The sequence below is a fragment of the Haloarcula pellucida genome, from assembly GCF_014647235.1.
Classification (GTDB): Archaea; Halobacteriota; Halobacteria; order Halobacteriales; family Haloarculaceae; genus Haloarcula; species Haloarcula pellucida.
The window spans coordinates 1-49,052 of the sequence record NZ_BMOU01000008.1; the positions used below are offsets into that span (position 1 = coordinate 1).

Annotated in this window: 84 protein-coding genes (1 of these 84 running past the window's edge); 15 read left to right on the forward strand and 69 right to left on the reverse strand. The window is 64.0% G+C overall.

Annotated features, from left to right (window positions below; genetic code table 11):
• The 60 genes from IEY28_RS20020 to IEY28_RS20305 form a co-directional block, all read right to left on the reverse strand.
• Positions 1-1,923, reverse strand: a 1,923-nt coding sequence (locus IEY28_RS20020; protein ID WP_189001996.1) for a phage tail protein, incomplete at its 3' end; no start/stop codon positions are given.
• Positions 1,923-3,041: a hypothetical protein gene (locus IEY28_RS20025; RefSeq protein ID WP_189001997.1), complete on the reverse strand. Its 1,119-nt coding sequence runs from the start codon at positions 3,039-3,041 to the stop codon at positions 1,923-1,925. The genes IEY28_RS20025 and IEY28_RS20020, both read right to left, overlap by 1 nt.
• Complete coding sequence (locus tag IEY28_RS20030; RefSeq protein ID WP_189001999.1) at positions 3,038-3,622, reverse strand: hypothetical protein; 585 nt, start codon at positions 3,620-3,622, stop codon at positions 3,038-3,040. The genes IEY28_RS20025 and IEY28_RS20030 overlap by 4 nt, the downstream gene beginning before the upstream one ends.
• Positions 3,619-4,713, reverse strand: coding sequence for a hypothetical protein (locus tag IEY28_RS20035; RefSeq protein WP_189002001.1), 1,095 nt, complete (start codon positions 4,711-4,713; stop codon positions 3,619-3,621). Before IEY28_RS20035 ends, IEY28_RS20030 begins: the two co-directional genes overlap by 4 nt.
• A 142-nt stretch (positions 4,714-4,855) precedes the next feature.
• A complete protein-coding gene (locus tag IEY28_RS20040) occupies positions 4,856-5,413 on the reverse strand; it encodes a hypothetical protein (protein ID WP_189002002.1) in 558 nt (185 codons plus the stop codon).
• Positions 5,414-5,425: 12 nt separating this feature from the next.
• Positions 5,426-6,415 (reverse strand): phage tail tube protein, encoded by a 990-nt coding sequence (locus IEY28_RS20045; RefSeq protein ID WP_189002004.1) that lies wholly within the window; start codon positions 6,413-6,415, stop codon positions 5,426-5,428.
• Positions 6,415-6,840 carry a hypothetical protein gene (locus tag IEY28_RS20050; protein ID WP_189002006.1) on the reverse strand — a complete coding sequence of 142 codons (426 nt, stop codon included), beginning with the start codon at positions 6,838-6,840 and terminating at the stop codon, positions 6,415-6,417. The genes IEY28_RS20045 and IEY28_RS20050 overlap by 1 nt, the downstream gene beginning before the upstream one ends.
• Positions 6,840-7,058: a hypothetical protein gene (locus IEY28_RS20055; RefSeq protein WP_189002008.1), complete on the reverse strand. Its 219-nt coding sequence runs from the start codon at positions 7,056-7,058 to the stop codon at positions 6,840-6,842. The genes IEY28_RS20050 and IEY28_RS20055 overlap by 1 nt, the downstream gene beginning before the upstream one ends.
• A complete protein-coding gene (locus IEY28_RS20060; RefSeq protein WP_189002010.1) occupies positions 7,045-7,314 on the reverse strand; it encodes a hypothetical protein in 270 nt (89 codons plus the stop codon). The genes IEY28_RS20055 and IEY28_RS20060 overlap by 14 nt, the downstream gene beginning before the upstream one ends.
• Positions 7,315-7,316: 2 nt before the next feature.
• Entirely contained in the window at positions 7,317-7,826 is a 510-nt protein-coding gene (locus tag IEY28_RS20065; RefSeq protein WP_189002012.1) for a hypothetical protein, read from the reverse strand.
• Entirely contained in the window at positions 7,827-8,267 is a 441-nt protein-coding gene (locus IEY28_RS20070) for a hypothetical protein (RefSeq protein ID WP_189002014.1), read from the reverse strand. It lies immediately after the preceding gene.
• Positions 8,267-9,166: a hypothetical protein gene (locus IEY28_RS20075; RefSeq protein WP_189002016.1), complete on the reverse strand. Its 900-nt coding sequence runs from the start codon at positions 9,164-9,166 to the stop codon at positions 8,267-8,269. Before IEY28_RS20075 ends, IEY28_RS20070 begins: the two co-directional genes overlap by 1 nt.
• Positions 9,167-9,201: 35 nt before the next feature.
• Positions 9,202-9,372 carry a hypothetical protein gene (locus tag IEY28_RS20080; protein WP_189002018.1) on the reverse strand — a complete coding sequence of 57 codons (171 nt, stop codon included), beginning with the start codon at positions 9,370-9,372 and terminating at the stop codon, positions 9,202-9,204.
• 6 nt (positions 9,373-9,378) lie between these two features.
• On the reverse strand, positions 9,379-9,678 hold the full coding sequence (locus IEY28_RS20085) for a hypothetical protein (RefSeq protein ID WP_189002020.1): 300 nt from the start codon (positions 9,676-9,678) through the stop codon (positions 9,379-9,381).
• A complete protein-coding gene (locus tag IEY28_RS20090; RefSeq protein WP_189002022.1) occupies positions 9,678-9,875 on the reverse strand; it encodes a hypothetical protein in 198 nt (65 codons plus the stop codon). Before IEY28_RS20090 ends, IEY28_RS20085 begins: the two co-directional genes overlap by 1 nt.
• Positions 9,875-10,519 (reverse strand): hypothetical protein, encoded by a 645-nt coding sequence (locus IEY28_RS20095; protein WP_189002023.1) that lies wholly within the window; start codon positions 10,517-10,519, stop codon positions 9,875-9,877. The genes IEY28_RS20090 and IEY28_RS20095 overlap by 1 nt, the downstream gene beginning before the upstream one ends.
• 5 nt (positions 10,520-10,524) lie before the next feature.
• Positions 10,525-11,793 (reverse strand): hypothetical protein, encoded by a 1,269-nt coding sequence (locus IEY28_RS20100; protein ID WP_189002025.1) that lies wholly within the window; start codon positions 11,791-11,793, stop codon positions 10,525-10,527.
• A gap of 1 nt (position 11,794) precedes the next feature.
• On the reverse strand, positions 11,795-13,315 hold the full coding sequence (locus tag IEY28_RS20105; protein WP_189002027.1) for a hypothetical protein: 1,521 nt from the start codon (positions 13,313-13,315) through the stop codon (positions 11,795-11,797).
• A 100-nt stretch (positions 13,316-13,415) separates the two neighbouring features.
• Positions 13,416-14,432, reverse strand: coding sequence for a hypothetical protein (locus tag IEY28_RS20110; protein WP_189002029.1), 1,017 nt, complete (start codon positions 14,430-14,432; stop codon positions 13,416-13,418).
• 4 nt (positions 14,433-14,436) lie between these two features.
• Entirely contained in the window at positions 14,437-16,725 is a 2,289-nt protein-coding gene (locus IEY28_RS20115; RefSeq protein WP_189002031.1) for a hypothetical protein, read from the reverse strand.
• Positions 16,726-16,756: 31 nt separating this feature from the next.
• Positions 16,757-18,358, reverse strand: a complete 1,602-nt coding sequence (locus IEY28_RS20120; RefSeq protein WP_189002033.1) for a phage terminase large subunit family protein — start codon at positions 18,356-18,358, stop codon at positions 16,757-16,759.
• 7 nt (positions 18,359-18,365) lie between these two features.
• Complete coding sequence (locus IEY28_RS20125; RefSeq protein ID WP_189002035.1) at positions 18,366-18,953, reverse strand: hypothetical protein; 588 nt, start codon at positions 18,951-18,953, stop codon at positions 18,366-18,368.
• A gap of 39 nt (positions 18,954-18,992) precedes the next feature.
• Positions 18,993-19,265, reverse strand: coding sequence for a hypothetical protein (locus tag IEY28_RS20130; RefSeq protein WP_189002037.1), 273 nt, complete (start codon positions 19,263-19,265; stop codon positions 18,993-18,995).
• Positions 19,255-19,494, reverse strand: coding sequence for a hypothetical protein (locus IEY28_RS20135; protein WP_189002039.1), 240 nt, complete (start codon positions 19,492-19,494; stop codon positions 19,255-19,257). The genes IEY28_RS20130 and IEY28_RS20135 overlap by 11 nt, the downstream gene beginning before the upstream one ends.
• A gap of 2 nt (positions 19,495-19,496) precedes the next feature.
• On the reverse strand, positions 19,497-19,697 hold the full coding sequence (locus IEY28_RS20140) for a hypothetical protein (protein ID WP_189002041.1): 201 nt from the start codon (positions 19,695-19,697) through the stop codon (positions 19,497-19,499).
• Positions 19,698-19,716: 19 nt separating this feature from the next.
• A complete protein-coding gene (locus IEY28_RS20145) occupies positions 19,717-19,974 on the reverse strand; it encodes a DUF7557 family protein (protein ID WP_189002043.1) in 258 nt (85 codons plus the stop codon).
• Positions 19,971-20,219 carry a hypothetical protein gene (locus tag IEY28_RS20150; RefSeq protein WP_189002045.1) on the reverse strand — a complete coding sequence of 83 codons (249 nt, stop codon included), beginning with the start codon at positions 20,217-20,219 and terminating at the stop codon, positions 19,971-19,973. The genes IEY28_RS20145 and IEY28_RS20150 overlap by 4 nt, the downstream gene beginning before the upstream one ends.
• Before the next feature lie 121 nt (positions 20,220-20,340).
• Positions 20,341-20,475: a hypothetical protein gene (locus IEY28_RS20820; RefSeq protein ID WP_268239462.1), complete on the reverse strand. Its 135-nt coding sequence runs from the start codon at positions 20,473-20,475 to the stop codon at positions 20,341-20,343.
• A 6-nt stretch (positions 20,476-20,481) separates the two neighbouring features.
• Positions 20,482-21,894 carry a hypothetical protein gene (locus IEY28_RS20155; RefSeq protein WP_189002047.1) on the reverse strand — a complete coding sequence of 471 codons (1,413 nt, stop codon included), beginning with the start codon at positions 21,892-21,894 and terminating at the stop codon, positions 20,482-20,484.
• Positions 21,887-22,063 (reverse strand): hypothetical protein, encoded by a 177-nt coding sequence (locus tag IEY28_RS20160; protein WP_189002049.1) that lies wholly within the window; start codon positions 22,061-22,063, stop codon positions 21,887-21,889. Before IEY28_RS20160 ends, IEY28_RS20155 begins: the two co-directional genes overlap by 8 nt.
• Positions 22,063-22,332 (reverse strand): hypothetical protein, encoded by a 270-nt coding sequence (locus tag IEY28_RS20165; RefSeq protein WP_189002051.1) that lies wholly within the window; start codon positions 22,330-22,332, stop codon positions 22,063-22,065. The genes IEY28_RS20160 and IEY28_RS20165 overlap by 1 nt, the downstream gene beginning before the upstream one ends.
• A 2-nt stretch (positions 22,333-22,334) precedes the next feature.
• Positions 22,335-22,649 carry a hypothetical protein gene (locus tag IEY28_RS20170; protein WP_189002053.1) on the reverse strand — a complete coding sequence of 105 codons (315 nt, stop codon included), beginning with the start codon at positions 22,647-22,649 and terminating at the stop codon, positions 22,335-22,337.
• 211 nt (positions 22,650-22,860) lie between these two features.
• Entirely contained in the window at positions 22,861-23,229 is a 369-nt protein-coding gene (locus IEY28_RS20175) for a hypothetical protein (RefSeq protein ID WP_189002054.1), read from the reverse strand.
• Between the two features lie 6 nt (positions 23,230-23,235).
• The gene (locus IEY28_RS20180; protein WP_189002056.1) at positions 23,236-23,802 is read right to left on the reverse strand and encodes a hypothetical protein; all 567 of its coding nucleotides are present in this window, start codon (positions 23,800-23,802) and stop codon (positions 23,236-23,238) included.
• A gap of 164 nt (positions 23,803-23,966) precedes the next feature.
• Positions 23,967-24,203, reverse strand: coding sequence for a MarR family transcriptional regulator (locus IEY28_RS20185; RefSeq protein WP_189002057.1), 237 nt, complete (start codon positions 24,201-24,203; stop codon positions 23,967-23,969).
• Positions 24,200-24,928 (reverse strand): ParB/RepB/Spo0J family partition protein, encoded by a 729-nt coding sequence (locus tag IEY28_RS20190; RefSeq protein WP_189002058.1) that lies wholly within the window; start codon positions 24,926-24,928, stop codon positions 24,200-24,202. Before IEY28_RS20190 ends, IEY28_RS20185 begins: the two co-directional genes overlap by 4 nt.
• Positions 24,925-25,191, reverse strand: a complete 267-nt coding sequence (locus tag IEY28_RS20195; protein WP_189002059.1) for a hypothetical protein — start codon at positions 25,189-25,191, stop codon at positions 24,925-24,927. Before IEY28_RS20195 ends, IEY28_RS20190 begins: the two co-directional genes overlap by 4 nt.
• Positions 25,184-25,579 carry a hypothetical protein gene (locus tag IEY28_RS20200; RefSeq protein ID WP_189002060.1) on the reverse strand — a complete coding sequence of 132 codons (396 nt, stop codon included), beginning with the start codon at positions 25,577-25,579 and terminating at the stop codon, positions 25,184-25,186. Before IEY28_RS20200 ends, IEY28_RS20195 begins: the two co-directional genes overlap by 8 nt.
• A gap of 47 nt (positions 25,580-25,626) precedes the next feature.
• Positions 25,627-26,697, reverse strand: a complete 1,071-nt coding sequence (locus IEY28_RS20205; protein WP_189002061.1) for a hypothetical protein — start codon at positions 26,695-26,697, stop codon at positions 25,627-25,629.
• A 786-nt stretch (positions 26,698-27,483) separates the two neighbouring features.
• Positions 27,484-28,770, reverse strand: a complete 1,287-nt coding sequence (locus tag IEY28_RS20210) for a hypothetical protein (protein WP_189002062.1) — start codon at positions 28,768-28,770, stop codon at positions 27,484-27,486.
• Entirely contained in the window at positions 28,763-29,113 is a 351-nt protein-coding gene (locus IEY28_RS20215; protein WP_189002063.1) for a hypothetical protein, read from the reverse strand. Before IEY28_RS20215 ends, IEY28_RS20210 begins: the two co-directional genes overlap by 8 nt.
• Positions 29,106-29,423, reverse strand: a complete 318-nt coding sequence (locus tag IEY28_RS20220; protein ID WP_189002064.1) for a hypothetical protein — start codon at positions 29,421-29,423, stop codon at positions 29,106-29,108. The genes IEY28_RS20215 and IEY28_RS20220 overlap by 8 nt, the downstream gene beginning before the upstream one ends.
• Complete coding sequence (locus tag IEY28_RS20225; RefSeq protein ID WP_220639475.1) at positions 29,416-29,994, reverse strand: hypothetical protein; 579 nt, start codon at positions 29,992-29,994, stop codon at positions 29,416-29,418. Before IEY28_RS20225 ends, IEY28_RS20220 begins: the two co-directional genes overlap by 8 nt.
• Entirely contained in the window at positions 29,984-30,355 is a 372-nt protein-coding gene (locus tag IEY28_RS20230) for a hypothetical protein (protein WP_189002065.1), read from the reverse strand. The genes IEY28_RS20225 and IEY28_RS20230 overlap by 11 nt, the downstream gene beginning before the upstream one ends.
• On the reverse strand, positions 30,355-30,537 hold the full coding sequence (locus tag IEY28_RS20235; RefSeq protein WP_189002066.1) for a hypothetical protein: 183 nt from the start codon (positions 30,535-30,537) through the stop codon (positions 30,355-30,357). The genes IEY28_RS20230 and IEY28_RS20235 overlap by 1 nt, the downstream gene beginning before the upstream one ends.
• The gene (locus IEY28_RS20240; protein ID WP_189002068.1) at positions 30,530-31,381 is read right to left on the reverse strand and encodes a DUF5131 family protein; all 852 of its coding nucleotides are present in this window, start codon (positions 31,379-31,381) and stop codon (positions 30,530-30,532) included. The genes IEY28_RS20235 and IEY28_RS20240 overlap by 8 nt, the downstream gene beginning before the upstream one ends.
• Positions 31,371-31,715, reverse strand: a complete 345-nt coding sequence (locus IEY28_RS20245; RefSeq protein WP_189002070.1) for a hypothetical protein — start codon at positions 31,713-31,715, stop codon at positions 31,371-31,373. The genes IEY28_RS20240 and IEY28_RS20245 overlap by 11 nt, the downstream gene beginning before the upstream one ends.
• Entirely contained in the window at positions 31,705-32,058 is a 354-nt protein-coding gene (locus IEY28_RS20250; RefSeq protein ID WP_189002072.1) for a hypothetical protein, read from the reverse strand. The genes IEY28_RS20245 and IEY28_RS20250 overlap by 11 nt, the downstream gene beginning before the upstream one ends.
• Positions 32,048-32,587, reverse strand: coding sequence for a 3'-5' exonuclease (locus tag IEY28_RS20255; RefSeq protein WP_189002074.1), 540 nt, complete (start codon positions 32,585-32,587; stop codon positions 32,048-32,050). Before IEY28_RS20255 ends, IEY28_RS20250 begins: the two co-directional genes overlap by 11 nt.
• Positions 32,580-32,960: a hypothetical protein gene (locus IEY28_RS20260; protein WP_189002075.1), complete on the reverse strand. Its 381-nt coding sequence runs from the start codon at positions 32,958-32,960 to the stop codon at positions 32,580-32,582. Before IEY28_RS20260 ends, IEY28_RS20255 begins: the two co-directional genes overlap by 8 nt.
• Complete coding sequence (locus IEY28_RS20265) at positions 32,953-33,807, reverse strand: hypothetical protein (protein ID WP_189002077.1); 855 nt, start codon at positions 33,805-33,807, stop codon at positions 32,953-32,955. Before IEY28_RS20265 ends, IEY28_RS20260 begins: the two co-directional genes overlap by 8 nt.
• On the reverse strand, positions 33,807-33,941 hold the full coding sequence (locus tag IEY28_RS20825) for a hypothetical protein (RefSeq protein WP_268239463.1): 135 nt from the start codon (positions 33,939-33,941) through the stop codon (positions 33,807-33,809). The genes IEY28_RS20265 and IEY28_RS20825 overlap by 1 nt, the downstream gene beginning before the upstream one ends.
• Positions 33,941-35,245, reverse strand: coding sequence for an ICP22 family protein (locus IEY28_RS20270; RefSeq protein ID WP_189002079.1), 1,305 nt, complete (start codon positions 35,243-35,245; stop codon positions 33,941-33,943). The genes IEY28_RS20825 and IEY28_RS20270 overlap by 1 nt, the downstream gene beginning before the upstream one ends.
• Positions 35,242-35,661: a hypothetical protein gene (locus IEY28_RS20275; protein WP_189002081.1), complete on the reverse strand. Its 420-nt coding sequence runs from the start codon at positions 35,659-35,661 to the stop codon at positions 35,242-35,244. The genes IEY28_RS20270 and IEY28_RS20275 overlap by 4 nt, the downstream gene beginning before the upstream one ends.
• Positions 35,658-35,891 carry a hypothetical protein gene (locus IEY28_RS20280; protein WP_189002082.1) on the reverse strand — a complete coding sequence of 78 codons (234 nt, stop codon included), beginning with the start codon at positions 35,889-35,891 and terminating at the stop codon, positions 35,658-35,660. The genes IEY28_RS20275 and IEY28_RS20280 overlap by 4 nt, the downstream gene beginning before the upstream one ends.
• Entirely contained in the window at positions 35,888-36,127 is a 240-nt protein-coding gene (locus tag IEY28_RS20285; protein ID WP_189002084.1) for a hypothetical protein, read from the reverse strand. The genes IEY28_RS20280 and IEY28_RS20285 overlap by 4 nt, the downstream gene beginning before the upstream one ends.
• Entirely contained in the window at positions 36,127-36,309 is a 183-nt protein-coding gene (locus IEY28_RS20290; RefSeq protein WP_189002086.1) for a hypothetical protein, read from the reverse strand. Before IEY28_RS20290 ends, IEY28_RS20285 begins: the two co-directional genes overlap by 1 nt.
• Positions 36,309-36,662 (reverse strand): PadR family transcriptional regulator, encoded by a 354-nt coding sequence (locus tag IEY28_RS20295; protein ID WP_189002087.1) that lies wholly within the window; start codon positions 36,660-36,662, stop codon positions 36,309-36,311. Before IEY28_RS20295 ends, IEY28_RS20290 begins: the two co-directional genes overlap by 1 nt.
• Positions 36,662-37,627 carry a hypothetical protein gene (locus IEY28_RS20300; protein WP_189002089.1) on the reverse strand — a complete coding sequence of 322 codons (966 nt, stop codon included), beginning with the start codon at positions 37,625-37,627 and terminating at the stop codon, positions 36,662-36,664. Before IEY28_RS20300 ends, IEY28_RS20295 begins: the two co-directional genes overlap by 1 nt.
• A 271-nt stretch (positions 37,628-37,898) precedes the next feature.
• Entirely contained in the window at positions 37,899-38,120 is a 222-nt protein-coding gene (locus tag IEY28_RS20305; protein ID WP_189002091.1) for a hypothetical protein, read from the reverse strand.
• Between the two features lie 100 nt (positions 38,121-38,220).
• Between IEY28_RS20305 and IEY28_RS20310 the strand changes: the two genes are divergently transcribed.
• A complete protein-coding gene (locus tag IEY28_RS20310; RefSeq protein WP_189002093.1) occupies positions 38,221-38,442 on the forward strand; it encodes a hypothetical protein in 222 nt (73 codons plus the stop codon).
• 11 nt (positions 38,443-38,453) lie between these two features.
• Here IEY28_RS20310 and IEY28_RS20315 read toward each other — a convergent pair whose 3' ends face one another.
• Positions 38,454-38,705, reverse strand: coding sequence for a hypothetical protein (locus IEY28_RS20315; protein WP_229783190.1), 252 nt, complete (start codon positions 38,703-38,705; stop codon positions 38,454-38,456).
• A 374-nt stretch (positions 38,706-39,079) separates the two neighbouring features.
• Here IEY28_RS20315 and IEY28_RS20320 point away from each other — a divergent pair, with 374 nt between their 5' ends.
• Complete coding sequence (locus tag IEY28_RS20320; RefSeq protein ID WP_189002094.1) at positions 39,080-39,790, forward strand: DUF4352 domain-containing protein; 711 nt, start codon at positions 39,080-39,082, stop codon at positions 39,788-39,790.
• Positions 39,791-39,793: 3 nt separating this feature from the next.
• On the opposite strand, the gene IEY28_RS20325 is transcribed toward IEY28_RS20320, so the two are convergent.
• From IEY28_RS20325 to IEY28_RS20715, 7 genes are read right to left on the reverse strand one after another with little or no spacing between them, the layout of a single operon-like run.
• Positions 39,794-40,021 (reverse strand): hypothetical protein, encoded by a 228-nt coding sequence (locus tag IEY28_RS20325; protein ID WP_189002096.1) that lies wholly within the window; start codon positions 40,019-40,021, stop codon positions 39,794-39,796.
• The gene (locus tag IEY28_RS20330) at positions 40,018-40,182 is read right to left on the reverse strand and encodes a hypothetical protein (protein ID WP_189002098.1); all 165 of its coding nucleotides are present in this window, start codon (positions 40,180-40,182) and stop codon (positions 40,018-40,020) included. Before IEY28_RS20330 ends, IEY28_RS20325 begins: the two co-directional genes overlap by 4 nt.
• Positions 40,179-40,610, reverse strand: coding sequence for a LolA-like protein (locus tag IEY28_RS20335; RefSeq protein ID WP_189002100.1), 432 nt, complete (start codon positions 40,608-40,610; stop codon positions 40,179-40,181). The genes IEY28_RS20330 and IEY28_RS20335 overlap by 4 nt, the downstream gene beginning before the upstream one ends.
• Positions 40,607-40,939, reverse strand: coding sequence for a hypothetical protein (locus IEY28_RS20340; RefSeq protein WP_189002101.1), 333 nt, complete (start codon positions 40,937-40,939; stop codon positions 40,607-40,609). Before IEY28_RS20340 ends, IEY28_RS20335 begins: the two co-directional genes overlap by 4 nt.
• Complete coding sequence (locus IEY28_RS20345) at positions 40,939-41,448, reverse strand: hypothetical protein (RefSeq protein WP_189002103.1); 510 nt, start codon at positions 41,446-41,448, stop codon at positions 40,939-40,941. Before IEY28_RS20345 ends, IEY28_RS20340 begins: the two co-directional genes overlap by 1 nt.
• The gene (locus IEY28_RS20350; RefSeq protein ID WP_189002105.1) at positions 41,441-41,728 is read right to left on the reverse strand and encodes a hypothetical protein; all 288 of its coding nucleotides are present in this window, start codon (positions 41,726-41,728) and stop codon (positions 41,441-41,443) included. Before IEY28_RS20350 ends, IEY28_RS20345 begins: the two co-directional genes overlap by 8 nt.
• Positions 41,721-42,122 (reverse strand): hypothetical protein, encoded by a 402-nt coding sequence (locus tag IEY28_RS20715; RefSeq protein ID WP_220639477.1) that lies wholly within the window; start codon positions 42,120-42,122, stop codon positions 41,721-41,723. Before IEY28_RS20715 ends, IEY28_RS20350 begins: the two co-directional genes overlap by 8 nt.
• Before the next feature lie 81 nt (positions 42,123-42,203).
• Here IEY28_RS20715 and IEY28_RS20360 point away from each other — a divergent pair, with 81 nt between their 5' ends.
• From IEY28_RS20360 to IEY28_RS20410, 12 genes are all read left to right on the forward strand, one after another.
• The gene (locus tag IEY28_RS20360) at positions 42,204-42,506 is read left to right on the forward strand and encodes a hypothetical protein (protein ID WP_229783191.1); all 303 of its coding nucleotides are present in this window, start codon (positions 42,204-42,206) and stop codon (positions 42,504-42,506) included.
• A complete protein-coding gene (locus IEY28_RS20365) occupies positions 42,493-42,705 on the forward strand; it encodes a hypothetical protein (RefSeq protein ID WP_189002107.1) in 213 nt (70 codons plus the stop codon). The genes IEY28_RS20360 and IEY28_RS20365 overlap by 14 nt, the downstream gene beginning before the upstream one ends.
• Positions 42,702-42,875, forward strand: coding sequence for a hypothetical protein (locus IEY28_RS20370; protein ID WP_189002109.1), 174 nt, complete (start codon positions 42,702-42,704; stop codon positions 42,873-42,875). The genes IEY28_RS20365 and IEY28_RS20370 overlap by 4 nt, the downstream gene beginning before the upstream one ends.
• Entirely contained in the window at positions 42,872-43,495 is a 624-nt protein-coding gene (locus IEY28_RS20375; protein ID WP_189002117.1) for a DnaJ domain-containing protein, read from the forward strand. The genes IEY28_RS20370 and IEY28_RS20375 overlap by 4 nt, the downstream gene beginning before the upstream one ends.
• Before the next feature lie 98 nt (positions 43,496-43,593).
• Positions 43,594-43,851 (forward strand): hypothetical protein, encoded by a 258-nt coding sequence (locus tag IEY28_RS20380; protein WP_189002119.1) that lies wholly within the window; start codon positions 43,594-43,596, stop codon positions 43,849-43,851.
• 77 nt (positions 43,852-43,928) lie between these two features.
• Positions 43,929-44,357, forward strand: a complete 429-nt coding sequence (locus IEY28_RS20385; protein ID WP_189002121.1) for a DUF4326 domain-containing protein — start codon at positions 43,929-43,931, stop codon at positions 44,355-44,357.
• Positions 44,347-44,589: a zinc finger domain-containing protein gene (locus IEY28_RS21040; RefSeq protein WP_420842340.1), complete on the forward strand. Its 243-nt coding sequence runs from the start codon at positions 44,347-44,349 to the stop codon at positions 44,587-44,589. The genes IEY28_RS20385 and IEY28_RS21040 overlap by 11 nt, the downstream gene beginning before the upstream one ends.
• Positions 44,582-45,109, forward strand: coding sequence for a hypothetical protein (locus IEY28_RS20390; protein ID WP_189002123.1), 528 nt, complete (start codon positions 44,582-44,584; stop codon positions 45,107-45,109). Before IEY28_RS21040 ends, IEY28_RS20390 begins: the two co-directional genes overlap by 8 nt.
• Positions 45,106-46,038 (forward strand): DNA adenine methylase, encoded by a 933-nt coding sequence (locus IEY28_RS20395; protein WP_189002124.1) that lies wholly within the window; start codon positions 45,106-45,108, stop codon positions 46,036-46,038. Before IEY28_RS20390 ends, IEY28_RS20395 begins: the two co-directional genes overlap by 4 nt.
• Positions 46,039-46,291: 253 nt before the next feature.
• Positions 46,292-46,618 carry a DUF3307 domain-containing protein gene (locus IEY28_RS20400; protein ID WP_189002126.1) on the forward strand — a complete coding sequence of 109 codons (327 nt, stop codon included), beginning with the start codon at positions 46,292-46,294 and terminating at the stop codon, positions 46,616-46,618.
• Between the two features lie 182 nt (positions 46,619-46,800).
• A complete protein-coding gene (locus tag IEY28_RS20405; protein ID WP_189002128.1) occupies positions 46,801-47,628 on the forward strand; it encodes a ParA family protein in 828 nt (275 codons plus the stop codon).
• Position 47,629: 1 nt separating this feature from the next.
• Positions 47,630-48,037, forward strand: a complete 408-nt coding sequence (locus IEY28_RS20410; protein ID WP_189002130.1) for a DUF7970 domain-containing protein — start codon at positions 47,630-47,632, stop codon at positions 48,035-48,037.
• A 4-nt stretch (positions 48,038-48,041) separates the two neighbouring features.
• Here IEY28_RS20410 and IEY28_RS20415 read toward each other — a convergent pair whose 3' ends face one another.
• Positions 48,042-48,206 (reverse strand): hypothetical protein, encoded by a 165-nt coding sequence (locus IEY28_RS20415; protein ID WP_189002132.1) that lies wholly within the window; start codon positions 48,204-48,206, stop codon positions 48,042-48,044.
• 746 nt (positions 48,207-48,952) lie between these two features.
• On the opposite strand from IEY28_RS20415, the gene IEY28_RS20420 reads away from it, so the two are divergent.
• Positions 48,953-49,052: the 5' end (the start) of a hypothetical protein gene (locus IEY28_RS20420; protein ID WP_189002134.1), read on the forward strand. It continues 116 nt past the right edge of the window; the window shows 100 of its 216 coding nt (coding positions 1-100); its start codon is at positions 48,953-48,955; its stop codon lies beyond the right edge, outside the window.

A 49,052-nucleotide genomic window follows, 5' to 3' on the forward strand; every position in this document is an offset into this window, starting at 1 on the left:
ACTGGCTGGCCACGTGTAGGACCCGGCGGACGTTGCCTTGATCCGGACCTCGTTGCGCGTCTCGTTCGTGCTTCCGAGGCCCATGAGTGATGCGTTCGTCGTCCACGAGAGACCAATCTCATCCTCTATGGTCGTGTCTGTCAAGAGCCCCGACGGCGCGGCAGGGCTGGTGTACTCATGCAAGATGTCTGAGACAACGATGCTGTCGAAAGCCGTGAACGAGTAATTGCCCTGGAACTCTTGGGCGACCTCGAGGCGGGCATCCGTCGAGAGATAGCTGTCGGGCACCGATATCGTGACGAACACCCAGCCCTGCTGATTGTACGCCCAGTCGTCGGTCTGCAGCGTCTGCCACGCACTCCCGTCGTACCACCGCACTCGGAGTGCGTCGACGGCGTCAGCCTCCCACGACGCCGCCTGCCACCGCAGGCGCACGTGGACATCAGACTCACCCGAGAGGTCGCCCAGTTGCTTGCGGAGGTACCCGCCGTCGAACATCTCGACGGCGTAGCTGCCCTCCGCCGGCGACGTATCGGCAAACCGGCTATCCAGCGCCTGAACAACGCCAGAGGTTTCGCCGGCCCCGTCGGGGAGGTTCGTAGAGTCCCACGCCGATGCGTCGCCGCTCTCGAATCCGTCCTCGAAGTAGACGTTGCCTTCGTTACCGTAGTCGGCGATGACGTACTCGCTGCCGCGCGACGAGTCGTTGTAGTGCCTGACCCTAAACTGGTAGCGGGCATCGTCCTGCAGGGCGACGCCACCGTCGTAGGTTGTCCCGACGTTGTAGGTGGCAGTGACACTGCTGCCTTTCGCGTCGGTGCCTGATGCGTTCGCATCGGCGGCGGTGAACGCGTCGAAGAACGTCCACGAGCCGTATCCCGAGCCCGTGTCCTCGCGGTAGTAGACGTCGAAGTACTGGCCGTCGTCGCCGACAAGATCAGTCCGCCATGTTACCGTCAACTCCACCGTCGACGCATCGGGGCGGTTGACCGACGGCGTCGCAGGCGGGACTGGCGTCGTGTAGACCGTGTCGCTCGTCACCCAGCTGCTGGTGCCGGTCGTGTTGACCGCCCGGACCCGGAACTGGAAGCTGCTGTCAATGCCGATTACGCTGCCGTAGGCGGCATCAGCGGACGGTCCGTAGGAGTAGGTGCCGGCGCTGCCGGGCGACGAGGGGCCGCCGGCCGGCGACACCCACGACCCGCCGTCGCGCGAGAGTTCGACATCGTAGCTGTTGATCGGCCCGTCACTCGTGTCGGCATCGAAGCTGAGATCGACCTGATCGTCAGCGACATAGGTCGCGTCGACGTTGTTCGGAGACGCGGGCGGGTCCGGTATCCGGTACTCGACGTTGTCGATGTACCCGGCCCAGCGCTGCGACCGCTCCTCGTAGACGTGCCAGCCCGCCTCCTGCAACCCGACGCTGGTCGCCGGTGCCGACGCCGCCGTGAACGTGATCGTCTCGCCGTTGAAGGTGATGTCGTAGGACCCACCGCCCGTGTGGATGATCGTAACGTCGGTGTAGAGCGTGTCGAAGGACCACGAGCCTGTAAATTCTACGCGGTCCGCAGTGTTGTTGTCGACAGCCCCCGTGTCCACGGCGGCAATGTTGTTACCTTCGAACTGGATGTGCAGCAGCGCGTTGCCGTTCTCATCGAGGACTTCGAAACCGGGCCCGTACCGGCTGTCCGAGTCGTTGCCGTTCCCATCGGTAATCTCGACATCGAACCGCCAGCCGGTGATCTTCTGGGACGTATCTTCGAGGCCGGTTCGGGCCTTCCCCTGTGTATCTGCGCCGTCGAGGACCCAGTCACCAGTACCGTTCGTGTCGTCGTTGATCAGCTGGATAGCGCCGCTCTGGACCCAGTCGCCCCAGTCACTGTCACTGCTCTCCCAGTCGCTCCGGAGTTGCCACTGCGCCATTACTGCACGACCTCCCGAGCGACGAGGCCCTGATCAGCGCCGGGGTCGTAGATCTGCCCGCTCGCCGCCGGATCGAGCAGGTCTACCAGTCCCGCCGGCGTCCCACCCTCGCCGTCGATCTCCATCCACAGCGGGTCTGTCCAGCCCCGTTTGATCGAGACATCCAGCGGGTACTCGCTGGAGCCGTCGCTGAAGACCACACGAGCGTCGGCGCGGGCCATCCCGATGTGGCGGACGTCGAGATCGGTGACACTCCACGACGACGTCCCGAGCGACTGCGTGGTCCACGTGCTGTTGGCGTCGTCCCAGCGCTCGACCGACAGCGCCGGCGACTGGTCGACGCGCAGGCGGACCAGTCCGTTCGAGATGACGCGCTCGCCGGCGTACTCGTGGGCCGTCGAGAACACTTTCTGCCACTGCAGGACATCGTCGCTGTCCGTCCTGGAGCCGACGCCGCGCTCGTCCCAGACGCGGACGTCGACGGGGCCCTCGTCAGCGTAGGGGATGTCGTACACGAGTGTGGCGTCGGCGTACGGCGCGTTCTGCAGGTCGTAGATCTCGACGTCGCCCAGCTCAGCGCTGCGGGTCGTGACCAGCGACGGGTCCGACGTCGACTCGGTCTCGCGGTCCAGCCACTGCACCTGTGTGGCTGTGGCTGGGGCGGCGACTTCCGCGGTCGTGGCGTTCCCGAACGGGTGGTCCTCTTGGGATTTGATCAAGCGGACGGCGCGGCGCTTATTCGCACGAGTACCGGCTTCGACCAGCACGCCGTCGAAGACCTGCAGTTTGTTCGTACGGGGGTCGTTCCGATTTGCGGACGCCGACTGGACGGTGTAGTAGCCATCAGACGGCGTCGACTCGGAGACCGCAGCGAAAGGGACATCCTCAATCGTCGAACTGCTCGCGAGCTCCTTGAGCTCGGAGACGATTTTCTCGGCGTACTGCCCGCGGTACTCGAACCGGATGTCCTTCTCCCCTGGTTTCGTCGCGATAGGCTGGACCGAGCCGCTGTCCGAGTTGAGCAGCCCCTGTACAGCAGTCTTCTGCTGGCCCCGCCGCTTGGCGTTGGTTTGCACACTGGTCGGGACGCTGATGACGTAGAGCTCTCTGTCGGTCATGATATCGTCTGAGAAGCGCCGTCGATGGTTTTCTCGAGTGACTGTAGCGACACCAGCGTAATGTTCCCGCTCCACCACGACCCGTCTTCGGCGGATCGGGTTCCCTGTGGGCCTTCGACAGCGACGTCAAGTTCGTCGTACAGCCCGTTGGCGTGATGCTCGCCGCAGCGGAGTGTCGCGGGGCTTCGGGAGTCGATCTCGGCGATGGCGAGATACTCCATCAGCACCTCGAGCTGTGTCATCGGCGCCGCGCCGGTCGCATCAGTCTGCGTCGGTGTTCCGCTGTTGCCAGTGTCTCCCCACTGGTCGTCAGAGCCCTCCCATTGATCGAACTCGATCTCGTAGATGCGAGCGCCGCCGCCGAGGTCGAGATAGAACCCTTGTCGTTTGGCCTGTCCCGACCCTCCCGCACTTGAGGCGACAGAGTTTACTGTCGAGCCGCGGCCGCCGATGAGGTAGCCCGTGCGGATGCTGGGGGTGATTTTGAGGTTCCCCGACATGTGGAACTCGCCAGTCTCGGCTGTGCCGTCCCCGTCGACGTCGGCCTCGACTATGAGGACAGCTTTGTTGAGGACAGTCATACACCACCCAGGCCGTCAGTGACCTCTTGCTTGAGTTGCTTGACCGCGTCGTCGACGACGTCGTCACGGAAGTCGTCGAACGCGTTCCGAAGTTGACGCTCCAGTTGGCCGGTTCCAATATCGAACGTCGGTGCCGGAAGGTCGACGTTGAAGTTGAGGCCGATGTTACTGAGCGCCTCCAGCCACGGTGGCTTCTGGATGGAGATGTTCTGGTCGAGTTGGGACAACCACGACGGCTGCTGTAGCGTTCCCAGATTTTGCAGCCACGTGGGCTCCTGCAGCGTCCCGAGGTTCTGCAGCCACGTGGGTTTCTGGAGATTGATGTTCGAGAGCCACTGTGGCTTCTTGATCTGGATGTCCCTCACCTCGGACGGGAGATTCTTGACGCCCTTGGCGCCCCGATCGAACTCGTTGACGAACGACTGCGGCGCTGCGGAACGCAGCTTTGACCCTGCTGCACGGACACCCGTCTCGAGTAGTCCCGATGGGTCGTACAGATTCTTTGCGCCAGTCGCGAGCGCTCCGAGCGGGTCCTGCATCGCGTTTCGAGCGCCACTCAGCCCCTCGAATTTCTTCCGTCCCTGCAGCGTCTGTCGGCCAGCACGTCCGAACATGCCCTGGCCAAGGGCGTGTCGGGCACCACCGATGCCGGCACCGACGAGAGAGACTGCCCCGCCAGCGAGTGCCGCTGTTCCGCCGAGGAGGCCTGCGCCGCCAGTCCCGACAACTGTTGTACCACCACTATCGCCACCACTCACGCCGATCTTCTCGAGTTCGTCGTGGATGTCGTTGAGCTTCTCGAGTTGTGCCAGCTCGACGTTCCCGGCTCCAGAGATCGCATCGCCGGCTCCGCCTGCTCCACCACCGCCGCCACCAGCACCTGTCCCGCGGACGGCGTCGACGGCCGTGCCGATCAGGCCGCCGCCGGGGATGGCCCGCTCCAGCTGCCGCTGGATCTTGCGCGTGTCGATGCTGGGCGTCAACTGCGCAGCCTTCCCTAGCCGACTCTCCATCTGCTGAGCTTCCTGTTCGAGCTGGCGGTCGTCGACTTCGGGACGGATGACGCCGGCGAGTTCGGCTCTACGCGGCATCACTGCCCCTCCTGTTGGTGTGTTTCATAGGCCTGTTTGAGTAGTGCGAGGAGGTCCTCGACGTAGTAGTCGTCAAGCGTGAGCCCCTGCCTCGCGAGGGTCGTCACGATCACTTGGCGATACTCTGGGTCGGCGATGTATCTCAAAAATCTTCGAGCTCGAGCTTGCCGTAGCGGTTGAAGTTCTTGACCTTCTGGTGGAGGTGGTTGAACGTCGGCGGCTCGAAGGCCGTCGTCTGCAGCTCGCCTTTGGCGTCGGTCGGCGTCGACGGCGGGACCTGCTGGACACAGACCTGGACGAGTCGGTGCTTGCTCGACTCGATGTTCGCGCGAGCGTCCTGATCGGACTGCAGCGAGTCCGTCGCGACGAGGTCGTTGGCGCGGGCAATCTCGCCGGCGCGTGCCTTCTGGATGACGAACTCCGACCCGCCGAACCGCTCGATGTCCGACCGGACGAGTTCGGCACTGTGCTCGACCTCCAGTACCGGCCGCTGCATGCCTCGGTACTCTTCGGGCGGCCACTGGACGTCCTCGTCCTCTTTCGCTTCTTCGCGCAGTTCGCGGAGGTCCTCGGCCTCGGCTTCGAGGCTCTCGGCGAGGTCCTCGAGGTCGACCGTCGCCGTGTCGCCGCCGGTTGCGACGTCTTTCAGTTCGGTTTCGGAGTTGGTACTACTCTCGGTGGTGGTTGTGTTGTCAGTCATGATGATCGTCCGTCAGGGCGGCGTCGCGGTCTCGTTGGTGACGTTGACGGTGACGTTGGTGGTCGGGCGAGACAGGTTTTCGGTGATAGCCTCGGTCGGTTGGCCGATGCCGTCCTCACCGTAGCTCTCGGGGTACGTGCCAGACAACGAGTAGACGTGCTGGTTGATACCCGAGCCCGCTGCCTTGCCGTTGTCGAGCGACAGTTCGGCCGAGACGCTGTTCTCGATGTCTTCCTGCACGACCGTCGCCGACGCCCCGCCGTAGACGTCCTGTAGGGCCGCGGCGTCGGTCTTCAGTTTCGAGTAGTCGAGGGTTGGTGAGAACAGGCCGACGAGGTACTCCGTCGCGAAGCGCGAGCCGAACGTCTGGATGGCTCGTGAGGCCTCCCACGACAGGTCCAGCGTCGCATTTTGGACGAGTGCCTCAGCCGTGCCGTCGCGCTTCAACGTGGCGTCGGCGTAGTTGAGGACCTCCTCGTCGATCGTGTCCTGACTGGTGAGTGAGACGCCAGTCGACGTATCCTCGATGGCGTAGAAGCCCTCCATCGTGACGCGGCTGCCGCCATCATCGTCGACGGACGGTTCGATGCGAGCGGAGCCCGTAACGCAGCCTTTCAGCGCGCGCTCGGCAGTCGTCGACGTCTCGTACCCTTCCAGAATCTGGAAGGAGTCGGGATCGCCCGAGCTAAGCGAGTAGGCGTGGGTGTGCGAGCCGTCGCCGTTGTCTGTCGTGTTGGGCGTCCCGAAGATGGAGCGGAGCCACCACGGCGTCGTGAGGTCCCACGACAGCGACCACGCACCCTCGAACGCGCCAGCTTTCATCGCCGCGGCGACGTCCTTCGAGAAGTTCGTGATGCGGGTGATGTTGTTGACAGCCTCCGCTGTGTCGAGTGTCCCGCCGGCGCCGGGCACGAACGGCGAGGGATTGGACTCAGCGCTGCGGAAGTCGCTCTCCCACTGGATGTTGACGCGCGTCCCGGCACCGGTGAGCACGCCACCCATCAGCTGTCACCTCCCTCATCTTGTCCCCAGACGTCGAGGACTACGATGCCGTGGCTTTCGACCTCGATATCGAGCGAGCGAACGCTCGTCTCGGCGTCGTCGGGCATCTCGTCGGGATGGTGTTCGCACAGCGCGTCGTGTGCGGCTTCGAGCACTGCGTCGCGGTTCTTGACGGTGTGGAGCGCTTCGAGGCCGTCGTGGCGGCTGCCGGTCACCATCTGGATGAGTGAACATGGCCCTTGTTCCTTGAGCGCCTCGCCGACGGCGTCGGCGATAGCCGATGCGACGGGGCCGTGCCAGCTGACTTCGACTTTCCGTACTTGGCCTTCGTCGACGGTGCGGATCGTGCCGCCGCACATGCAGTCCTCGTCGCCTTCGACTTCGTGTTGAGCACCGCAGTCGGTACAGTGGCCCATCTCCGCCATCAGGCCTCACCTCCGTTGTCTGTCGATTCGTCTTCGTCGTGATCGTTGCGTAGCTTGCGAGTCATATGTGCCTTGTATCGGTCGAGCCAGTCGTCGACGGCCGCCAGATCCTGTGGTATCTCCAGCCCGGTCGCGTCCATCAGCGCCTCGCGATGGCGGCGCACCCACGCCGGGCGGTCGTTGTACTGCTGCCACGTCTCGGGGTCAGTTGGGTCCATAGTCACACTCCGTGCAGACCTCGCCGCCCAGACCGTCGACGAGCGCGTCGGCGCCGCAGTCAGGACAGTGGTCATCGTCTTCGGCTTCGTCATCGGCGTCGCCGGCGTCCTCGAGGGACTCGGCCGCCTCGCGGTACTGCTTCGCGAGGATCGCCCACTGGTCAGACTGCAGCTGGGCGACGGTCGCGGCGCCCTGCAGCCACGCGCGCTGCTGCTCGGGAGAGAGGTCATCAGAGGGTCCCGGTATCTCGGGCATGGTCAGACACTTGGGTCGATTTGGCTGGCGTGCTGGACGAACGCGATGTCGACGTCGGCGCGGTAGATCTTCTGGCCCTCCGCGCTGGACTCGTCCCTGATCGTGCTCGCCACGACCTGGTCGAACTCGGCGAAGCCCTTGCGGTGAGCGTCGAGAATCCGTTTCGTCTCGCCAGATAGACCGACGTATCGGTCCGGTGCACTCATCCCGGAGCGAGGGCCAAACATCCGTTCTCGGCCATCGACCAGTGTGCCGTTGATACGCCGCTCGGCGCTGCGAAGTTCGACCGTGACGTCAGCCTCGACCTTTTCGTGAGTCCAGCCGAATCCACGTGGCGTGAACACGGTGTCGCCGCCGTCGACGATGCGTGCGTAGTCCCTAGTCTTGAGGTCGCTCTGGGACACGCTCTCCTCAAGGACGATCTTGGGCTTCGGGACGTCTGTCGACCGGCCGCTGATCGTTTCTTCCCAGTTCGTATCGATCAGCGCTTCCGCGGCCTGCAGGAACGTCATCTACTGTCCCTCCAGCCACTGTTCTGCGATTCTCATCCCCGACTTGACGTAGTCGATGCGTTCGATGCCGTCGACGGTGGCCTCTGGCAGGAACACTGTCGGGAAGGAATCGTCGAACATCTCGCGGACCTCGGGCGGGGCGTCTGGCCATTCGAAGACGAGGACGTCGTCGCCCGGAACCGTGTGCGTCTGTGTCCCGACCTCGAAAAAGTAGGCTGCCGGATGTCGGTAGTCAAAAACCGCGCCGCCGAGTTGGTCGTCCCACTGCGGCGGTGTCCCGGACTGGACGACAGGGTACGTATCGTAGCCGTGCTTATCCCCTCCCTCAGTCAGTTCCTCCTGCGATGCCGAGAAGGCCCGGTTAGCGGCTTCGAGCGCCATGTCGCGGCCGACGCCCTCGAACTCGACGGCGAGCGTACCGCTGTCGATCTCGATCCCCATTACTGGTACCCGTAGTTGTCGCTGTACTGTGCGATGGTGTTCGTCCACTCACTCTCCCAGTCGTCGAGCTTCCGTTCGGCCTGGACAGCGCGGCCGCCGTCGACGAGCTCGTCAGTCCAGTCGTCGAACCGGACGAGTTCTTCAGCCGCCTTTGCTGCGACAGCCTCGCGGACGTCCATCGGGCAGTAGTGGACAGTGGATCCGCTAGCTCGGTCGGCGTCCGAGGTTGCGCGAACGCCACGGGCCCGGATGGTGATCTCGTCAGCGCTGTGGTCGACGCTCGCGACGTCGACGTACTCGGCGCCGTCGACGAGCATCACGCCTCCGCTGGGAGGGAGGCGGCTAGCGTCGTCGACGCCAATCGTCGTAGTCGATCCCTGTGCCAGTTGGGACGTGAGTGTCGTCTGTCCAGCCGTCCCGTACTCTCCGCCGACGCCAAGCCGATAGGAGAGGCGGACGAACCGCTCGCGATAGTTACGCAGCACTGGGAGCGATCCGTGGCCGGGCAGCCGGAAGATCGTCAGCTTGCCCATGCGGTAGTCCGCAACCCAGGCCTGACCTTCGCGAGTCGTGATGTCGGTCCAGGTGTCTCGACCCGTCCGCCGCTCGATGAAGTCACCCTCGTTGGGATCCAGCGGCAGGATGTTCTGCTCGTCGAGATACGCGTGAACCGGAAAACCTGCACCCTTCGCACTCAGGTAGACTGGGGCGTCCCGACTGCCGATTCGGACGGGGCGCATCGGGCGAGCCGACCGATTCCACTTTGCCTCGACACCTTCGATGCGAGCCGAAATCTTGTCGACGTCTTTGTGCCCGATGAGCGCTTCCTCGGGGTTCGAAGACGAGCTTTCGAGGTTCGACTGTGTGATCTGTGGATTGAAGCGTCTCACGACGTCCACTGGAAGTGTGTAGTGCAGGCGTGACATGGGTCAGATCAGTCGGTGTGGACCATCGCGAGTCCGATACGGTCACGCTTTTCGTACACCGGAGCAACGTGGTCGAGCGACGTTGCAGCGCTGTTGTTGTCGAGCCAGGTCTGGATGGCCGCCTCGACAGCGTCTCTGTTGGCCTTTGCCTCGACAACGTCGACGTCGTCACTGACCATCTACGATCACCGCCGGCCTTCGACGCGCAGTTTCACTTCTCCGATGTCGGTTCCAGAGGCCACATCTTGCACCCCGCCAGTCCCATCACCGGTGTCGTTGACTTCGGTGACGTGGAAGCGGTCGCCGTTGACGTGGTCCCACGTAATGTCGTACGTGGGATCCTCCTGACCGATAACCGAGACTGCCTGCGGGTTGTCGATGTCAGTGTTGGCCGCCGGATCCCAGACGTGATGGCCTGCGTTCGAGAGGTTGGTGACGTCGACGACCTCAGTCGTGACCTGCATCGCGCCGCCGTTGGTCGACATCAGTCGTCACCCCCCGCGTTCGCGACGATGGCGTTCACGACCGATTTCTGGATGCTCGTGAGCTTGTCCAGGGCCCGTCCCTCGTCCATGATACCACCCACGTCGATGCGGACCGTGCCGTTCTCTTCGACCGTAACGAACTCGCCGAGGTTGTTCCCGACGAGTTCGTTCTCATCTCGATCGAACCAGAACGTCATCAGTCGTCACCTCCAGTGGCCTCAAGGGCGTCGTGGACGTCGCCGTTGTCCTGCTCGGCGAGCCATTCTGCCATCTCCGTGACGCCGGCGCCACGAAGACTAAACTCGTCAGCGTCCTCGCGAACGCTCTTGACAGCTTCCTTGAGCTGACTGCGACCGTACTCTTGGGCCAGGGTCGCGACGCGGTCGTCGTCTTCGTCGGTGGCGTCGGCATCATCTTCGTCGACGTCAGCTATCTCGGCTAGCTGGGTCGGGATGCGGCCGCCGTCGACCGGGTCTTCGAGACCGAGTGCGTCGTACACCCGATCACGGAGCCCCGGATCGGCACCGCGGCCGAACACGTTGTCCGGCAGCCGGTTCTTCGAGAGTAGCGTTTCGGCGAAGCGCTCGCGGTCGTCGGCGTAGACAACGTCGAGATCGTCGCGGTTTTCGAGATACGGCAGCCCCTCGTCCGGGACGAGCGCGAAGTACCAGACGCCGTTGTTGAGTGGGGCTGTGCCGGGCCACTTGCCCTGTGAGGCGAGTGTCCCGCGCGTCGCGATGCTGCTGTACTCGCCGGTGTACCGCAGCGCGATCAGTTCGAGGTTGCGGATCTCGCCCGACTGTTCCCGTTCGAGGTTCTCCTGAAGAGCAATCACACCCATGGTGATCAGGCCTCGACGTCGCGGAGCTTGCCCATCGCGCTGAAGTCGCGGACGACCAGTTCGTGGTACATCGCGAACAGCGCCTCGTTCTTGAACTCGCCCGTCGCGAGCGGGTTGACCGGCGCATCGGCCCCAGCACGCCAGACGTCCGGCGCGCGGTAGTTCTCGAGGGAGATCTTCGGCTTGGGCTCGTCGCCATCCTCACCAGTCTGTGCCAGCGAGGGGTCCATGGCGTAGATGCGCTCGAGGCTGTCGGACGGCACCGTCTCGGCGACGATGATCGGGTGGCCGTCCCAGTGCGAGATCTGCGCGTTGAAGTTCGCACCGAGGCGGGACTCGGCGTCGTTGACGTCCTCACGAGTGGCCTGCCGGAGGGCGTCAGCACGGAACTGGGACTCGCGCAGGTCCGACATGACGCGGGCCGTGTTGTAGCCCGTGACGAGGAAGAAGTTCCCTCGCTCGGCACTGCCGTTCTGGACGTAGTTGTCGATGAACGTGTTGATCCGGTCAGACGTGAGCTGACGGAGCGTGCCGCTGTTGTGGTCGACGTAGGCGTCGGCCCAGTTGGCCTCGTTGTCGCCGCCGGCGCCAGTCGCCGAGCGGTCGATGTCGTAGACGTCGAGGTCGCCGTCGGAGAAGGCGTCACCGTTGGCGTCCACCCCGTTCGTCTCCTCGTCTTCCGACGCGATCGCACGGTCGATGGTCAGCAGCAGGTCGTCGTTGGAGTACTGCGGCGTGTCGCCGGCCGTACCACCGCTCGCGTTGACGGTGCGAGCGAGGGCGTCGCGCTCGACCGAGCGAGTCATGTAGTCCCGCATGATCTCCGTGAGTTCGTCAAGGCCGACGGTGTCGTGACCCAGACGCGACTCGATGTCGACGATCAGGTCGCTCTCGATCGCCATCGAGGAGATTCGGACGTCGGCAGCCACCTTGCGGACGTCGGCCGTGACGGCCGTCGGGACCGAGCCACCACCAGAGACGCCAGAGATGGACGGCGGGTTGAAGATCGACCGGAACGTCTTCGCCGGCGTGTCGCCGGGGCTGATCTGCTCTTCGCCAGTGCGGTCCACCTCGGGGATCGCCCCGAGGATGTTGTTCTTCATGTTGACCTGGTTGTAGAGTACCAGGCCAGCGATGTCGTTCGCCAGCCCCGTCGTGTCAGCGCCGAAGGTGGCCTGCTGCTCGAGCTGGTCGAACAGGTTGGACCACATGCCGCGGGCGGCACCGCCGGGGGTGTATTGCTGGTTGTACAGGTGCTGAGTGTGTGCGTGCATGTTAGTTACCTCCAGAATCGCCGAAGGTCATCGAGTCGACGACGCCCTCGACCTCATCCTTCATGTCGCTCTCTGCCGTCGCGCTGCCGCCGGCCGGATCGCCGGTTTCGGCGGTCTGCATCTGCTTGGCGATGTTGTCAGCCACCGACTCGCCGATGCCTTCGACGGCCGTTTCGAGCTGCTGGGAGAGGGTCGACAGTCGGTCGTCGAACTCTTCCTTGGTGACGTACTCGGCGTCGCCGCCGTCGTCGCTCTGCGTTTCGAGGTCGCCGAGCTGCTCTTCGATCGCGCTGCCGACGGCGTCGGGCACCTCCTGCTGGATGAGGTCGCGGACGGCACCCTCATCGAGACCCTGCTCGTCAGTGCCGGCGTCTTCGTCGTCACCGGGCTCGTCGTCGGCCGGATCGTCGTCCGGCTCGTCAGCCTCCTCGGCGACGGCGGCCTCGAGTTCGTTGAACAGGGCGTGGACTTCTTCCTTGTCCATGCCGAGCTCGTCGGCGACCTCGTTGGCGAGGTCGTCGCGGTCCATCTCCTCCTGCTGCAGCGTCTCGCTCAGCTGATCGAGTCGTTCCTCGGCCTGCTGAGCGATGTGGTCCGCATCCTCGCCGTCGACGACGTCCGTCGCGGCTTCTTCGATAGTCTGTTCGCTCTGCTGTGCCACTGCGATCGTTTCTCCAACCAGCCCAGTCTTGGACTGGCTGAAAAGGTGGTTGAAAATTCCCATTGTGAATCTCTGTTCCAGAGATCGACCCAGTGCCTCGACCGTCTCGGAGCCAGTCACTGACCCCGAGGAACGCATGCCAGCGTCATCGGACTGGGATACTGCATCCGCGAACCGCGCCTGAAACTCCGCTACACCGAAGTGGGAGCCTTTGTTCTTGATCAGTTCATCTTCGCCGATCGTGACCGCGAGGAAGTCGACCTCTCGGGCGACCTTGCCCTTGTCAGCTTGCTCGTATTCGCGCGTGTAGACCGTCACCGAGAAGCCGTCGAGGTGGCCGTAGTAGGCCCCCAGACGCGTCTCCTGAGAGATGACCGAGCCCTTGGTACCACGCCCGTAGACGTTCGCGACGATCCACAGGGCGTCCTCCTGGGCAGTCCCGCTGCCGTCGGGCAGCGTTTCGCCCTCGCGGACAACCTGTGTCCGGAGCGTGTCGCCGGCGTCGAAGCGCAGCGTCTCGTCGTTGTCCAGATGGACAGTCGTCGACTCGTCGAGCGTGTACTCGTCGAGAAACTCGCCGACTTTGACGTCGTCGTGCCGGCGCGAGAGGTTGTCCAGCGCCAGCAGTTGGTCGATCTGCTCTTCGAGGGCATCCATCTCGATGTAGAGATGCTCCTCGCCCGGTGCCGGATCGTTCCACTGCTCGATCGAGGCCTTCCCGAAGATGATGAAGTCGTCTGCGGTGACGACCTCCCGCTCATCGTCGGACAGGTTGTTGAGGTCGAAGTCCGCATCAGTGCGGACAGGGCCGTCGCTGACCGGGCCAAACGACCCGCTCGCGGCTTTTGTCGTCGTACCCATGTGTCGTAGAAACCGTGCTACTCGGCAGGACTCTCGTGGTCGGTAGGGGCCGCACTGCCCTCCCCATCGACCACGCCAACGTTACGTCGGCCGGTGGGCGTCAGCCCTGCTGCTCGGCCATCGGGACGTGGTCGCTGTCTTCTGGATCCCATCCTTCCGGCTTGGAGAAGACGGGGATAGAACCGGGGTTGATCACGTAGTCGACCGCCGGGTGATCGTCCAGGACGTCCTCGATGTCCGTGACGTCGCTGTCAGCTTCGAGTGCCACGTACGTTGGGTGATCGTGACTCTCCAGGGTGTCTTCGGGATGTCGCTGAAGCCCTTTCCACATCTGGAAGACGTCGCCGTGCTTCGACAGGTCGTCTAGGAACTGGTCCCAGTCGCCTTCCTCGTGGTCGATCACTTCACCGCCCGGCGGGAAATGGAGTGTGACCGCGTCGACTTCGGCCTGCTGTTCGGGAGTTGCCAGCTGCTGGTCAGCCCCGTCATCGGCACAGTCAGCGCAGACCATCGCACCCTCCATCCGGTCGTGCTCGCCGCACTTCCGACACTCCGGCGGGAGTGAGCCAGCCTGACCCTCGAGATCGGAGCCGGTAGCCTCAGCATCGACAGTCGTCAGCGGCTCGACGACGCCACCGGTCGCCTGCTCCAGGTCGTCGATCGTCCCGTAGTCGCTGACGTGCGGCTCATCCAGTTGCTCGTCGTCCGGCCAAGCGTCGATGCGCCAGTCGACGTAGACGCCGGCGTTCGGGAAGTCCACGCCAATGCCCATCAGGTCGCCATCGAGGTCCATCTCGCTGTCCTCGGATTGGACGATGCGAAACACGTCGACGGCGAACTCACCAGCCTGCTGGTCAGCCACTGCCTCGTCGTAGACCAGGTACTGCTCCTCTTCGTTGGCCCAGACACCGTCGGCTTGCTTCTCCCAGCCGGTGGCCTGCTGGGCGAACGTGTCCATGTCGGACGGGGAAGAGCCCAGCGTGTCGGTTGTCGCAACCTCGACGTCGTCGACGGCGGCTTGCATCTCAGCCTGACAGATCGCCCAGGCGCGCGATTCGCCCATGTCGGGGTTGTCGTCGAGCACGCTCTGGACGCACTCGTGTACTTTTTCGGGCATGGGCTCAGTCGAAGTGTTCGACGTAGGTGTCGCGCTCGCCCCAGTGGACCGACCACTCCGAGCCGTCGAACTCGGGGTAGTTCTGCTCACGCTTCTGAGCGACGAGTTGCTTCAGCTCATCCAGCGGCCGCGGTGTGCCACCATACTTCGGATTCGTCTCTCGGAGGAGCTCCCAACAGGCGTCAGTCTTGTCGTTGTCAGCTGGCCCAATCCACTTGAACACGCGATCGTCGGTGTTGCCCTGGCGCTCGTAACCGAGCTCACGGGCCTTGTTGAGCGTGTTCGTGAGTTGGACCTCGAGGACGTCGGCGGCCTGCTGCTCGGATATCTTGAAGCGGTCGGCGAAGTCGGTGATGAGCGAGCGTCGCGACCAACCCTGTGGCTGGTCTAGCTTCTCCTTGAAGAACCGCTTCACTGCGCCGCCCGTGACGTTCGGCGCATCGTACTCGCCGTAGTAGATCGCCCCGGAGTCGAGCGCTTCTTCGATGAGCTCCTGTAAGAACTGCGGCATGTCCTCGTCGACGGTCCATGCCTCCTGCCGGGACTGCTGGGCAATGTCCGACTCGTCACCCCAGACCAGGTGTCGCTGCAACTCCTCGAGATGGCGGACGGCATCGTCGGTGACGTCGCCGCCGTTCTGTTCGGGGTTGGGAGGTGGCGCGTCGACGTCGAGAGTTGGACCGTCGTCGTCATCCGGACCGCCACTGCCCGGCTGGGGGTCTGGGTCTGGGTCGGGCTCAACGACGCCGTCGGTGTCCTGGATCTCCATGCGCCCGTCCTCGATGGCGTAGGAGATGCCGTTCTGTTCGGCGAGCGCGACAGCCTGGACGGTCTCCTTGACGGGCGTCTCTTCGTCGGGCCCTTCGGGCGGGACGAATCGAATCTCCCAGTCGTCGAAGCCCAGCGAGTCCATCAGCTTTCGCAGCGGCCCCTCCATGAGGTCCTGATGGGTCGTCGCCTTGTCCCGGTCGTTGATGGTCAGCTGCAGCCCCTCGTTGTTGAGGCCGCCGGCGTCCTCAAGCTCGGAGTCCTGGGCGTCGACCAGGCCGTAGCGCGACCGGATGTCTGACTTGTAGTCCTGTTTCAGCTGGTCGGACTGGCCGAGGATCTCGTCCGACATCAGGTCCAGTACCTGTGCGGTGTCGGACGACGAGTCCGCTCCAGGAGGTACCTCGTTGTAGAGGAAGCCCTGTGCGTATGGATCCTCGTCCTTCTCGTCCTGGGCCTGTGCGAGTTGTTTCTCGACAGCCGACTTGTTCGACGTGTGCAGGATGACGATGCGGCCGGGATAGCGGTTCGTGTTCTGCTGGTCGTAGTAGCCGCCGGCGTAGAGGTCCATCCAGTGGAGGATGGCTTGCTTGAGCCACAGAGAGTCCAGCGGCGACAGGGCGTCCTTGCCGCCGAGACGGGGTTCGAAGGCGGCGTAGTCGACGATCTCATCACCGAAGTAGACCTTTACAGGATCGGTGTCGCCGACCTTCTCGACCTCGGCGTAATGGACCTCGCGAAGCTCACAGCCATGCTCGTCGCAGCGACCGGGCTCGCGTTGCATCGTCTCGGTCCGGTCCTCGCAGACGGGACACGCCCACCACCAGTTGCCGATGCGGCCGTGTTCGTTGACGACGGGCTTGATCCGCTTCGGGTCACCCCGTACTAGTTCGAGTGGGTTCTCGTGGACTTCGCCGCTCTCGACGACGGTCTCGCCACCGATCTCGACCGATGGCTTGTCCCAGTACGTGTACGATTTCTTGACGACGTGCAGCCAGATCCCGAGACGTCCGGCGTCGCGGGCGAGGAACTTGTAGAGTTGGCGGAGCGACTGTCCCTCGCGGTTGACCTCGCGGAAGAACTGTTTGGCACGAGTGCGCTGCTTCGGCGACGGTTCGTGAAGATCGGTCGAGTCGCAGTGCTCGCAGACGTCGACCTCCTCGTCGAACTCGGCGCCGCACTCAGAACACTGTCTGGTAAATCGAGGCGTCAGCAGCGGGAACTTGTTGCGGTAGAGCTCGCCGGCGCGCTTCGCGTTGGCCTTCGAGATCTCCATGCCGTGCAGACCGATCGCCTCGAGGGCGACCGACCCGACAGACGACATGTACTCGTTGGCCCGCTTGATGACGCCGCCGTCTTCCTCTTCATCGCTGACGGGGTCGGGCGTCGTCGAGTCTGGCTCCGGATCTGTCCGGGCGTTCAGGTTGGACAGTGCAGACTCTCGGGCCAGGTTCTCGTCGTACGGGAGAACAAACACGGCACCATCGCCGTCTGGATCGTCGATCTGAAGACCGTTCGCGCTCATCGGTCACCCTCGAAGTTGTTGCGTGTCATGGTTAGAAGAGGTCGTTGAGGTCGTGGTCCGAACTGCTGATGCCGCCGCCGATGTTGACGTTCCGGAGTGCGATCTCGATTGCGTCGAGCCGGTCGTCGTGGGCAGCGGTCGGGAAGCCACACCACTCCTTGGCGATGAAGTTCTGCCAGTCGGCCATCGCCGAGTCGAGGATGCGGACCTTGGCCTGTTCGAAGCGCGTCGACATGTCGATGATCCGCTGGGCCTTCTCGCCCGAGGAGTCCGACCGCTCCACGCGAAGCCCGGCGTCCTTGGCAGCCTCGACGAACCAGCGCTGGTTCTTGTTGCCCTCGATCAAGATTGTGTTCACCTCCTGGTTGAACTCGTGGCCGACCGCGGCCAGCTTGTTCGACAGCCAAGTCACGGCCTGTTTCTGCGAGATGCCGCGCTTGCGCTGGAGGTCGACCAGGTAGGCCACGTCGTTAACTGGATCCTCGGCGATGGTCGCGACGGCGAAGTAGTCCGTGTCGTTGCGGGCCGCCTTCTCCGGGTCGTCTTCGGCGGCGACGTCGACGCCGGCGTAGAACCGCAGCGACCGCTCGGGCAGCTCGTCGACGAAGGTGAGCATGTCCTCCGAGAGGATCTGGCCCTCGAGGGCGCCGGGGTCGTTCTGGTTCTCCCGCTGCCAGATGAGCGTCCCCTCGTCGGCGCCGAACCCGACGACCATGTCCTTGATGAGCGACTCGATGGGCGCCCACTCTGGCCAGAGCACGTCGACGTCCTGCTCGACGTTGACGGCAGCGACCGTCTCCTTTTCGGCGTCGATCTTCGACGTCTCGTTGGCGGCGTACCACTGCTCCTCGCCGGTGTCCTGGTGCGTGGTCTTGAGTTCGTACTCGCCGTTCTCGATGACCGACCAGCCATCGTCGCTGATGGCCTGCTCGACGCGCGTGTCCCACCCGATGGAGTTGATGAGTTCCGAGTAGAGGTCCTCGCGGTGCTTGCGCGTCCCGAGGACGAGGAACACCGAGTTGCCCTGCCGACTGTCGAGGTTGAGGAAGTCCTGGAACTTCTTCCAGGCGACCTGTCGGCGGTGCTCGGTCCGCTGGGTGTCGTACTCGACGACGTCGTCGAAGATCAGCAGGTCGTAGTGCCCGCCGGTGACACCAGTCTTGAACCCGGCGGCCTGGATGGTGGGCTCCTCGTAGGTGGCCTCGCGCTCGAGCTGGAGTTGCGTCTCGTTGTTCGTGACGACGCGCCGGCCGAACTGCGGGGCAAGGCGCTCGACGTGCTCGGCGATCTCGCTGAGCTTGTCAGCCGCCTTGTCCGCGTTGATCGACATCAGCAGGACGCGGATGTTGGGGTCCCGCAGCGCGGCCCACGTCGGGATGACGACCGTGCCGGCCTCGGTCTTGCCGTGCTCGCGGGGCATCAGCCGCGCGAGGTGGCGGTGGGCCTCCGGGTAGTCGTCGGACATCGCCCGGTAGACGGCGCCGTAGATCTCGCGGAGGTGTTCCGGTGGCGCGAGGTCGAAGTCGAAGCAGCGAATCGACGCCGGCAGTGGGTGGGCGAGTGGCTGCTCGCGGACGAGATGCTCGAGCGTCTCCCGTTGCTCGGCGTCGATCGTTGCGGTCCCGGTGCTCATGGATCAGTCAGTTGCCGCCGGTGAGTTGGTCCAGGACGTCTTGCGTCTCGTCGTCGAGTTCGGTCTCGACTTTCGCGTCGACGGCCACCTCGGCGTCGACGGCGACCTCCTGCTGGTCCGTGTTGTCGACGATGTTGAACTCCGAGAGGAGTTGTCGGCCCTCGCGAACCATCGCCGGGTCGTTCGCGTGCTCGCCGACGAGGATCATCCGCGTCGCGACGTGTCGGAGGATACTCGTCGCCTCGTCCGGGTCGGCGAGCTTCTCGGCGACCTCGTCGTAGACGTCGCTCTGCCGCTCCGACAACTTGCTCTTGAAGTACTCCGACGTGGCGCCGTCCTTGAAGTTCGGGTTGGACTGGCCCCACTGCTCGCCAGTGACGGGATGGTTCCGGCACGGGCCGACGTCGCGATCGGTCCCCCAACCGGCGCGCTGCAGGCAGTAGTCGACGTCGTCACGCTCGCGACCGTGCTCGGTCGGCGTCGTTCGGTCGGACTTCGTCGCGCCGCAGATGGGGTAGCGCTTCTCCGGATGGAGTGGCTGGCCGGCGTCATCACGCGGCGGCTCTTCGGAGAACTCGTAGTCGTCGTTCGTCATGAGTGGGGTGTATAATCTGAGTGTGTCATCCGTCGTCGGTCAGCGGCGCGGGCCTGATCTGGACGGCGCCGGCGGGCCGGAGCGACGGACGCCGTCCGGTGTCTTCGGCGAGTCGACGTCGCGGCCGTGTTCATCACCGAGATGGCACTTCTTGCATCGCTTCCGCCGGTTCGATGGATGGCCGTTGTTCGGGTCGCCGTCGCGATGGTGGACATCGGCGCGCTCGACGTCGTCGAAAGACTGGCCGCAGCGAGGGCAGCGGTCGCCGGCGCGCTCGTCCCACGTTCGCTTGCGGTCTTGGTCACGTCCCATCGGTGTCGATCTCGGCGATGAACTCGGTCGTGTCGACCAGTCGTCTCGTGACGGTGACGGCGTCGTCCTCGAGGACGGCGATGTCGCGTATCACGATACCGTCGCTGACGAGTGTCTCCGTGTGGTGGACGCAGTACTGCTCGTCACCGTCGGCGTCCTCGATCGTCTTGAGGAACCACTCGTCGCCCCACTTCGTTCGGGCGAACTCTCGAAGGCGTGCCTTGCTCATGGTCAGTACTGCGTGAGGAGTTCGTGCGTGCAGTCGGGGCAGAGCGTGACGAGGTCGCCCGGCTCGTAGCCCTCTTGCCGTAGTTGGTCGCCGTGCGGTGTCGAGTCGTACCAGTCCTCGTTGAACTCTGCCGTGAGGGCGGGCCGCCCAGACCGGAACCCGTCGTGGTCACAGAACCCGTCGCACTCGTAGTGGTAGGTCATGGATGAACACAATCTGATGTCATCGGCGCGTTGCGTTGGCGAGCGCCTGCTCGACGGCCGTTTCGGTCAGCGTCTGGATGTCCGAGAGATGAGCCTCGGTCAGGACGTCGTCGGGGACCTGACCACAATCTGCATTCACGTCGGCGTCCTGCGTTTCCAGCGCTTCGAGCGCGTCGGCCAGACGGTTCTCGAACTCGTCCCACGTCTCGTCCTCGCGCTTGAGGTCCTCGTGACGCGCTTTGGTCTCGGCGTCGACAGTGATGCTCTTGCGGCTCATGGTCGGACAGGTTCGAACTCTGAGGAGAGGATCCACTCGCGTTCTGCCGTGCGGTCCTCGATCAAAACGTGGATCTCGGGATCGGGGACGAACCGCTGGAGCGTCGTCGCGACGACGGAGTCGCGCGGGCCCGGCAGTGCGGGTTGCGAATCATCGCGAGCAGCGTGTCGGTACAGCCACGCTTCGTCGACGGCCTCGACGAGTCGGTGGGCGGCGTCAGCGGCGCGGCGGATCTTATCGGTCATCGGTGGAGATAGCCCTGGTGTCGGCGTGGAAACCCGCAGTCGGGACACTTGCGACGGTCGTGGTGGTAGGTTTCCTCGCTGTTGCCGCAGTTGTAGCAGCGCCACTGGGAGATGAGTATCATCAGTCGAAGTGGTAGAACGCGGCGCCGTCGTGGCGGTGAATCGTCGCCCCGTCCAACTGCAGTGGTCCGGCCTTCGGGACCGACTGCGGAGAGACACGGACGGCGTCCTTACCACAGCTGGGGCAGTTGCTCATGGATCACTACCCATCATAGTCCCTCGTGTCGATCGGGAAGATGGCAGTGATACCGTCGTCGCTGACGCCGAACGTAGTCGCGACGTCCTGGTGACGGCGGCCAGTCGTTCCGTGTGATGTCCGACCACCGAGTCGTTCGACGAACTCGCCGGCGGGCTTCGGACTGCCGGTGCAGATCACGGGTGGGCCGTCCCACGGGATGCGACCGGAGATGTGATGATGGCCCATCGCGGCCACGTCGAAATCGTGGTCCATCAGCGTCCCACGCCACTCGTTTTGCCGCGCCGACGTCTCGGCCTGGGGGCGACGGTCCTGGCCATGGCGCAGGTGACCGAGGACCTCACCGCCGCGCATGCCGAAGTTGCGGTACGCCTTCGCCTCGCCGATCAGAAACTGCACGTTCTCGAGCGTGTCGTCGTCGGAGTACTCGCGGATGGCGGCGACGGCGTTGCGGATGTGCTTGTAGAGGATGAGGTCGGCGTTGGCCTGCCGGGACGTCCCCGACGCCCGGTGCTGGCCGTGGTTGCCGACCTGGCAGACGACCTGCAGCGTCGGGAACCGCTCGGCGAACGCCTTGATCTGCCGGAGGAGTGGCGCGACGAGGATGTCGTGTTGCTCGTCCAGCCACGCGTCGAGGTGCTCGAACTGCCCCTCGTAGATGCCTTCGTTGGTGATGAAGTCGCCACCCCAGAGCAGGTGGCCAGCGTCGTAGAACGAGCCGTGCTTGTCCGCCAGCGAGAGGGAGCGCTCGGTGATGTGGTCGATGACCGCCGGGATCATGTCGGTCTCGTAGACGACCTCGCCGTCGTCGCGACGGATGCGGTCGCCGGCGTGGAGGTCCGTCAGGTGCGTGACCCAGTCCTCGTTGCCAGCGTAGGCGTCGAGGGACGACGTCGGCCACTCCAGCTGTGCGAAGTCGTGGACGAGCTCGTCGTGGCGCTTCTGCCACCACTTGTTGGCCTTCCGGGTTCGTGTCTGCTTGTGCTCGCTGCTCCGGAGGTGGTCCTGATCGGGACCGTGGTAGTTGCCGGCGTCGTCGCCGTCGAGGGACCAGCCCTTCTCGGCGATGACGTCCAGGTGCGCCCTGACCACGCGTTCGTCGACGCCGAGGTCTTCGGCGAGGGCGGCGATGGACGACGGGAGCGAGCGGTAGATGTACGCCTCGCGTTCCGACAGTTCCTCACGCTCGTCGTCGTCTGCAGCTTCGTCGACGACGTCGGCACCGGCCCGCGTCCAGACGTTCTCGCTCTGGTTGTACTCGAGTTCGATGCCGTGGTGGTCCTCTAGACGATTGCGGTACCCTTCGACCGTCGTCTCGGCCACACCCATCGCCTCGGCGGCGTCTGGGGTCGACGCCGGGAGCAGGTCGACGAACTCCCGTAGCCGTGGGGCTTCGTCAGGGTCAGGTAGGTCACTCATGTTCGAGTCGCTTGCGTTCGGTCAGGTATCTGTGGAAGAACTCGACGCCCTCTATCCAGCCCGCGGAGAACGCCTCGTCCGGCGCCGCGTCGGCCTGGTCGCGAGCCGCGTCTAGGGCCTCGTCGAGGTCGCGGTCGGTGTAGAGGTTCTCGTTGGTGGGGCCGGGCATCACTCACTCTCGTCTGTGCCGTCGTTGCTGTCGTCGGAGTCGTTGTCGGTGATCTCCTGGGCGTCCTCGACGGCGGATTGCATGGCCCGCTGGCCGAACACGGCGTAGCCGCTCGCCAGCAGTATCGCGAGCATCGCGACCTGCCAGAGCATATCGAGTGACTGCCCGAGGATCTGAGCGCGCCCCCACACGAGGAGGACCCCGACGATGACGATCGTCCCGACGGCCTCGCCGAGCGAGGGCGGTTTGGGGGGCTTGGCCTGGTCCATGTTCATGGGTCGTCGTTGTCGTCAGACTGCTGGGCGCTCACTTCCGCGAGGGCCTGGAGGAGGGCCGCGTAGTCGCCGATCTCGATACCGTTGTAGAGCATCAGCAACGCCAGCCCAAGCGATCCGACCAGCGTCGGATCGGCCCCCAGACTGAGTGCGTACAGCGTGATCGCGACAGTGCCGAGGTTGACGACCGTGGCACGCAGGATTTTGAAGGCCTTGAGCATCCGGAAGTCACCGCCTTCCTGCAGTGCGGCCACGTAGTCGTCGACTAGCGCGTCCGGACAGTACCATGGCCGCGGGTTTATCGTACTCATGGGACATTCATGTCAGATCGTCGTGCCATCGGCAGGCACCGAGCGATGAGGTTGTCTGTACGCCATTTGTGAGGTCCCCGGTCACGCGTGACCGTGCTGTCGGCTGGTGCCGAAACGGGGTGTGGTGGTATGGAAAGAGCTGGGGGTGGGGTTTGGTAGATGTAGAACGAGACAGCCATCCCTCGCCTGCTGCCACGTGGCAGTCAGCGGGTCATCGGGAGCCGTCGCTACGAGGATCCGTCGCGATGAACTCGCGGATGTCCTCGATCTGCTCCGACGTCCAGCGCCCCGAGTCTCGTGCCGCCTCCGTGTTGATGCTGATCGGGTAGCCCGTCACGACTTCTCCGACGTTGACGTCGACGACGAGACGGTAGGTGACGCCGCCGAACGTCGCTCGGAACCAGACGGTGCCGGGGTCTGCCTTCGTGACAGCGCCGTCAGTGATACACGTCGCAACGATCTCGTCGTCCAGATGCCGGGGCGGCCGGTCGTCCTCGTAGCGGTCGTGAAAGCGCTGCGTGAAGTGGAAGGTCGGTCGGTACGCCGACGGCTCTCGGGGCGGGTTGTCGGCGGTGGCCATGTGTCGTCACTCAGTGAGCGCAGCTGTCTTCCCGCCAGCAGCGTCGGCGCTCGTCGACGGCGTGGTCTGCAGGGCACGGGCGAACGCCACGGCGAAGATCTGGGACTCCTTGCCCTGCGTGTCCCGACGGCCGACTTTCAGTTTCGACAGTTCGGTGCAGAAGCGACGTTTGCTCAGCGACAGCGGCGTGTGGTCGCGGATGTAGGCGTGCAGGTTGACGGCGAACGCCTTCATCTTCTCCCACGGCAGCTGGTGGTGGCCGGGTTGCGTGTCGCTCCCGCAGTTCTCACAGAAGCAGGTGCCGAACCGGCGCGTGTTGTCCCACGGGCAGTACTCCTGGGACCCGAGGTCCGTCCGCTCGTACCACTCGTTCGTCGTCATCTCGAGGTCGGGCACGTCCAGTTCCGTGCCACTCGTCCGCCGGAGGACGTTCGAGTACTCGGGGCCGACGTCTCGGACCCGGGCGAAACAGTGGCTGCACACCTCACTGTTGTACCAGATGTACTCCTCGAACGCCTCGATTCCGTCACGGTCCTGCTGGTCGAGGTCGAAGCGGTCTGTTGATACGTTCATCTATGGGAAAAGACGGCCCACGCGGGCGGTCTGTTGGCGAACACCAGAAGTGCTCAGTCTGTGTGCACGTATGCGCGCCAGCAGTGATGAACGATTATCTACCAGCAGTAATACCGGTTCTTTCGAGCTAACCAACACCGGCGAAGTCATGCGGGTTGTGTTGGTTAGCCGGTGCGCTGATAGAGCTCCTGTCGTGCGTCGCTGGGGTTGGGCCGCGACGTGATCAGGCCGGCCGCCTCCAGGCGGTCGACGGCGTAGCGGGTAGTCCGATCACACAGCCACGACTCGTCCCGGATCTCCTGCTGAGTCCGGGGCTCATCTTCCTCGAGGACCTTGTACACAAGCTTCGCGCTCGGCGGGAGGTCCTCCAACACGTCGTCGATCGCGGCGGACTCGGTCATGCTGGTGTCGAGTGCTCCTGTCGGTCGGAGAGGTAGCGGTCGTCGATGTCCAATGCGTTCACCTGCGGACCCCAGCGCTCGCGAAGCCGGGGGAGTGCGACCCGCCCCTCGTCCAGACTGTAACTGCCGTCGAGGTGGTGTGCGGCGAACCGCTGGGCTGCGTCCCAGTCGTCGATGTGGATGACGTGCGCCCGGATGCGGTCGAGGCCAGCGATGTGACTGGCCCATACACGCTTGTGGCCGTTGACGATCTCGTAGCCGTCGTCGACGTCACGAACGACTGGGATGGGGCGCGGGTAGCCTCGCTGTCGTATGCCGTCGACGAACGCCCGGTTGGCCTCAACGTCGAAGTTGCGCGAGTGGTACGGCGCCGCGTCGATGGCGTCTAGAGCGACGGTCGTCGGGTCGACCGTGCCGACGCGCTCGAGACGGGACTGCGGGAACGCGTAGTAGGAGACGTCGTCGGCATCCAGCTGCGCGAGTTCGAGATGCTGGTAGCCGGCATACTTCGGCCGACAGTGTCGAAGCGTGTCGCGATAGACGACGATCGCGACGGTCTCGTCGGCCGGGTAGTTGGGGTTGTCCCGCGCGACCGTCGTGTCGTTGCTCTGGACGTACCAGTCTTTGCTCGCGACCGGCGGTGTGTTCACGACGACGGCTTCGTCGGTGGCGGCTTGCTCGCGGTCGATGACGACGTCGCCGGGGCTGAGTGAGCGTTCCGTCATCGCTGTCCCTCCGTGCCGACGTAGGCCTCGATCTCTTCGAGCGAGATGCGTCGCTTGACCCGATGGCCGCGGTTGAAGTAGGCGTGCCCCTCGCCCAGACTGCCGAGCTTCGACCGGATGCGCTCGGGACCTGGCACCCGCCCGACGCGGTCTTGCTCGCGGCGGATCACGTTCTCGATCGTCAGCGTCCAGGTGCAGTGTTCGCACGACTCGCCGATGCGCTCGACGACGCGATCGGCGTCGGTTAGTGAACACTCACTCATCTGTGGCCTCCCTATCGTCGATGTGGCGCGCTGCTTGCTCGATCAACTCTGTCGTCGGGTGTTCCTGTTCGTTCTCGTGGCCGATGAGTTCGCGCAGATCAGCGTCGAGCGTCCGGGTGAGTCGCTTGCGACCGTCGCGGTCTCGCCAGACGATCAGGTCGCCGGCGTTCACGGCGGCGCGGATGCTGTCGTCGACGTCGTCGCGCTTGTAGTCGCCAGTCCCGATCGGGTCACCGACGAGGACCTTGTAGACCGCGCGCGGCAGACAGTCGGGTAACTGCGGATCGCCGGAGTTGTGCTCGACCACCGACAGGACGCGGTCGTATCGTCCTTCGGCGTCGCCGCCGGCGTCGTCTCCCTCGCTGTTGGACCGATGGTTAGTCGCCACTAACCAACACCCCCGCTGATTCGGTCGGTGTGTTGGTTAGTCCCAGATCAGTCATCCGCGGCACCCTCCTGTTGCGGGCTGCTACCAGCACTGTACGAGGTGACGTCCGCGACCACGCCGATTTTGTCACGGTCGAGGCCGGTCTCCTCGTCTATCCAGTCCAGTATCGACTGGTCTACCTTCGAGACGTCCACGCGGAGAAGCAGTTTCGGTGACTGCGTCCCCACGCTGTGCTTGCCGTATTCAAAGCCCGGTTCGTCAGCTGCGGCCTCCATCAGATCGTAGGCGTACTGGTGCGAGGGGCCTGCCTTCGCCCACTTCTCGAAGAGCTCGATGACGTCTGTGTACGTGAATCCGCTCTGGCGTTCGCCGTTGTCGATCGCTTCTCTGACGGCCCACCGTCGAAGAAGAATCAGTCGTTCTGCCTTGTCGAGGTCGGCCCACAGCGTCTCTTCTTCGCGTGCCCACTCGGTGATGTACATGCCGTCGGTGTGGGGATGCTCGCCGGCGTTCAATTGCTCGAGGACGGGGTCGCGGTAGCGGTCGTAGGTTTCTTCGTCGTCAGATCCCGCAGCGGATGCGATAGCCGACTCGAGTGCGGCCTCGGGGAACATCCGGAGATCGCCCGGTCCGTCGCCGTCACAGATCTCGTCGGCGGCGTCAGCGACGACCATCGGATCCGGCCTGCTACCACTCGTGGTAGCACTCTTGGTTTCCGTTGAAAGAGTGTTTTCAACAGATTCGTCAGTGCTACCAGGATCCGCGCTCGTTGAAGCGACGTTTTCAACAGAACCGTCGGTGCTACCAGTGGTGGTAGCAGTGCCGACGAGGCGCTCCACGTCGTTTAGGAGGCGGCGAGCGGCGCCGCCGTCGACGTACGTATCCAGCGCAGCGGCCAGGAGACGGCCGTACGACGCCGCATCGTGTTTGTCGGCAAACTTCTTGAACCGCTCTTTGAGGTCCGCACGCACGCGGTGCGTGACGAGCTTCGTGTTCCCACCCTGGTAGCGGTCGGTGATGATAGCGTCCGTTGAAGAAGAAAGCGTAGAGAGGTCCGTATGGGCCTCAAGGAGATCCTGCGCTTCGGTCAAGAGACCCTCGTCGTCGAGGAACTCCATCATGGCCGATTCGGCCTCGACGCGGAGGTAGAGCGACTGGTCGGCGTGTTTCTCGGCGACGTGTTCGACGAACCGTTCCCAGGATTTTCGGGGAACGCGCCATCCGAGCTGGACACGATCCGTCATCGGCGACCACCTCGGCTTTCAACAGGAGTTGGCAGTGCTACCACATGGCTGGTAGCAGTTGCATGTGGTGTGTTGTGTGTTGTGTCACTAGTGTGGTAGCGGTAGTAGGGGGTTGTTGAAGACATCTTAGCAAACAGAGAAGTCTTCACACCCACCTTATCCCCGCTACGTCCGGCGGTTTCGGTGATTCCGGAGGTTCGTTGGCTGGAGGGGGGACACTCCTGCACCCTTTCTTCTTCAACAGAATCGTCGGTGCTACCACAGCTGGTAGCGTTGAATCGGCGTCGGATGCTCGGGGTTGCTGGTCGGCTCGTCCTGTGCGACTCGGTCGAACGGTGCGTATCCTGCATTCTCGTAGTGTCACGCCTGCAGCGGCGCCCGAGGGCGCCGTGGCTCGTGATAGCGCGGTCGCTCCCGAGGCCCGGGCTGACGACCAAACGCTTAAGCCATCCGCGAAGCAACCCAGTTGTACGGGCTCCGCGTCGGGGATCGACCGGCCAAGTCTTTTCCCCGTCGCGGAGCGGGTTACTCCGCAGTTGAGTTCTGAGTTGCTTCTGTCCTACTTGCTTCCACGCTTCTGTCGCCGGGGTTATAAGGGTTTGTGGACCAGTCACGTGTAATCTCTCGAGCTCCCGGCAGTCACCGCCAAACACGGAGCCATCAGTCATCAGACGGCACCTCCTCGGTCGAGTAGTATTCGCGCCAGCTATCGTCGCCGGCGCCGTCCTCTTCCTCATCGCGACCATCTTGCTCTGACTCCGCGGCTTCGAGAGCACTGTAGTAGTGCAGGGACTGTTCGTGCCAGACGCCGAGGTCTCTGAGTCGCTCGCGGACGTCGTCTTTGGTCAGATACCGGACGTCGTAGTCACCATGCTGCAGCGCGACGTTGACGCGCTTGTACGTCTGCTGGTGATTGAGATCTCGTTCGTCGTAGAGCTCCACCAACAGTGCGCTGACCGAGCCCGGACGACTCTCGTCCCTGCGCATGTACTCGTGCCAGCAGTCCGAGGTGCAGAACTCCTGATCGCGATGGGACCGCGGTGGCTGGAACTTGACACCACAACCTTTGCACTCACGTCTGGCGACGGCGTCAGCCTCGGCCGCCATGTGGGCAGTCCAACAGTCGGCGGAACAGAACCGGTTATCGTTGTAACTGGCGGTCTGGAACTGCTCGCCGCAGTACTCGCAGTCCTTAACGATATAATTTCGCTGGCCGCGAGTCTTACACTCCCAACTGCAGTAGCGAGATCGCTCCGCTTTGTTGGGTGGCTTCTCGTATTCGACACCACAAGTCTCGCAGGTGAGCGTTACCCGTTCGCGAGCGTCCTCAACGTAGCAATTCTGTGAACACCACTGCTGATCTTCGCGACCGACGAAGGTCTCACCACAATGCCGACACGTTCCCTCGACGTCGGTGTTGGTGACAGCGGCAGCGTGACACTCTTCCGAGCAGTACAGCCGGCTATCGGCCTCGCTGCGCGTGACTACGAAAGTGTCCTCACAGTGACCACACTCGATCTCGACGCGATGGAACTCGAAATCGCACTCACGCGAACAGAACCGGCGTTCGTCGGCGCGATTCTGATGCACTTCGAACTCGTCGCCGCACTGCTCACAGGCCATCGTCTCGTTGAAGGCCTCGCGACGACAGTCACGCGAACAGAACCGTCGACCGTCGGCGTCGCTGGGGACGGTCTCGAACGTCTCGGCACAGACCTCACACGTGTGGGTGACGCGTTCGGACCGCGCCTCGCCTGCGCACTCCACCGAGCAGTACTGTTGATCTTTCGAGTTGCCCTTGACGGCGAACTCGACACCACACTCCTGACAGGTCTTCTGAATCGTCGCGATGGATTCGTCGTGAGCCTTTGAGTGGTGGATCTTGACAGCTATCTCCGAGTCGAACGACCGGTCGCACGTCGGACACTGGTGGCCATCGTCAGACATCGCGTGGTCCCTCCAGGAACGTGATCACGGCGCACTGATCGACTGGCGTCGGACACCGACGCTGGCCCGGCGCGAGCGTTTTTTCGAGGTCTCCCTCGGCGCCGCAGGCCGGGCATCGATTGTCGTCGCGGGGTTCGCCAATGTCCTCGATATCGGTATCGTGGCCGCTGCCGTCGGCGACGACGGTCGCCGTCTGCTGGCGAGTCTGTTCGAGCACGGCTTCGCGCTGGTCCATCGACAGTCCGGACCCGTCCGTCGCGACGACGACCGCCATCCGAGGGTCCTCGTCGAACTGCTCGACCCGGCGGACGGCACGGTCGACGTGGGCGGATAGGTTACTCACCAGGCTCACCTCCAGCCTGCTCGAGTTCGTGCCCGCACTCCAGACACACGCGGCGGTACTCGGCGTCGAGCATCCCACGGATGTTCTCGACCGCCGAGCGGCCGCTGACTGCGTCGCCGTCGACATCGAACGGAAAGTCCAGCTTGCCCATCGCGTAGTTTCCGCACCGGTCGCCACACTCGTCGCAGAAGTTGTCGTGCCGGCGTCGGCCGAGCCACAGCTTCGGTCGACAGATGGCCGCAGCGATACCCTTCCCGAGGGCGAATCGGAGTCGGCCAAAGCGGTAGTCGTCGACGCTAGCCTCAGACATCGCGACCACCTCCGGACGCTGCCCCCAGTTCCCGCTCAGTTTCGATACGCTGCTCCCACTCGTCCTTCGGGAAGACGTTGACGAGGTAGTCGCGATCGTCGTGGTCGAGTTTGAGCCTGACCTGCAGGTCGGCGGCCTCCTCGGCGAGATATTCGTTCGGGAACTCGAACGTCTCGCGCTCGCCGTCGCCGTGGTCGTGATGCCGCACGAGGACGTGCGGTTCGCCGTCGTCTGCTTCGAGACAATCGCGAGCGTGGCCGGCGTTGTTCCGCGCGATGGAGGACGTGCTACCGAGGTAGAACGCAAGCGGCTCGGGCTCGCCGTCCTGGTTGATCGTCTCGTAGGCGACGCTGTAGTAGCGGTCGTGAGTACGGTCGCGCTCGACGAGCCACGTCACGATGACGATGCGGTGCTCGCCGTCGGTGATTTCCGCTTCGCCGCGGTCGACGACGTCTTCGTCCGGGTCGTCGTCCCAGTTGAGGACGTCGAAGCGCCACTCGTTCGGCAGGTCGTTGACCTTGGCGAAGTCGAACCAGTGGGGCGCTCGTGGGTCGGCGCCGTCAGTTGCCACCGTCGTCACCTCCAGCCTTCGATTCGAGCCAGCTACGGCACTTCTCGATGAGGATCTGCCTCGTGACATCCGACCGCTGCTCGCTCTGCACGACGGCGTTCAAGTACGGGATGGTCGCCAGCGTCAGGTGGCCGTGCCAGTACAGGACCTCGCGCTCGTCGATGAGGTCAGCTAGCGCGGCCGCGACCGGCTCTTGCTGTACCGACGTCGAGAACTTGTTAGCGTGCTTGACGAGGCGCCCCTTCGACGTCCACAGGTCGGCTTCGACACCCTGCGAACTGTCTGGGTTCGCCTCGGTCCGGTCGCCGATCTCCTCGAGGACCCACTCGCGTGGGTCGGTGGTCTGCTCGGCTTCGGACACTACTCGTCACCTCCGAACACACACTCGAAGCACGGGACGTCTGTCTCACCGGCGCCGCGACGGCAGTCGATGTGTCCGTTGGGACATCGGCGCTGGTTCCCGGCACCAGCGAGGGCGCGGACGCTCCCCTCAGTCTCGCGGACGACCTCACGATGCGCCGTCGACGCGCGAGTCCTACGCATCGACGATCACCTCCTGGTCGCGGAGGTCGGGACGGGCGTCCCGCAGCGCCGGCGTCAGTTCGGGCAGCTCCCGGTACTCGGTCTGGTCGGCGCCGAGCAGTGCGGCCTCGTTGAGGCCCTCACCAGCTTCGGCGAGGCGGCGACCGCGCTCGGGGTACCGAGCGCTCGACTGCTTGAAGAACACGGGGATGCCCTGTGCCTTCGCGGCGTCGCGGATCTCGCGGGCCCAGGCGTGATCCATCTCGCGACGGTCGGCTTCGGGGCCGGACTCGCCGCCGATCACGACCCAGTCGATGCCCTCGAGGTCGTCGGCGTCGACGTCGACGGGACCGAGCAGCGGTTCGAAGCTGATCCACTTCGTCGACGCTGCCGTGTTCCGCAGGTGGTCGATGCGGTAGGTCCGCTCGGCGCTCTCGACCGTGACGCCCATCCAGAGGTTGTCCGGCCAGCGCGTGGCCTCGCGGTCCCAGACGAGCATCCGGTTGTCGTGCTCGGCGCCGTGTTTGGTCAGCGCCTGGAAGACGTGCTGGTCGCACGCTTCGATGACGTCGAAGACGTCGTGCAGGTAGTCGTCGGGGACGAGGTCTTCGGGCAGGAACAGGTCCGACATACTGTTGACGAAGATGCGTTTTGGGTCGCGGTTGCGGGGCCAGCCGAGGTGGTCGCGCTGCAGTTGGACGTTCTCCTCGGCGTTGTCGACCGTCCAGGCGTGTTCGGTGTGGTCCCAGCGCTGGGACTGGACGGCAGCGTAGCAGTTCGCGCAACCTTCGCTGGTCTTGAAGCAGCCGTGGACGGGATTCCACGTCGAGTCAGTCCAGCCGATACCGCTGTCCTCACTCGGCATCGGTCACACCTCCTTCCGAGTTAGTGGTCGTGCCGTAGTGTCCGATCTCCTGTTCCTGTTTCAGCCGTTCCTTCTTGGCCGCGTTTTCGAGGAGGCCTTGGGCAGCGTCAAGCTGGTCGTGAAACTCGTCACTGAGACCGTCGAACTCAGTCTCGGGAACCATCAGCCCCCGAATCCGCTCAGCGAGTTCCTCGGCCTTCTCAACCTTGTCGTAGCAGCCTTCGTGCCACCATTGCTCGTCGTTGGCCGCCTTCCAGACGCCGGGCTCGGTCGTATCAACCGGATTCCCGCAGTTCTGGCAGTCGGGTTGTTCGCGATCAGTCTCACTCGGCATCGGAGACACCCCCGTGGATGATCTGCTCCCAACTGCGCTGTATGTCGGTCAGGAGATCTTGGTCAGTCGGGGCGTGGCTACACCCAGTGCATTCCGTGTGGTCGGAGAATCCCCAACTGCGAGTGCCACACTCTGGACATGCTGGTTGTTGGACGTCCATCCGACCACAGAGTTCCTGCCAAACTGTTGCGCGGCGCTGGCGCTCTTGCTCATCGAGCGTACTCGAGAAGCGGCGCTCGGTCAGCTCCTGGTACTCTCGCTGGAGGGTTTCGAGGCTTAGCACCTCGACGTCGACCCCGAAGTTGACATGGTCACTCTCGTCTGATGACTGTTCACTCGCCATCCGACTCACCTCCTTCCGAGTTAGTGTCCAGCCGGTCGAGGGTCTCCACCACCGTCCGTGCCTGATAGACCGCGTCGTCTAGGGCATCGTGTGCGTCGCCCTGCTGCTCGACGTCGGCGGCGGCCGGGAGCGCCGCTAGCGTACGGCAGTCCCGCTCGTCGCGATAGTTCCACGGCGTCGGTTCGTCGATAGCGTCGTAGGCAGCCGAGAGGATCTGGCAGTCAAACGTGGGTGAGAATGCCCAGATCTCGTCGGCGCCGCGGTAGAACGCACTGAAGTGGGCGAGCGCCTTCGACAGTCTGACACCTCCCTGCAGGACGTCTTGGACCTCGTCGTCCTGCCCGAGCCACCAGTCGAGGGTGTCAGCATCGATCTCCAGCCCGGCGTCGACGCAGCTCTGGATGCTGACGTTCTTGTAGAACTCATCACTGAGGCCGACCTCGTCGAACCTGACGGCGCCGATGCTGAGGATGACTGCACCGGGATCGGTGCCGAGTGTCTCGAGGTCAACCATCACGCGCTCAGTCATCGCGATCACCGTCCAGTGCGTCGACGTCGTAGCGAACGCCGCAGTTGATGCAGTCGATCAGGACGAGGTCGCGCTCGCGATGGCTGAGCGCCACGATGGGTTGCTCGTCGTCGGTGCAGTCGCACTCACTCGACAGCCCTGGTGTCGCGATCCACCCCTCGTCGAACGAACCAGGGTTGGCCTCGGCGGCAGTGTCGCCGACTGTGGCGTGGATCTCGGTGGTGCGGCCGGTCGTGTCCATGCCGAACCCGGCGCCAGACTGCAGCTTGCCGTCGGCGTCCTGGACGGCTTCGGCCCACTCCACGAGCCGGTCCATGTCGTCTTCGAATAGCGGGACGGCGCCGGTCAGTACCTCCTGCAGGGCGTCACTCACCGTCACCACCTCCGTCGGCCATGTGGACCGTGTCCAAGTTGTCGAACGTCTGCTGGTCCTCGTCGGTCAGCTCGACATCGCCGACGTCGAGCCGCTCGTGGACGATGTTGTCCACGGCTTCGTCGTCACTCTCAGCGACGAACGCGTAGGGCAGGACTTCCTCGGAGACGAACTCGAGGAACTCCGCGGTCTCCATGTCGGGTTCGAACACTTCGACCCAGCCCGACTGCGCGAGCGAGACGCGGCGGTACTCGTCGTCGTAGTCGACGTCGAGCGTCAGCACGGCGTGGCGGTCGATGGCCTCGTCGATCTGCGAGTCCGTCATGGCCTCGCGACCGGACCACGACATCGTCGTCTGGCCGGCCGGCTGGTCGCGACCGATCTCCCACACATCGAGGCGGTCGCGCTTGTCCTCCAGCCACGACCGCAGGTCGAGGTAGGCGGGCTCGATCTGACACACCGTCTGGTGGCTGGCGAGCTGATCGAACGCGAACGTCCCGGCACTGGTCGCCGTCATCGCGAAGCCGTCGTGGCCGTTCTCGGCCGGCACGGCCGCCCAGCGGGTGCCGGCTCGAACGCGCGTCTCCACCTGCTTCTTGTTGATGGTGGCGCCAGCGTCGAACCACTGCTCGGGCTCTCGCTTCTCGTCCCAGATGGCGGCACCCTCGTAGACGTCGACGTCACCGATGGTCGAGAGCGTCGCCTGTGAGGACTCGTCGACGGAGAGCATCCGGACGATCTCCTCCATGCCGCCGTCGACGTAGTCCTCTTTCGCGGACCGGTACGCGGCGCCGGCGACGTCTTCGATCCAGCCCTCGGTGACGAGGCCGAGCTTGCCGGCTTGCATCACTGACCACCTCCGATAGCCGCTCGGTCGCCAGCAGTCTCCTCGACGTCGACGAGGTCGTGGCCACACTCGTCGCACCGGAAGATGCACGAACTGTGGTGCCCGCACGCAGGACACTCGACACTGTGTCCCATCACGCGCCACCTCCCGTTGGGGCCCGCACGCGCCAGAGCCGACCGTCGTGTTCGATGACGTAGTCCTCGAGGTCCTCCGACAGCGTCTCCAGCGCCTCGCGGGCCTCGTTGCCCGTGATGTCGCACTCGATGGCGACGTCCTCGGTCTTCCAGTACTGATACTCCGGCACGTTCTGCTCGAACCAATCGGCGACGCGCTGGTAGGGCGTCAGGCTGCGGTCGGCAGTCGGAGCTGGCCCGTCGCCGTCGACCAACTGCTCTTCGGCGGGGTCCGTCGTCCGAGGCACGTGCACGCCGGGGTGATCGTTGCGGTTGTGGTGCCCCTCGACCTGACTTTCGCGCCGGAACGGTCCCTGACCGCAGAAGCCACACCAGAAGCGGACGTCCTCCTCATCGGGTTCTTCGAGCCCGGACTCACCGTCACCGAGGACGTCGTTGATTGCTTCGTCCAACTCGTCGTCTGGCTCGTCGCCGGCGTCCGTTTCGTCAGCCGCGGTGCCGGCCGCCGCGGGGTCCTCGGATTCGTCGGCGACGGCGGGCCGGACAGCCCAGACCGCGGCCTCGCCGTCGTCGGCCTTGTCGGTCTTCTCGGCCTCGTAGTCGTCAAGGCTTTTCAGCGCGTGCGGGATGGCGCGGCCGTCTTCGTCGACGGCGTCGCCGATCTCCCCACACGTTGTTTCGAGTGTTCCGCCGTCGCCCTCGATCTCTCGGTGCAGGTACGCCGCGACCTTCTCTTCGGTCGTCGGGTCGTCAGCGTCCTCGAGCACGGGCACGTCCGCAGGACTGGTCGACTGAGTCCCGCCGTCCGAGTCGGACTCGGTGTCCGGCGTGGTTTCGTCGACGTCGTCGGTCGCCTCGTCGGTGGCGTCGGTGGTGGCGTCGCCCTTGCTGTCGTCGGTGTCGGCATCGTCGTTGCCGACCACATCGCCCACCACGAGCAACGCGGACACGTCGGCGACGACCAGCCCATCGACGGGCTCGAGGTCGAAGTAGCGCGTCTCCTCGATCGCGTCGAGGTCAACGCCGAGCGCCCGCAGCGGCGTCCGGAGTCGGATGTCTGCGCCGGCGTCGGTGTGAGTCAGCGAGTACGTGTCGACGTTGTTGACCTCGCTCGCCGCTCGGAACGCGACACGACCAGCATCCTGGTCGATGAGCACTTGCACGCCGTCGACGTCCTCGAAGTGCCGGTCGATGGCGGTCGCGTTGAGGTAGCCGTTGCCGTCCTGGTAGACGGTCAGACGCGGGTCGGCCCGCCGCGTCGACTGCTTGCGCACGACTTCGAAGCCGTCGGTCTCGGAGCTCATTCCCGACCACCTCGCTCGAACTGGTCGGCGACTGCCTCGAGCGGCACGAGTTCGGGAGCGCCGCGTGACTCGATCATCTGCTGGACGTAGTCGCCCGAGACCGTGATCGGATCGAGGTCAGCGTCGACGACGGTCGCACGCTCGTAGAGGCCGACATCCATCGTCGCCCGCACGTAGATCGCAGTGTCGTGGTCCTCGCCGGCCGGCCAGTGCGCGACGACACCCCGGCAGCGATCGAGCGTTCGGCGGAAGTCCGTCCACGCCGGCGCACTCTCGCACCAGTCGCCGTAGTAGTTGAGGACGCGGATGACAGCGTCGTCGGGCATCTCCAGCAGCTCGTCGCAGAGCATGTTGCCGACGACGTCGTTGGGTGCCAGCTCATCGCGAGCGTCTTCGGGGTTGGTCGCGGCGCTCATGCCGCATCACCCACCTGGTCGGGGTCCACTCGGTCGAGTTGTCTCGCGAGCCCGCGGAGCGTGTTCGTGTTCTTCGCTTCCCGGACCACCGGCTCATCGAACGCGTGCCCGCAGCTGTAGCACCTGTAGTCCTCGTCGATGTCGGCGCTGTCGACCCGGTCCTCGTGGATGAGCTTGTGAATCTTCGACGTCGAATCGCAGTTCGGACAGGCCTGCACAGTGTCGCTCACGCGCCGTCACCCCCCTTGAAGACGACACGAGTTTCCGCGCTCTGCATGTCTGTGATGACGTTGCGGACGTCGAGGCCGTGCTTGTCGGCCAGTTCGAGGACGTCGTCGAGCTCGATCTGGTCGTCGGAGAGGTCTCGCGCGGCCGTGATGCCGCCCTCGTCAGTCCGGCCGACGTCGACGCCGTCCTTCTCGACAGCGTCGAGGATGAACTGCTGGTGGGAGTCGGCGGCCGCCATCACTCCCACCTCCAGCGCTTGACCGTCGCGGACTGGTCGACCTCGATGAATCCCTCGTCACTGCCCCACTCGCCGATCCTGGCTCGGCGGTCCTCCGTCTCGACTGCTAGGACGTCGTAGTCGTACGGGTCGCGCTCGTAGGCTTCCATCTCGACGTCGCGGCCCTGGTCGTCGGCCTGCATCAGCGCTCACCTCCGAGGCCGTCGGCGATGCGCTTGCACCGCGCGGCGTCGGCACGGAGCAGGTCCTTGCCCTCGTCGGTCAGCTGGTAGAGGTTGGTCCGCTTGTCGAGTTGCTCCTTCTCGACGTATCCCATCTCGACGAGTTGGTCGAGGTTCGGATACAGCCGGCCGTGGTTGACCTCCTCGCCGTAGTACGCCTCGAGCGCGCGCTTGATTCCGAGGCCGTACTCGGAGCAGCCGTCTTCGCGGGCGAGCAGGTAGAGGATCGTCCACTGGAAGCGGGTGAGCTCGCCGTCGTCGACGGCGGGTTCGATGTCCTTGATGCGGTTGCCCTTCTGGTCGGTGGCCGCCATCACGCATCACCTCCCTCGGCGACCAGCGAGATGTCTGGTTCTTCGACGTCGCCAACGCTGATGACGTCCTGCGGTTCGTACAGTGCGCCAGTGAACTGCGACGCATTCTTCGCGAGGAACTCCTGCACGTCGCGCTCGTGCGGATGCTCCAGTGCGTCCCAGGCCTCTTCGCGTGATGTTGCTTCGACGGCTATCGTCTCGGACTGGCGGAGTTCGACATCCAGCTCGTAGATGTCCGTGTCTGGCTGCTCGCCGCTGCCGTCAGCAGCGACGGGCTCTTCGTAGTGTTCGTCGCGGAACTCGGTCAGGCTGTCGCCGTCGAGACAGGGCACCCAGTTGCAGGTCTCACAGCGGAACGGCCGGTTGGAGAAGTCGCCGGGGTCGCCCCGCAACGGGTTTTCGCTGTCGCAGCGAGGGCAGATAAACGCGAAGATGAACGCACCAGCGTCGTTGTCAAGGTCGACGAACGTCGTGCAGTACGCCTCGTCTCGCTCGCGTTTGTCGGCGACGGCGTCGGGGTGGGTGTCGTCCAGCCACCGGTGCAAACGGTCAGCGGTGGTGTGGCCAATCCCCTCTGCATCGGTGAACGTGATGCCGTCGACGTAGTCGGACAGCAGGTCACCCTCGGTGGGGAAGGCGTCGGCGACGGCGTTGGCTTCGCGAGATTTGAGGCCGACGTCGTCTTCGAGCGTTTGTAGCCAGTCTCCGCCGCCGTCGGTCACCGTCTCCGGCTCGCACAGCCCTTCGGGATCGGCCTCGAAGTCGTAGCCGACGTCCAGGTCGAACGTGTGGACGAGCGTGGCTTCGCCGTCCTCGACGACGATGTCGACGTCGTCGGTCGCAAGCCGACGGCCGGCGCGCTCGACCTCGTCAGCCAGACAGCGGAGCGCGCTGGCAAGCTGCTGGTGTGGTTCGGGATCGGTACGCTGTTCGGTATCGTTTTGAGTATCGTCCGCGTGTTGCATGTGTGGTCTCGTATCGTCTGCTGGTTAGCGGGCGGTGCGGGACCTGGCCCTGCATGCCCGAGCGAGTTGTTGGACCAGTTGGCTCGGGTGTGCAGACAGGCGAGCGCTCGCGTGAGACCACATGGCAGTTACGTACCAGTAGGACCGTCTTACCCAATTTATCGGGTGTATAGTTACCCCACCGGGAGTGTGTCTGGTACATGTGGTCTCGGTTTTCTCGGCCTGTTAGGGCAGGCCGGGAACTCAGTTTGCGAGCGGTATCTATGACTCGTCAATCAGCGGCTTGCTCTTCGGGTTCGACGTCGTCCAGGTAGGCGTCAAGCCCGTCCTGTTCGACGATGTCGACAGCATCAGTGAGCAGCAGCCGGATGAAGGCGCTGCGTTTCATTCCGTACTGCTCCGACAGGTCATCGAGGCGGTCTTTGAGACCGCCGTCACCAGCGCGGAAGGTTATATGATCAGACTCTCCCATCGTCACATCGACCACTGACACAGTGGAACACAATAAGTCTGTTCAATGAACTATTAAACAGTGTTTCATTGCGTGTACCTATGGGGTAATCATTATGTGTAACACGCAGGAACACACTGCTATGACTCGGGACAAACGCATAGCGACTAGTGTTACCTCTGAGGATAAGCTGGATTTCCAGATAGCGGCAATGCGACGCGATGTTAGTGAGTCTGAGCTTTTGCGCGAAATTGTCGATGACTTCCTTGAAGAGGAGGATATCCCGGACGAAGTTCGTGAATACTTCAAGGAAGAGTTGGAGTCCGACCAGGGAAATCCGAAGACGGTGGCGACGGCTGACTAAGTTCACAGGCATCACTGGTCCTCCGCAAACCTGACCGCTGAGTACGGTATCGTTTCTCCCGTTTTCTCGTCGACAATTTCCCAGTGCTCGGGGTGGACGTCCGCACCGTTCTCGCTCTGTCGGGCACAGGACGGACACCAGCAGTGGTTATTAGTCCGATCCCAACTGCAGTGCCCGTTCGGACACCGCCACCGATAGGGCTCGTCTTCGCGGTCGATCACCACTGTTTCGTGCGCGTCGGCCATCGCCGACCCGTCGGCCATGATTACTGACACGGTACATCTCAGGATGACGAGAGGTGGGTGTATAGTCCTTTTTCTGGGGACCACGGTGAAAGTGAAAGTAGTCGGATTATGGTGTTTGCGGCAGGGTTCTGGCAGGCAAACAGCCGTCTCGAACACCCATGTGAATGTGAAAGTAAACGCAGATATTTGCAAAGGTGTACATAAAACGTAGTATTAATTCCGAAAGTGCCGTCCCCGCTATCGTTAACCAACACCGACGGCGCGCACCCCATGAGTGTTGGTTAACACCGTCGCCGGACTAACCAACACACCGGCCGATCAACCACCCAGTGTTGGTTAGCTCTTGTCAGCATGGGGAAAGCCTGATTGCGAAAGGCTGACACGTACTTGACATGGTGGAAATCACCCTCCGGAACGTACTTGGATATCTGTTTGGTTTGCCAGCCATCCTGGGCGGGCTCGTCTTCGCGCTAGTCTCACCAGTATCGGGGCTGTTGTTGATCCTCGCTGGTGTCCTAGCACTGCCTGTCGTCCGCCGGCAGTTCGACGTCCGTGCGGGGTTGAGCTTCTCATCGTGGGCGGTGGTCGGGCTTGTCTTGCTACTGTCTGTTGCCTCACTGAGTGTGCTCGCACTAACCGTCGGCGACGGCGGCCAACAGTCGCTCGGTGAGAGCAAGACCGCAAGTGGACTCTCGGTCGTTGTGACTGACTACGAGATTCACGAGAACGTCGATTTGAACAACAACGACCCAATCGACCCGAACGCTGACGCACTTTTGGTCAAGCTTCGGGTCGAGCACGTCGGCGAAAATGAGCGCGTGTTCCCACACCAGGTTGCCAACGAGATACAGGCAGACTACAACGATGAACCTCTCGCGAGCGCACTCACGTACAGGAACATTACGGTCGACAACACGACCTATCACGGGTACCACCAATCGTACAGAGGTCAGGATGCCGACGGAGCCTATCAGGGCACGACTGTCAGCGGGTGGGTCGCGTTTGAAGTCCCGCCGAACGCCGAGCCGAGTGACATGACTGTCACTGTGTACTGGGGTCCAGACCGGAATCAAAAGGGTGTGTGGCAGCTCAGCAGTCAGTAGGTGCTACTGGTGCGTCTGCTCGTACCAGTTGCTGGTGACGTCGTTCTGCGAACATCCCGGCAGGTGTGGGATGTACTCTGGCGCCGCGGCGACCTTCTTGCACTCGCGGCAGCGAACCTCTCCCGTAGGCTCGCCCATTTTGAACCCGTCGACGTCGACCGGCGTGTCGCTGCGGACCAGTTCGAACAACGTGTCGGGGTCAGCGAACGAACGTTTGTTGGGTTTGCTCATCGGACGTCCACCTCCGGACCACCGTTGCGACGGTACGCGAGCAAAACCGTGTGGTCGCTGAACGGAGATGGGATGTAGACTCCGACGGCCGCACTGGATAACGGCGTCACCTCGAAGTGTGCCCAGTCGACGAGACCCTCACCGTGCTGCATCTTACTCATCGAATCACCTCGCCACCGCGCTCGACGTCGATCATGTCCACCGGCTCGCAGCCCTCCTGTCGCCAGCGGCAGCCGGTCCAGACGTCGGTGTAGCGCCACATCCCGCCGTCGGCGGCGCGGGGCTCGAACCGAACGCGGCGCCGCGGGCCCGCCGGCGGCTGGTAGGTCACTTCGAGGCGGTCGACGGCCTCAGCAGACGCGTCCATCGTACCGCCGTCCGAGCGCAGATCCTCACCGTCGGGCACCGGGCCGCCATCGAGGGCCTGCATGGCCTCTTCGGCGTGCTCGACCGTGGCCTGGGCCATGTGCCACGCCGGCGTGTTCGGCGTGAGGTCGTCGCGAGCGATGCGGGCCTGCTTGCGAGCCTCTCGAAGCCGTTGCTCGGGACTGCCGAGTTCGGGCTCGTCGGCGGCGGTGTCGTCGCTCATCGCGACCCCCCGTCATCGATGTGTTCTAGTAGTGCGTCGTCGATGGCCTCGCGGTCGACGCCGGCGGGGATTTCGCGCTCGCCGCGCATGAACGCGACGCGGCGAGTGTGCTTGCACCCACCAGCAGGCCGCCGGTGGAGCATATCCGGACAGTCGCAGGTCTCGGCGACGAGGTCGATGACGTACCGCGTGCCGTGGTTGTAGACGGCGATCTGGTCGTCACGCGTCGCCGGGTCGTCGGCGTAGATGTCCATCGGCTCGGTCAGCGCCTTCACGTCGCGCTGGTCCAGCTTCGCGATGGCGGCAACGTCCGCAGCGGCGGCCGCCATCAGTTCTCACCCTCCTCGTCCTCGAGGTCGTGGACCGGCGACACGAGTGCGAGTCGTGAGCGCGGGTAGGCGTAGCGATCCGGTGCGTCGATATCGGCCGTCGTTCGGTCGGGGAACGTGACCTCGATGACGTCGTCGTCGCTGGGGTAATCCTGGTTGTAGTCGGCGACGGTGCCCCAGCCGTCGACGTCGTAGTCGTCGGCGGCGCCGAGTTGCTTGCCGACCACGACCATCGCGGCCTCGGTGTCTTTGCGGTCTTCGACGTGGTCGCCGACGTGCAGCGGCGGCAGCGGCGGCGTGCGGTCCCGGTCGTCTCCGAGCAGCGGGTCGAGACACTCGCACGACCGGTCGAACCGCTCGTCATCGTCGACGGCGTGTTGCGGTGCGTTGATGACACCGGTTTCGTTCGCGTCACCAGTCGGGTAGCTGGCGGGCGTCTGCTGACAGTCCTCGTGGTGAATCTCCGTGGGCGATTCGTCGGCGAAGACGTCCCACTCGTGGTCACTCATCGCCGGCCTCCCCGTAGCCTGCGCGGTCGAGCGCCTCGATGATGGCCATGTCGTGGCCGCTGCCGAATGCCCGGCCAACCGGACTGGTCTCGATGGAGATGAGGCCCGCCTCGCAGTCGTAGACGCGGACCTCGTGATCGGCGTCGCCGAGGCCGGTGGAACGACTCTGCACCACGACAGTGTACTCGCCGTCGGTCGCCCAGCCGCCGGGCAGACCGGCGTCTTCGACCGGCCGGAAGCCGCGCTCCTCCAGGACGTCCACGAGCTCGCCGTCAGTCATCGGTGGCCTCCTTGCGGCGCTGGTCGGCCTCGAGGACGGCGCCGGCGAGCTGGCCCGTGCTGGTCCAGCCGCGCTCCTGGTCGACGAAATCGCGCCACGTCTCGAGACGGCGGCCGTCGAGGTACTCGACGTGGTCGACGTCGTCGCCGTCGATGACGACCACGGCGTCGGCGCTGCGGATGTAGTGGTGTTCGTAGCCCTCGCCGTCGGCGCCGAGGGTCGCGCTTGCGATACTGTCGCCCAGCGTGCGGGCGGTCGTTTCGACAGTCGTGCCGGAATCCTGAAGTCCGGTCGTGGTGTGTATGCTCATGCTTCCTACCAGGAAGCGGTCGGACGTGCTGTAACACGTCCCGGCCATCGCGTTCTGCGATCCGTCGCCGGTGTCCCGCTTCACACCTACAGGTACACCACCCATCTACTAAAAGATTACGACGTAAGTCTAAGATATACGCCTACTATATCCGCTTACGTCGCAATGCTTACAGTGCTGGCCTGCATCGTTACTCTTGTGAGTGCGACAACCGACAGCCCGGGTATGCTTGACCCGACTGACCTGCGAGAAGTCGACCGCTACCTGCTGGGCTACCTGACTGAAGGGCGCGTTACCCCGACGTACGCGCGAAAGCGCCTCATCGATGACGTCGAGGAGTATTCGCGCGGGTATGTCCAACAGCGACTCAAGCGGTTGGAGGAGCACAGCCACGTGACTAACTTGCTCGACACGGGCCTCTACGAGCTCGTGGACGACCCGCGGGAGGGTGGTGATGACGACGGATAGTCCCGGCCCGATCGACCCGCCGAAGACCGACGAGATGTGGATGGACGGCGACGTCGACGTCCAGCCGCGCTCGTACAAGGACCTCGTCGTCGGCATCATGGAGGCCCGCGACTGCAGCAAACCCGACGCCGAACGGTTCGTCGACGACCGCGGTCGCGAACACGCCGAGCGCGTCCTCCTGGACAGGTGGTCGGCATGATCGCAGCGACGCTGGCAACGTGGGCCGGGATCGCCATGTTCGCGTTCGCGCTCGGCGTGATGGCCGCGAGCCACTACAACGAGACAGAGATGCGGTGGAAACCCATCGCGGCAATCGCTGGCGGGGTCTTCCTGTGGACGCTCTCGGTTGCACTGGAGATGGTAGCATGACGTCGAAGACTGACCGCACCGGCGGCGAGATCGACTGGCCGGCATGGGCGGAACGAACGCAACGGCGAGAGAGCACGCACAAGTACTCGACGACGCTCGCCAAATCTATCAGCCACATCGAGACCGAACTCGAGGACCGCCTCGGTGTCGATGACTGGCGACTCTCGACGGCCGCACCCCAGCGCAAGAACGACGGCCGCCCGTACGCGAACGCGAACCCGTCGGATCCCGGCGCCGTCGTCCGCTGGAGCATGGATGGCGAGCAGTACTGCATCGCTGTCGACGAGTACGACGACCTCCGAGACAACGTCCGGACTATCGGCCTGTACATCAAGGAGAAGCGGAAGATGTCGAACCGACCGGTCAAGACCGGCCAGGACGAGTTCGCGACGGCGCAGCTCCCGAGCGGGAACGAGGACGTCATCGTCGCCGGCGACGGCTCTGGTGTCGCGTCGACGCAAGCGCCTCACGAGGTGCTGGGCGTCGCCGAGGACGCGCCCGACGATGTCGTCGAGGCCGCCGCTCGCCGACTCGCCGCGAACGAACACCCAGACAAGGGTGGCGATGTTGAGGAGTTCCAGCGGATCCAACAGGCAAAGGAGGCGATGCTCGATGGCTGACGGCTTCAATGGCTGCCGGCTCAAGCACAGTCCGACGGACGGTTTGCTCACCGACCTGATCGCCAACGCTCTCCGAGAGCTCAAGGAGGCGATGCTGGATGGGTGACCTCCTCGACCCCGACCGACTCGGCCGCTGTCCCGACTGCGGCGACGACGTTTATCGCGACGACGAGCGCTGGGAGATCACCCGCGACGGCGACGACCAGCCGCCGACGGGAACGACAGTCCGCTACCACGAGGGCTGTGCCCCGTTCGGTGCGACCCACATCCCCGACGAGATCGAGAAAGAGCAGCGCAGTCGAAAGCGCGGTGCCGAGATGCGCCGGGAGCTCGCAGAGGGCATCGATGACGACTGACCTCAGCGACTGGCCCGTCGAACAGATCCTCGAGTACCGCGCGGAGACTGGCGAGTGGCCAGAGTCGGAGGCCGACGATGACGAGTAAGAGCTACCAGGAGGCGAAGGCGGAGGCGCTCGCCCAGCTGCGAGCGTTCGTCCACGACGATGTCACGATCGTCGACGACGGCGACCGCGTCACGGGCCCCGGCGGTACGACGCTGGTCAACGGTCACGGGCAGCTGCCGGACGACGTCGTCTGGATCGACCGCCGGTCGAAGTGGGGCAACCCGTTTGTCACCGAGAACGACGGCGGCGAGTACTCCCGCGAGGAGTCGGTCGACCTGTACCGTGGCTGGTTTCTCGGCCACGTCGAGGCCGGCGAGTGGGACGTCGAGGCGTTGCGCGGCGAGACGCTGGCCTGTTGGTGCGTCCCGCGCCTGTGCCACGGACTGGTGATCCTCAACTACCTCGCCGAGACGTACGACCCACAGCAGACGCTCGGAGGTGCGTTCGATGCCAAGTGAGTGTGAGCAGTGCGGCGTCACGTCCAGTGGCGCCGTCGTCCGCGAGTTCGGTGACGAGACCTTGTGCGTCGACTGCGCGTCCCCAGGTGAGTGCAAGCGCTGCGGCGCCGAGACGTCGGAGCTGACGCTCGCCGGAGACTGGCTGTGCGGCCGGTGTCAGGACCAGCGCCAGGAGCAACAGGAGAGTCGCGACCTCGGCCAGCACGGCCTTGGGAGGTTCGCCGATGGGTGACCCCCTCGACCGCGTCGACGAGTCGACCGCACTCCGCGTCTACGACAGCCAGTTCGAAGGCTGCTGCGACGTCAACGCCGACGAGGATCCGCGCCCGTGCCTCTCGTACTACGTCCAAACGGACTTCGGACTGGCTTGCATCCGCTCGGCCTACGCGGACGGATTCGGAAACGAAGCGCATCGCCTCTGCATCCCGAACCTCGGGTACATCCCCGAGCGCACTCGTGAGAGTGTCGACCGGCACGCCGACAAGAAAACGTACGACCTCGTCGACGCCGACACGTTACCCTCGCAGCGCGACCCGTACGGTGAGGACCCTGTCACCGGCCACGAGTTGCAGATCACGTCGTTCGGATTCGACGTCAAACCGTGGGCCGAGCGCGAGTGCGCGAAGTGTGGGCTCGCCGTCGACGCGACGAAGGCAGACCAGTCTCCTGATGGGTGGATCCACCAGGACTGTAACCCGTCGCGCTGGGACGACGCATCCCTCGAGGCGTTCGTCGGTGGTGAGACAGCGTGAGTGAGCAGCCTCCGGGCGGTACTGAGCGCGGCCCAACGTTCTCGGCGTTCCCGTACATCGGCTCGAAGACCTATCTCGCGCCGTGGGTCGTCGAGAACCTACGCACCCACGACAACTTCGTGGTTCCGTTCGGTGGGGCGGCTGGCGTCCTGCTGAACAAACCACGGTCGGGGTGTGAGATATACAACGACCGTGACGAGGCGATTGTCGAGTTCTTCCGCGCTTGTCGCGAGCATCCCGAGGAACTGGCCGAACGGGTTCGTAACATCCCGTTCTCACGGACCACGTACAACGAGTGGTCGCGACAGTTCCGGAGCGGTGACGGGTGGCCCGAAGACGTGGTAGAACGGGTCGCTCGGTGGGTCTACCTTCGCTACGCCAGTTTCTCCGGTCGGTACGGACAGCGAGCAGGGTTCGCTACCGATACACCGCGCCGTGGCCCGCAGAAATCTCGAATCTGGCAACAGATGCCGGAGCGTATCGTCGAGATTCGCGACCGGTTCCGCGGCGTCGCTATCGAGTGTCTGGACTACTCCGACATCCTCGGTCGGTACGACGACAAGGGCGCTGAGACGCTGTACTACTGCGACCCACCGTACACCGAGGCGAAAGACGGCTACTACCGTGGCCCTCGGTTCGACCACGGCCAGTTCGTGGACGAGCTGACGAGCGTCGACGGTCACTGGATGGTCTCCTACCGAGACCCGCCAGATGGTCTCGAAGCGCTCGCAACGACTGTCGTAGAGCGGTCATACAATCGGTCGGCTGGAACAGACAACTCCGACCGGACCGAGCGGCTGTACCTGAGCTACGACCCGGCGGAGACTCCGCGGTTCGTCGATGGCCAGCAGCAGACCTTAGTTACGGCTACAGACGGCGGAAATACCCGATCAGTAGACACGGGTACTGAACAGGAGGCCGACGAATGAGCCGAGAGGCTGCGGGCGATCTAGTGCACCGCTACCAGCGCGGGCTGCACCACCAGTCTGTTGACGAATGCCCCGATTGCGGCGACGAGACATATGCGTGCAAAGTCCAGTTAACGTGGTACGACCCGGCGGATATAGTCGTGCGAGAGGCGGCGGCTTGCGGTTGCTACCGGCCAAGAGGCGTTCTGAACAGGCTCAGATGGTGGGTGAAGAATTGGTGGAGACACACTGATACTGATCAGGGTGGGTCACAGTGACCACCGGCCCGCCGACACTCTCGCTGCTGGCGTCGCACGCCGCCGGCGACTTCCCGATGCAGTCCGACCGGATGGCTGCCGAGAAGTTTGACTCACGGCGCGTCCGAGCAGCCCACGTCGCCGTCTACACGCTCGGGTTCGTGCCCGCCGTCGCGACCAGCGATTGGTCGCTGCGCCAGTCGGCGGCGTTCCTCGCGACGATCGCGTCGACGCACTACGCCGTCGACAGTCAGCGCTGGAACGACGCCGTCCCGATCTGGTACGACCAGGCACTGCACGTCATCGCGATGGCGCTGGCCGCTTTCCTCGCCGACAACTTCTAACCAACACGACCTGACTTTCTACCCCGGTGTTGGTTAGCAGCTGTAGTTAGTCTAACTCACCAGTCTAACTATCCAGACTAACCCCTCAGTCTAACCTACAAGTCTAACTGACCAGTCTAACTGGTTAGTGTGTCACGTACGTCTGACGGGTGTTTATGACGGGTTAGACTCACCAGTGAGACATGCTCGCATACACGGTCTACTCCGAGGCTGGCGGCGTCGGGAAGACGACGCTCGCCGCGTCGCTCGCGACGGCCCACGCCGATCACGGTCGCGACGTCCTCACCATCGACCTCGACCCACAGCAGGGCTCGCTGACGTACCTGCTGGGCGTCGACGCGCCGCGCAACGACGGCGACGCCGACAACATCGGTCGGCACCTCATCGACCGACCGCTCGGCGAGTTCGACGAGCTCGTCCACGACACGGGCTACGGCTTCGACCTCATACCCAACCACGACATGCTGGAGAACCTGCCCAGCCTGCTCTCCCGAGCGGAGGAGATGGCCGAGGACCTCGGCGAGTACTTTAGCCCGAACGAACGTCTCCTGGAAGTTCTCATCGACGCCGACGTGATGACTGACTACGACACGCTCATCGTCGACCCGCCAGCGACCGCGGGCCCCCATCTCTACAACGCGATCCACGCGACGCGGTCGCTAGTCGTGCCGGTCGAACCGACGGGCAAGGGGATGCAGTCCGTCGAAGGCCTCGAGGACGTCGTCCTCAACCTGAGCGACTCCCTCGATATCGACGTCGGCGTGTTGTCGGTGATCCCGAACGGCATCGGCTCGACGAGCGACCAGCAGAAGTACCTCGAACGCATCCGCGACCTCGGCTTCGACGCCCCGGTCGCCATCGCTGACCGCTCGTCGCTGTTCGAGGGCTGCTGGGACCAGCAGTACCCGCCGGCGTACTACACGCAGGAAGTGCGGGCGGCCTACGACTACGAGGAGGCGACGCTCGCCGAACTGGATGACCTCGCGACGCACATCGAGGAGGTGGCATGAGATGGGCAACGGCATGAAGTCGGGCTCTGGCGAGGATCCGTTCGCCGACGTCGACGGCGGCGACGGCGATGACGAGACCGAAGACGAGGTCGACGCAGTGAAGAGTGCGACTGGCGACGAGGTCGAGGTCGACGAGGGTGATGAGAACAGCGGAAACGGTGGTGTGTCATCGGGCTACCCGTGGCTGTTCACGCGGAACAACGCGAAGGACGGCCGCGAGATGGTGCAGTTCTTCCTCCAGCAGGAGACCCAGCAGCTGGAGAGTCAGGCACAGGCCGACCTCGAGTCGATGCTTGGCGAGGAACCACTGGTGCTGGACATCCGCGAGGCTGCCTACCAGGTCGCACTTGAGCAGCACCTCGACGACGTCGCCGACCAGCTTCGGGAGTGGGGCTACGACGCCGAGTGATTGATTACTCGACTCGGTTCGGGAAACAGCCTTCGCAGGGCTCGTGGTCGGACTGTGCAAGCTCGTCTTCGTCCAAATACTCGTTTGGAGACTTGTGGCCAACCATCTGGAGAATGGGACAGTCGCCATCAGGGTCGTGGTACAAGTCGCGCGAGAGTGTGACTTTCATGGTTAGAAGTGCGGCGCGGTTTCATTTAAACCTCAGGAGCTTTCCAAATCGATATAGCACTATACGCTATATCGAACGCGACACCCCGGCGTTTCGAGTGTTTCTCTCGCGGCGTAACCCCTACACTTTGGGCCCGAAAGCCACCGGACAACGTCGGGTTTCAGCGGAAGCGTGGTGTCAGATTCACGCATACAACACCCTATCCGGATAGGTGGGGATGGAGACATCGACAGCGCTGCCGCTGGTCGTCGACGAGCCTTGACCAACACACGTCCGGCAGCAGTTTCGATGTAGGTTAAGCCGCGAGAAACAGCGGAACTACTGGGGCCAGCTAACCAACAGAGGGTGCCAGACAGCGCCTATGTTGGTTAGCTGCTGCACATCTCCCGCTGCGACGCCTCTCAGGACCATGAATAGCTGGAAAACACCACAGGCGCGAACCTGTGATGACCCAGATAACACCGTGCAAATCTACGCATCGGGGGTGTGTAAGATTAACTGAAGAATATTGACCTGACAGAAGTCCGATAGGTTTATAGGGTAGTAGGTTATAGTAATAGATGGGTCGTGATGACCCAGATAACACCACCGCCCGATTGGCTGAAGGAATGGGCCACTGTCCTCGCGAAACTGGGGACGTTCGGTGTATTCCTTCTCGCCTTGAGTCGGGCACTGCTCGCATAGTTCGGGGCTGTCGCCCCGAACCACCCCCTTCGTGGGGGTTCGGTAGCGAGCGCACCACACCTATGACCGACACAACGCTATTCGGCTTCGACCGATCGACCGTCCGCTCCGCCGGCTGGGGTGCCGCCGTCGCTGTCGCTGTCGTCATCCTGTTCGTGGAGC

What these genes read in the sequence shown, in the direction of transcription:
- IEY28_RS20025 (WP_189001997.1), bottom strand. Translation starts at nt 3,041, where the DNA reads ATGACCGACAGAGAGCTCTACGTCATCAGCGTCCCGACCAGTGTGCAA.
- IEY28_RS20030 (WP_189001999.1), bottom strand. Translation starts at nt 3,622, where the DNA reads ATGACTGTCCTCAACAAAGCTGTCCTCATAGTCGAGGCCGACGTCGAC.
- IEY28_RS20035 (WP_189002001.1), bottom strand. Translation starts at nt 4,713, where the DNA reads ATGCCGCGTAGAGCCGAACTCGCCGGCGTCATCCGTCCCGAAGTCGAC.
- IEY28_RS20040 (WP_189002002.1), bottom strand. Translation starts at nt 5,413, where the DNA reads ATGACTGACAACACAACCACCACCGAGAGTAGTACCAACTCCGAAACC.
- IEY28_RS20045 (WP_189002004.1), bottom strand. Translation starts at nt 6,415, where the DNA reads ATGGGTGGCGTGCTCACCGGTGCCGGGACGCGCGTCAACATCCAGTGG.
- IEY28_RS20050 (WP_189002006.1), bottom strand. Translation starts at nt 6,840, where the DNA reads ATGGCGGAGATGGGCCACTGTACCGACTGCGGTGCTCAACACGAAGTC.
- IEY28_RS20055 (WP_189002008.1), bottom strand. Translation starts at nt 7,058, where the DNA reads ATGGACCCAACTGACCCCGAGACGTGGCAGCAGTACAACGACCGCCCG.
- IEY28_RS20060 (WP_189002010.1), bottom strand. Translation starts at nt 7,314, where the DNA reads ATGCCCGAGATACCGGGACCCTCTGATGACCTCTCTCCCGAGCAGCAG.
- IEY28_RS20065 (WP_189002012.1), bottom strand. Translation starts at nt 7,826, where the DNA reads ATGACGTTCCTGCAGGCCGCGGAAGCGCTGATCGATACGAACTGGGAA.
- IEY28_RS20070 (WP_189002014.1), bottom strand. Translation starts at nt 8,267, where the DNA reads ATGGGGATCGAGATCGACAGCGGTACGCTCGCCGTCGAGTTCGAGGGC.
- IEY28_RS20080 (WP_189002018.1), bottom strand. Translation starts at nt 9,372, where the DNA reads ATGGTCAGTGACGACGTCGACGTTGTCGAGGCAAAGGCCAACAGAGAC.
- IEY28_RS20085 (WP_189002020.1), bottom strand. Translation starts at nt 9,678, where the DNA reads ATGTCGACCAACGGCGGCGCGATGCAGGTCACGACTGAGGTCGTCGAC.
- IEY28_RS20090 (WP_189002022.1), bottom strand. Translation starts at nt 9,875, where the DNA reads ATGACGTTCTGGTTCGATCGAGATGAGAACGAACTCGTCGGGAACAAC.
- IEY28_RS20095 (WP_189002023.1), bottom strand. Translation starts at nt 10,519, where the DNA reads ATGGGTGTGATTGCTCTTCAGGAGAACCTCGAACGGGAACAGTCGGGC.
- IEY28_RS20100 (WP_189002025.1), bottom strand. Translation starts at nt 11,793, where the DNA reads ATGCACGCACACACTCAGCACCTGTACAACCAGCAATACACCCCCGGC.
- IEY28_RS20105 (WP_189002027.1), bottom strand. Translation starts at nt 13,315, where the DNA reads ATGGGTACGACGACAAAAGCCGCGAGCGGGTCGTTTGGCCCGGTCAGC.
- IEY28_RS20110 (WP_189002029.1), bottom strand. Translation starts at nt 14,432, where the DNA reads ATGCCCGAAAAAGTACACGAGTGCGTCCAGAGCGTGCTCGACGACAAC.
- IEY28_RS20115 (WP_189002031.1), bottom strand. Translation starts at nt 16,725, where the DNA reads ATGAGCGCGAACGGTCTTCAGATCGACGATCCAGACGGCGATGGTGCC.
- IEY28_RS20120 (WP_189002033.1), bottom strand. Translation starts at nt 18,358, where the DNA reads ATGAGCACCGGGACCGCAACGATCGACGCCGAGCAACGGGAGACGCTC.
- IEY28_RS20125 (WP_189002035.1), bottom strand. Translation starts at nt 18,953, where the DNA reads ATGACGAACGACGACTACGAGTTCTCCGAAGAGCCGCCGCGTGATGAC.
- IEY28_RS20130 (WP_189002037.1), bottom strand. Translation starts at nt 19,265, where the DNA reads ATGGGACGTGACCAAGACCGCAAGCGAACGTGGGACGAGCGCGCCGGC.
- IEY28_RS20135 (WP_189002039.1), bottom strand. Translation starts at nt 19,494, where the DNA reads ATGAGCAAGGCACGCCTTCGAGAGTTCGCCCGAACGAAGTGGGGCGAC.
- IEY28_RS20140 (WP_189002041.1), bottom strand. Translation starts at nt 19,697, where the DNA reads ATGACCTACCACTACGAGTGCGACGGGTTCTGTGACCACGACGGGTTC.
- IEY28_RS20145 (WP_189002043.1), bottom strand. Translation starts at nt 19,974, where the DNA reads ATGAGCCGCAAGAGCATCACTGTCGACGCCGAGACCAAAGCGCGTCAC.
- IEY28_RS20150 (WP_189002045.1), bottom strand. Translation starts at nt 20,219, where the DNA reads ATGACCGATAAGATCCGCCGCGCCGCTGACGCCGCCCACCGACTCGTC.
- IEY28_RS20820 (WP_268239462.1), bottom strand. Translation starts at nt 20,475, where the DNA reads ATGAGCAACTGCCCCAGCTGTGGTAAGGACGCCGTCCGTGTCTCTCCG.
- IEY28_RS20155 (WP_189002047.1), bottom strand. Translation starts at nt 21,894, where the DNA reads ATGAGTGACCTACCTGACCCTGACGAAGCCCCACGGCTACGGGAGTTC.
- IEY28_RS20160 (WP_189002049.1), bottom strand. Translation starts at nt 22,063, where the DNA reads ATGCCCGGCCCCACCAACGAGAACCTCTACACCGACCGCGACCTCGAC.
- IEY28_RS20165 (WP_189002051.1), bottom strand. Translation starts at nt 22,332, where the DNA reads ATGGACCAGGCCAAGCCCCCCAAACCGCCCTCGCTCGGCGAGGCCGTC.
- IEY28_RS20170 (WP_189002053.1), bottom strand. Translation starts at nt 22,649, where the DNA reads ATGAGTACGATAAACCCGCGGCCATGGTACTGTCCGGACGCGCTAGTC.
- IEY28_RS20175 (WP_189002054.1), bottom strand. Translation starts at nt 23,229, where the DNA reads ATGGCCACCGCCGACAACCCGCCCCGAGAGCCGTCGGCGTACCGACCG.
- IEY28_RS20180 (WP_189002056.1), bottom strand. Translation starts at nt 23,802, where the DNA reads ATGAACGTATCAACAGACCGCTTCGACCTCGACCAGCAGGACCGTGAC.
- IEY28_RS20185 (WP_189002057.1), bottom strand. Translation starts at nt 24,203, where the DNA reads ATGACCGAGTCCGCCGCGATCGACGACGTGTTGGAGGACCTCCCGCCG.
- IEY28_RS20190 (WP_189002058.1), bottom strand. Translation starts at nt 24,928, where the DNA reads ATGACGGAACGCTCACTCAGCCCCGGCGACGTCGTCATCGACCGCGAG.
- IEY28_RS20195 (WP_189002059.1), bottom strand. Translation starts at nt 25,191, where the DNA reads ATGAGTGAGTGTTCACTAACCGACGCCGATCGCGTCGTCGAGCGCATC.
- IEY28_RS20205 (WP_189002061.1), bottom strand. Translation starts at nt 26,697, where the DNA reads ATGGAGTTCCTCGACGACGAGGGTCTCTTGACCGAAGCGCAGGATCTC.
- IEY28_RS20210 (WP_189002062.1), bottom strand. Translation starts at nt 28,770, where the DNA reads ATGTCTGACGATGGCCACCAGTGTCCGACGTGCGACCGGTCGTTCGAC.
- IEY28_RS20220 (WP_189002064.1), bottom strand. Translation starts at nt 29,423, where the DNA reads ATGTCTGAGGCTAGCGTCGACGACTACCGCTTTGGCCGACTCCGATTC.
- IEY28_RS20235 (WP_189002066.1), bottom strand. Translation starts at nt 30,537, where the DNA reads ATGCGTAGGACTCGCGCGTCGACGGCGCATCGTGAGGTCGTCCGCGAG.
- IEY28_RS20240 (WP_189002068.1), bottom strand. Translation starts at nt 31,381, where the DNA reads ATGCCGAGTGAGGACAGCGGTATCGGCTGGACTGACTCGACGTGGAAT.
- IEY28_RS20245 (WP_189002070.1), bottom strand. Translation starts at nt 31,715, where the DNA reads ATGCCGAGTGAGACTGATCGCGAACAACCCGACTGCCAGAACTGCGGG.
- IEY28_RS20250 (WP_189002072.1), bottom strand. Translation starts at nt 32,058, where the DNA reads ATGGCGAGTGAACAGTCATCAGACGAGAGTGACCATGTCAACTTCGGG.
- IEY28_RS20255 (WP_189002074.1), bottom strand. Translation starts at nt 32,587, where the DNA reads ATGACTGAGCGCGTGATGGTTGACCTCGAGACACTCGGCACCGATCCC.
- IEY28_RS20265 (WP_189002077.1), bottom strand. Translation starts at nt 33,807, where the DNA reads ATGCAAGCCGGCAAGCTCGGCCTCGTCACCGAGGGCTGGATCGAAGAC.
- IEY28_RS20825 (WP_268239463.1), bottom strand. Translation starts at nt 33,941, where the DNA reads ATGGGACACAGTGTCGAGTGTCCTGCGTGCGGGCACCACAGTTCGTGC.
- IEY28_RS20270 (WP_189002079.1), bottom strand. Translation starts at nt 35,245, where the DNA reads ATGAGCTCCGAGACCGACGGCTTCGAAGTCGTGCGCAAGCAGTCGACG.
- IEY28_RS20275 (WP_189002081.1), bottom strand. Translation starts at nt 35,661, where the DNA reads ATGAGCGCCGCGACCAACCCCGAAGACGCTCGCGATGAGCTGGCACCC.
- IEY28_RS20285 (WP_189002084.1), bottom strand. Translation starts at nt 36,127, where the DNA reads ATGGCGGCCGCCGACTCCCACCAGCAGTTCATCCTCGACGCTGTCGAG.
- IEY28_RS20290 (WP_189002086.1), bottom strand. Translation starts at nt 36,309, where the DNA reads ATGCAGGCCGACGACCAGGGCCGCGACGTCGAGATGGAAGCCTACGAG.
- IEY28_RS20295 (WP_189002087.1), bottom strand. Translation starts at nt 36,662, where the DNA reads ATGGCGGCCACCGACCAGAAGGGCAACCGCATCAAGGACATCGAACCC.
- IEY28_RS20300 (WP_189002089.1), bottom strand. Translation starts at nt 37,627, where the DNA reads ATGCAACACGCGGACGATACTCAAAACGATACCGAACAGCGTACCGAT.
- IEY28_RS20310 (WP_189002093.1), top strand. Translation starts at nt 38,221, where the DNA reads ATGACTCGGGACAAACGCATAGCGACTAGTGTTACCTCTGAGGATAAG.
- IEY28_RS20315 (WP_229783190.1), bottom strand. Translation starts at nt 38,705, where the DNA reads ATGGCCGACGGGTCGGCGATGGCCGACGCGCACGAAACAGTGGTGATC.
- IEY28_RS20320 (WP_189002094.1), top strand. Translation starts at nt 39,080, where the DNA reads ATGGTGGAAATCACCCTCCGGAACGTACTTGGATATCTGTTTGGTTTG.
- IEY28_RS20325 (WP_189002096.1), bottom strand. Translation starts at nt 40,021, where the DNA reads ATGAGCAAACCCAACAAACGTTCGTTCGCTGACCCCGACACGTTGTTC.
- IEY28_RS20330 (WP_189002098.1), bottom strand. Translation starts at nt 40,182, where the DNA reads ATGAGTAAGATGCAGCACGGTGAGGGTCTCGTCGACTGGGCACACTTC.
- IEY28_RS20335 (WP_189002100.1), bottom strand. Translation starts at nt 40,610, where the DNA reads ATGAGCGACGACACCGCCGCCGACGAGCCCGAACTCGGCAGTCCCGAG.
- IEY28_RS20340 (WP_189002101.1), bottom strand. Translation starts at nt 40,939, where the DNA reads ATGGCGGCCGCCGCTGCGGACGTTGCCGCCATCGCGAAGCTGGACCAG.
- IEY28_RS20345 (WP_189002103.1), bottom strand. Translation starts at nt 41,448, where the DNA reads ATGAGTGACCACGAGTGGGACGTCTTCGCCGACGAATCGCCCACGGAG.
- IEY28_RS20350 (WP_189002105.1), bottom strand. Translation starts at nt 41,728, where the DNA reads ATGACTGACGGCGAGCTCGTGGACGTCCTGGAGGAGCGCGGCTTCCGG.
- IEY28_RS20360 (WP_229783191.1), top strand. Translation starts at nt 42,204, where the DNA reads ATGCTTACAGTGCTGGCCTGCATCGTTACTCTTGTGAGTGCGACAACC.
- IEY28_RS20365 (WP_189002107.1), top strand. Translation starts at nt 42,493, where the DNA reads ATGACGACGGATAGTCCCGGCCCGATCGACCCGCCGAAGACCGACGAG.
- IEY28_RS20370 (WP_189002109.1), top strand. Translation starts at nt 42,702, where the DNA reads ATGATCGCAGCGACGCTGGCAACGTGGGCCGGGATCGCCATGTTCGCG.
- IEY28_RS20375 (WP_189002117.1), top strand. Translation starts at nt 42,872, where the DNA reads ATGACGTCGAAGACTGACCGCACCGGCGGCGAGATCGACTGGCCGGCA.
- IEY28_RS20380 (WP_189002119.1), top strand. Translation starts at nt 43,594, where the DNA reads ATGGGTGACCTCCTCGACCCCGACCGACTCGGCCGCTGTCCCGACTGC.
- IEY28_RS20385 (WP_189002121.1), top strand. Translation starts at nt 43,929, where the DNA reads ATGACGAGTAAGAGCTACCAGGAGGCGAAGGCGGAGGCGCTCGCCCAG.
- IEY28_RS21040 (WP_420842340.1), top strand. Translation starts at nt 44,347, where the DNA reads ATGCCAAGTGAGTGTGAGCAGTGCGGCGTCACGTCCAGTGGCGCCGTC.
- IEY28_RS20390 (WP_189002123.1), top strand. Translation starts at nt 44,582, where the DNA reads ATGGGTGACCCCCTCGACCGCGTCGACGAGTCGACCGCACTCCGCGTC.
- IEY28_RS20405 (WP_189002128.1), top strand. Translation starts at nt 46,801, where the DNA reads ATGCTCGCATACACGGTCTACTCCGAGGCTGGCGGCGTCGGGAAGACG.
- IEY28_RS20410 (WP_189002130.1), top strand. Translation starts at nt 47,630, where the DNA reads ATGGGCAACGGCATGAAGTCGGGCTCTGGCGAGGATCCGTTCGCCGAC.
- IEY28_RS20415 (WP_189002132.1), bottom strand. Translation starts at nt 48,206, where the DNA reads ATGAAAGTCACACTCTCGCGCGACTTGTACCACGACCCTGATGGCGAC.